The sequence below is a fragment of the Psychrobacter sp. UBA5136 genome (genome assembly GCF_002414005.1).
GTDB lineage: Bacteria > Pseudomonadota > Gammaproteobacteria > Pseudomonadales > Moraxellaceae > Psychrobacter.
This window is the reverse complement of the sequence record NZ_DHYG01000009.1, coordinates 1-44,015: the sequence shown is the minus strand read 5'-3', so window position 1 is coordinate 44,015 and position 44,015 is coordinate 1. Positions and strand designations below refer to the sequence as shown.

32 protein-coding genes and 2 pseudogenes are annotated in these 44,015 nt (G+C 45.0%); 17 read left to right on the top strand and 17 right to left on the bottom strand.

Features of this window, described 5'->3' with window-relative positions; genetic code table 11:
* Positions 1 to 171: 171 nt before the first annotated feature.
* The 4 genes from B4240_RS01430 to B4240_RS01415 all read right to left on the bottom strand — a co-directional run bounded on the left by B4240_RS01430 (position 172) and on the right by B4240_RS01415 (position 3,812).
* On the bottom strand, positions 172 to 1,170 hold the full coding sequence (locus B4240_RS01430) for an adenosine deaminase (protein WP_296236439.1): 999 nt from the start codon (positions 1,168 to 1,170) through the stop codon (positions 172 to 174).
* 53 nt (positions 1,171 to 1,223) lie between these two features.
* Positions 1,224 to 1,748: a TPM domain-containing protein gene (locus B4240_RS01425; protein WP_296236438.1), complete on the bottom strand. Its 525-nt coding sequence runs from the start codon at positions 1,746 to 1,748 to the stop codon at positions 1,224 to 1,226.
* Positions 1,749 to 1,810: 62 nt separating this feature from the next.
* Complete coding sequence (locus B4240_RS01420; RefSeq protein ID WP_296236437.1) at positions 1,811 to 2,998, bottom strand: TPM domain-containing protein; 1,188 nt, start codon at positions 2,996 to 2,998, stop codon at positions 1,811 to 1,813.
* Between the two features lie 181 nt (positions 2,999 to 3,179).
* Positions 3,180 to 3,812, bottom strand: a complete 633-nt coding sequence (locus B4240_RS01415) for a LemA family protein (RefSeq protein ID WP_296236436.1) — start codon at positions 3,810 to 3,812, stop codon at positions 3,180 to 3,182.
* An 849-nt stretch (positions 3,813 to 4,661) separates the two neighbouring features.
* Here B4240_RS01415 and B4240_RS01410 point away from each other — a divergent pair.
* The gene (locus B4240_RS01410; protein WP_296236435.1) at positions 4,662 to 6,212 is read left to right on the top strand and encodes an alanine/glycine:cation symporter family protein; all 1,551 of its coding nucleotides are present in this window, start codon (positions 4,662 to 4,664) and stop codon (positions 6,210 to 6,212) included.
* Positions 6,213 to 6,365: 153 nt separating this feature from the next.
* Here the strand turns inward: B4240_RS01410 and B4240_RS01405 are convergent, their stop codons facing one another.
* A complete protein-coding gene (locus B4240_RS01405) occupies positions 6,366 to 7,013 on the bottom strand; it encodes a fasciclin domain-containing protein (RefSeq protein ID WP_296236433.1) in 648 nt (215 codons plus the stop codon).
* A gap of 735 nt (positions 7,014 to 7,748) precedes the next feature.
* Between B4240_RS01405 and metH the strand changes: the two genes are divergently transcribed.
* The 3 genes from metH to B4240_RS01390 all read left to right on the top strand — a co-directional run bounded on the left by metH (position 7,749) and on the right by B4240_RS01390 (position 14,812).
* Positions 7,749 to 11,588 carry a methionine synthase gene (metH, locus tag B4240_RS01400; protein ID WP_296236431.1) on the top strand — a complete coding sequence of 1,280 codons (3,840 nt, stop codon included), beginning with the start codon at positions 7,749 to 7,751 and terminating at the stop codon, positions 11,586 to 11,588.
* Between the two features lie 202 nt (positions 11,589 to 11,790).
* Complete coding sequence (locus B4240_RS01395; protein ID WP_296236430.1) at positions 11,791 to 12,720, top strand: bile acid:sodium symporter family protein; 930 nt, start codon at positions 11,791 to 11,793, stop codon at positions 12,718 to 12,720.
* A 598-nt stretch (positions 12,721 to 13,318) separates the two neighbouring features.
* Complete coding sequence (locus tag B4240_RS01390; RefSeq protein WP_296236429.1) at positions 13,319 to 14,812, top strand: hypothetical protein; 1,494 nt, start codon at positions 13,319 to 13,321, stop codon at positions 14,810 to 14,812.
* A gap of 70 nt (positions 14,813 to 14,882) precedes the next feature.
* Here B4240_RS01390 and B4240_RS01385 read toward each other — a convergent pair whose 3' ends face one another.
* From B4240_RS01385 to B4240_RS01365, 5 genes are all read right to left on the bottom strand, one after another.
* Positions 14,883 to 15,029 (bottom strand): DUF2256 domain-containing protein, encoded by a 147-nt coding sequence (locus tag B4240_RS01385; RefSeq protein ID WP_296236428.1) that lies wholly within the window; start codon positions 15,027 to 15,029, stop codon positions 14,883 to 14,885.
* A 27-nt stretch (positions 15,030 to 15,056) separates the two neighbouring features.
* Positions 15,057 to 16,058, bottom strand: a complete 1,002-nt coding sequence (locus B4240_RS01380; protein ID WP_296236427.1) for a Xaa-Pro aminopeptidase — start codon at positions 16,056 to 16,058, stop codon at positions 15,057 to 15,059.
* Positions 16,059 to 16,263: 205 nt separating this feature from the next.
* Positions 16,264 to 16,758 carry an META domain-containing protein gene (locus tag B4240_RS01375; RefSeq protein WP_296236426.1) on the bottom strand — a complete coding sequence of 165 codons (495 nt, stop codon included), beginning with the start codon at positions 16,756 to 16,758 and terminating at the stop codon, positions 16,264 to 16,266.
* Positions 16,759 to 17,020: 262 nt separating this feature from the next.
* Positions 17,021 to 18,151 (bottom strand): lipase secretion chaperone, encoded by a 1,131-nt coding sequence (locus tag B4240_RS01370; RefSeq protein WP_296236425.1) that lies wholly within the window; start codon positions 18,149 to 18,151, stop codon positions 17,021 to 17,023.
* Between the two features lie 155 nt (positions 18,152 to 18,306).
* Positions 18,307 to 19,395, bottom strand: a complete 1,089-nt coding sequence (locus tag B4240_RS01365) for an esterase/lipase family protein (RefSeq protein ID WP_296236424.1) — start codon at positions 19,393 to 19,395, stop codon at positions 18,307 to 18,309.
* Between the two features lie 355 nt (positions 19,396 to 19,750).
* On the opposite strand from B4240_RS01365, the gene map reads away from it, so the two are divergent.
* Together map and glnD are read left to right on the top strand one after the other, a co-directional pair.
* Complete coding sequence (gene map, locus B4240_RS01360) at positions 19,751 to 20,542, top strand: type I methionyl aminopeptidase (protein WP_414707068.1); 792 nt, start codon at positions 19,751 to 19,753, stop codon at positions 20,540 to 20,542.
* Between the two features lie 155 nt (positions 20,543 to 20,697).
* Positions 20,698 to 23,406, top strand: coding sequence for a [protein-PII] uridylyltransferase (gene glnD / locus B4240_RS01355; RefSeq protein ID WP_296236422.1), 2,709 nt, complete (start codon positions 20,698 to 20,700; stop codon positions 23,404 to 23,406).
* Between the two features lie 180 nt (positions 23,407 to 23,586).
* Here the strand turns inward: glnD and B4240_RS01350 are convergent, their stop codons facing one another.
* Positions 23,587 to 24,255 (bottom strand): hypothetical protein, encoded by a 669-nt coding sequence (locus B4240_RS01350; RefSeq protein WP_296236421.1) that lies wholly within the window; start codon positions 24,253 to 24,255, stop codon positions 23,587 to 23,589.
* 551 nt (positions 24,256 to 24,806) lie between these two features.
* On the opposite strand from B4240_RS01350, the gene dapC reads away from it, so the two are divergent.
* The 6 genes from dapC to B4240_RS01320 all read left to right on the top strand — a co-directional run bounded on the left by dapC (position 24,807) and on the right by B4240_RS01320 (position 32,509).
* Positions 24,807 to 26,030, top strand: a complete 1,224-nt coding sequence (gene dapC / locus B4240_RS01345) for a succinyldiaminopimelate transaminase (RefSeq protein ID WP_296236419.1) — start codon at positions 24,807 to 24,809, stop codon at positions 26,028 to 26,030.
* Between the two features lie 275 nt (positions 26,031 to 26,305).
* The gene (locus B4240_RS01340; RefSeq protein WP_296236418.1) at positions 26,306 to 28,336 is read left to right on the top strand and encodes a DUF294 nucleotidyltransferase-like domain-containing protein; all 2,031 of its coding nucleotides are present in this window, start codon (positions 26,306 to 26,308) and stop codon (positions 28,334 to 28,336) included.
* 63 nt (positions 28,337 to 28,399) lie between these two features.
* Complete coding sequence (locus B4240_RS01335; protein ID WP_414707067.1) at positions 28,400 to 29,017, top strand: 3'-5' exonuclease; 618 nt, start codon at positions 28,400 to 28,402, stop codon at positions 29,015 to 29,017.
* A gap of 84 nt (positions 29,018 to 29,101) precedes the next feature.
* A complete protein-coding gene (locus B4240_RS01330; RefSeq protein WP_296236416.1) occupies positions 29,102 to 31,186 on the top strand; it encodes a D-alanyl-D-alanine carboxypeptidase/D-alanyl-D-alanine-endopeptidase in 2,085 nt (694 codons plus the stop codon).
* A gap of 119 nt (positions 31,187 to 31,305) precedes the next feature.
* Complete coding sequence (locus B4240_RS01325; protein WP_296236415.1) at positions 31,306 to 31,839, top strand: ABZJ_00895 family protein; 534 nt, start codon at positions 31,306 to 31,308, stop codon at positions 31,837 to 31,839.
* A 109-nt stretch (positions 31,840 to 31,948) separates the two neighbouring features.
* Positions 31,949 to 32,509, top strand: coding sequence for a DUF421 domain-containing protein (locus B4240_RS01320; RefSeq protein WP_296236414.1), 561 nt, complete (start codon positions 31,949 to 31,951; stop codon positions 32,507 to 32,509).
* 204 nt (positions 32,510 to 32,713) lie between these two features.
* On the opposite strand, the pseudogene B4240_RS11545 reads toward B4240_RS01320, so the two are convergent.
* Together B4240_RS11545 and B4240_RS11540 are read right to left on the bottom strand one after the other, a co-directional pair.
* Positions 32,714 to 32,920, bottom strand: a pseudogene (locus tag B4240_RS11545) (DUF2147 domain-containing protein); the annotation flags it as partial.
* Positions 32,921 to 32,938: 18 nt separating this feature from the next.
* A complete protein-coding gene (locus B4240_RS11540; protein ID WP_349679079.1) occupies positions 32,939 to 33,160 on the bottom strand; it encodes a hypothetical protein in 222 nt (73 codons plus the stop codon).
* A gap of 274 nt (positions 33,161 to 33,434) precedes the next feature.
* On the opposite strand from B4240_RS11540, the gene rlmH reads away from it, so the two are divergent.
* A complete protein-coding gene (rlmH, locus tag B4240_RS01310) occupies positions 33,435 to 33,923 on the top strand; it encodes a 23S rRNA (pseudouridine(1915)-N(3))-methyltransferase RlmH (RefSeq protein ID WP_296236413.1) in 489 nt (162 codons plus the stop codon).
* 128 nt (positions 33,924 to 34,051) lie between these two features.
* Positions 34,052 to 34,972, top strand: a complete 921-nt coding sequence (locus B4240_RS01305; RefSeq protein WP_296236412.1) for a DODA-type extradiol aromatic ring-opening family dioxygenase — start codon at positions 34,052 to 34,054, stop codon at positions 34,970 to 34,972.
* Positions 34,973 to 35,068: 96 nt separating this feature from the next.
* Here the strand turns inward: B4240_RS01305 and B4240_RS01300 are convergent, their stop codons facing one another.
* Both B4240_RS01300 and B4240_RS01295 read right to left on the bottom strand, forming a co-directional pair.
* Positions 35,069 to 36,562 (bottom strand): amidase, encoded by a 1,494-nt coding sequence (locus B4240_RS01300; RefSeq protein ID WP_296236411.1) that lies wholly within the window; start codon positions 36,560 to 36,562, stop codon positions 35,069 to 35,071.
* A 233-nt stretch (positions 36,563 to 36,795) separates the two neighbouring features.
* Positions 36,796 to 40,086, bottom strand: a complete 3,291-nt coding sequence (locus B4240_RS01295; RefSeq protein WP_296236410.1) for a DNA translocase FtsK — start codon at positions 40,084 to 40,086, stop codon at positions 36,796 to 36,798.
* A gap of 573 nt (positions 40,087 to 40,659) precedes the next feature.
* Here B4240_RS01295 and trxB point away from each other — a divergent pair.
* Genes trxB through B4240_RS01280 form a run of 3 tightly spaced genes read left to right on the top strand, consistent with a single transcriptional unit; the run spans position 40,660 to position 42,992 of the window.
* Entirely contained in the window at positions 40,660 to 41,682 is a 1,023-nt protein-coding gene (trxB, locus tag B4240_RS01290) for a thioredoxin-disulfide reductase (protein WP_296236409.1), read from the top strand.
* Positions 41,683 to 42,522, top strand: coding sequence for a leucyl/phenylalanyl-tRNA--protein transferase (aat, locus tag B4240_RS01285; protein ID WP_296236408.1), 840 nt, complete (start codon positions 41,683 to 41,685; stop codon positions 42,520 to 42,522).
* Between the two features lie 32 nt (positions 42,523 to 42,554).
* Positions 42,555 to 42,992, top strand: coding sequence for a MerR family transcriptional regulator (locus B4240_RS01280; RefSeq protein WP_296236407.1), 438 nt, complete (start codon positions 42,555 to 42,557; stop codon positions 42,990 to 42,992).
* 26 nt (positions 42,993 to 43,018) lie between these two features.
* Here the strand turns inward: B4240_RS01280 and rimI are convergent, their stop codons facing one another.
* The gene (gene rimI, locus B4240_RS01275; protein WP_296236406.1) at positions 43,019 to 43,507 is read right to left on the bottom strand and encodes a ribosomal protein S18-alanine N-acetyltransferase; all 489 of its coding nucleotides are present in this window, start codon (positions 43,505 to 43,507) and stop codon (positions 43,019 to 43,021) included.
* A gap of 162 nt (positions 43,508 to 43,669) precedes the next feature.
* Positions 43,670 to 44,015 (bottom strand): annotated as a pseudogene (tuf, locus tag B4240_RS01270) (elongation factor Tu); the annotation flags it as partial.

Below are 44,015 nucleotides of genomic sequence, written 5' to 3'. Positions count from 1 at the left end.
CGTTCGCTATTTTTTTTGCCAGAAATTTATATCCAATGTTCAACACGCCCTAATCTAAAAAATCACCGCTGTGTAAATGTCTTGCGTTAAAAAATATGCTGTAAAAGGAAAAGGCTGAACGATTTATAATAATCATTCAGCCTTAATGATAAAAAATTTACTCAAACATTTTTATTGGAGGGCAAGATCCACCTGCGCTAAGTATTTTTCTTTTAACGCATCGCTAATAAAGGAAGATCTAAAGGAGTTTTTTACCAAAGTGATAATATCCTCTTCTGTTAGCGGCAGGTTTTCACATATATTGATAAAGTTTTGATTCATATAGCCCTTAAAATAGGCGGGATCATCGGAATTGACGCTGACATTTAAGCCATAATCTAACAGCTCTTTGATATTGTGCTGTTTATAATTCTCAAACACTTTTAATTCAATGTTAGAGTTGGGACAAACCGTCAGCGGCATTTGCTCGTCTTTTAAGCGCTGCATCAACGCCGCGCTTTTTATCGATTGCACCCCATGATCGATGCGATTAATTGCTAGTAGATCTAAGGCTTCGTAAATATAAGAAAAATCGGCCTCCTCCCCCGCATGAGCCACCAACTTAAAGCCCGCTTCTTTGGCCTTTTTAAAGACGTCTTTAAATTTGGCAGGCGGGTTGCCCAATTCTGAAGAATCAAGACCGACACCGATAATATCGTCTTTGAATTTCAGCGCTTCTTCTAACGTGTCAAACGCATCGTCTTGGGATAAATGGCGCAAAAAACACATGATGATACAAGAAGTGATGCCGAATTTTTCTTTGGCATCGGCAAGTGCTTCTTTGATACCCGTAATGACCGTAGCGAACTCAACGCCTCTTGCGGTATGGGTTTGCGGATCAAAAAATATCTCTGTATGGACGACGTTATCTTCCACACATTTTAAAATATATTCCCACGTCAAATCATAAAAGTCGTCTTTGGTAATCAGGACATTGGCGCCTGCGTAGTAGATATCTAAAAAGGTTTGTAGATTGGTAAAATTGTAGGCGCGGCGCACATCTTCTATGTCTTTATAGGGAATCTGTATGTCATTTTTTTTGGCCAATCTAAACATCAGCTCTGGTTCTAATGAGCCTTCGATATGTAAATGCAGTTCTGCTTTTGGTAATTTCTTAATGAGCTCAATCATGGTTTCCCCGTTGTCATTTGTTTAAGACTAAGTCTACTTTATTTTTATAACTGCTATTTTAAAAATACCACGGTATCGGACAGCTCATTACCAGCGGGGTCATGCTCAAGATGATAATACTGACGCAATAACTGACCCACCTCATCCAATAATTCAGCTAGGCTCTCTTCAGTTTTTTGATTGGCAATACCCGAGGCGGCTTTTTCACACATGGCGCGCCAAACGGTTGGGCTGACATGGGTGCTGATACCGCGATCAGCAACGATTTCTAGCTTGTGCTCGCAAATATTGACATAGATCAAAACGCCGGTGTTTTCTTCAGTATCCCAAACGCGATATTCACTAAACAAATCTATCGCACGGTCACGGCAATCAAAATGATAGGCATCGTGAATCGGTAAGTGATTTTCGATAATCAAAAATACCTCGCCGCGATGGCCACGTTCAGCGAGCGCCACCTGCTCTGTAAGCCGAGCTTTGGCAGCGGGCGTCAGCCATTTGCTATGGAGCATGGGGACAAACAGTACTTGACGCCACCAACGAGCAAAACTTGCCTGCGACGGATTGCTTTTTACCATTATTTTATTTCCTCAAGTACGCCATTGCTGGCAGTCATCTAATGTTCAAGTCTAACAAGCATTTACCACGAGCCGCCAGCGCCGCCGCCGCCGAAACCACCGCCGCCGCCCCCGAAGCCGCCGCCGCCAAAACCACCACCGCCGAAGCCACCACTACCGCCGCCCATGCCGGGTAAGAACACCATACCGCCGCCACCGCCGCGTCCTCCACGGCCGCCGCCTGAGCCGCGCGAAATCAAAAACAGCCATATAAATATCGCCATAATCAGTGTCATAAAGAAGCCGCCGCCCATGGCAAGCGAGCCGGCAAAAAAACCGCCAGCGGTCAAGATAGAACCAAAGATGCGCCCAAAGATACTGGTGATAAAGCTACCAAATACCATAGCCATGACGAATAAAAACACGGGCGACGGGTTATCACCCATATCATTTTGGCCTTGACGGCGTTCAGCCGCTTGCGCATCGGCGCGCGCCAATACTTCTGGATCAGCGGTTAGTCGCGCTTGCAGGGCGCCAACTCCTGCCAATATCCCAGCGCCATAGTTATTTTGCTTAAATAACGGTGTGATATCTTCACGGATAATCCGGTTTACCGCAGAGTCGGGCAACACGCCCTCTAATCCGTAACCGGTTAAAATATACATATCTCGGTCATTGACGGCAACGACCATTAGCAAACCATCATCAATGTCTTTATTGCCAAGCTGCCATTTTTCGGCAACCTGCAAGGCGTAGTCAAAGATAGGCATACCATTGGTCGTCGGCACAATCACAACCGCGGCTTGCGCCAAACCTTTTTGATAAATACCTCTAAGCTGCGCCTCTAAGCGTTGTTTTTCCTGCGGGTTTAAGATATTGGCTTGGTCAACGACAGGGTTGTTTAATATGAGCTTGTCTGCATCGACACTTTGGGCGCTTGACTGGACAGGCGGTCGATTAGACGCTTGCGAATTGGTTGTATTGCTATTGTTAACATTAGCAGCATTGGGATTAATAGCATCATTGCCAATGATGGCGTCATTAATCGCGTCGTTACCCAAAACGGCATCGTTGATGGCTTCGTTAGACTCGCCCGCTTTTGCAATGGCCACTAAATCCTCGACACTACGGCTTTGCAGGCTCGAGGTGCTATCGGTAGCGACAGCCGCACTATTATTAGCATCAGCATTAGGCGCAGCATGCGATAGCGAGCCGCTTCCAATGCTTAAGGTGAATAATAATGCGGACAAGAGTGCTTTTGAATGATTCATCTAATCTATACCACCTCAAATAACATCTGTACTAAATTAATGACGGCAAAACCAACTGCTGTAAAGCGACGGGTAAAAAACCATTTGCGTTTAAGTCGCCCCATCATTTTAATCCAATAATCAGACTATAAACACGCAGCGTTATTTACACGTATGCACATCAGAAGCTTAAAATTTGGCTTTACTGAGCCGTTTGCGCATTATCATCACCGAAGTTTACACTTGGCGCAGTCGATATCTCTTTCTCATTTGCGACGCTAAAGTTTGGCTTCGGCTCCATACCAAATACTTTGGCAGTAATATTGGTTGGGAACTGGCGCACCGTGGTGTTATAGCCTTGGACTTCTTGGATATAACGGTTGCGCGCGACAGTGATACGGTTTTCCGTCCCTTCAAGCTGCGCCTGCAAATCTTGGAACAACGCATCAGACTTTAGCTCAGGATAACGCTCAGAGACTGCCATAAGGCGTGATAGTGCGCCTGTCATCTGTTCTTGGGCGGCGGCATAACGCTCCATCGCTTCAGGGTCATTGAGCAGCTCTGGCGTGACAGTGATACCACCCGCTTGTGAGCGCGCCGCAGCGACTTGGGTAAATACTTCTTGTTCTTGCTCGGCATATTGCTTTACAACTTTGACTAAGTTTGGCACCAAGTCCGCACGGCGCTGGTATTGGTTGACAACTTCTGACCATGAAGCGGTGACCTGTTCATCTTGCGCTTGCAAATTGTTATAACCACAACCGCTCAAACCAACGGTAGAGGTGGCTAGTACGGCTGATAGCAACATAGGTTTTACAAAAGATTTACGCGTCATCGTTGACTCTCCTAATAAAGATAAATAACAAATAAGACGTTTTTTAAGCGTTTTTTTAATCTTAGCCATTTATATAAGCTTTTATTTTATCGCCTGCTACCTTTTACAGCCTACAATTTTATGGCCTACAATTCATGCCCTACAATTCCTAGCTCAAAAACTGGCACCGGCGATATGTTGTGCTAATAATGGCGCCATAACGTTACTTTTACAATTCACCGTTACCAAAACACAACCGCAAAGCGCCACGCCTCGCAAGGCTTTCGCTGACTTTTAGACGTTTTCCACCAGTTTCATAACGATGCTATTTTTAACCCTGATCGAAAAATGGTTAAAAAGACTGGACAATTATGGCTTTTTATCAGTTTTTACTGTCAATTAAGCAGAAAAAAAATCCTCAGCTATGAACGTTCTTATAAAGAAAATTCTAGTAATTGCTTAAAAAATATGGCAAATTGCAGTTACGTAGCCGTACGGTTTGAATACATTTGGTAGTGGACTTATTGCCATTTTGATATTAGCAAGTCGCTAATGCCTCATGAAAAAGGATCAGTAGACGAGTGCAGCTTGCTTTATTACCCTACCCTATAAGTGTAGCCAACCGGTACGGCTCATAGCAAATTAAGTACCATCAGCGTAATGATGGCTATTTAATATTATAACAGACAACTACAGTCCATCCTTGGTGGCTAAGCGCGTATGAAACTTGAGCTGTACGGAGAATTGTCCGCTACGTTTAAGTGCATGCAGATTATTTGAGTGGTTGGCTTTAATAAGGAAATTAACTAGCACACTTACTCTTAGCATCATCATATATAGTCACTTTGAGACAGTACTAGGAATATACATATGGAAGGTTTAGTTAATTTAGTAAACGGAATTATCTGGAGCCCAGCATTGGTTTATTTATGCTTGGGCGCAGGTTTATTTTATTCCATCATGACGCGCTTTGTACAAGTACGTTTATTCAGTGAAATGATCAGCTTACTCTTTAAGGGTAAGTCAAGTGCACAGGGTATTTCATCATTTCAGGCGCTCGCCGTCTCCTTGGCGGGACGCGTTGGTATGGGTAACATCGCAGGGGTAGCCGCCGCTATCGGTTTTGGTGGTCCTGGCGCCGTATTTTGGATGTGGGTTGTGGCGTTTTTAGGCGCATCGACCGCCTATGTCGAGTCAACCCTTGCACAGATTTATAAAGAAAAAGACGTGGTAACAGGCGAGTATCGCGGTGGTCCTGCTTATTACTTTGAGCGCGCGCTTGGTCAACGCTGGTACGGCGTTATCTTTGCCATCGCGTCTATCTTAGCCTGTGGTATGTTCTTACCGGGTGTGCAAGCAAACGGCGTTATCAATGCTTTTGCACAGGTGATGGGCGAAGGCACAATGATGAGTGTCGGTAGCTTAGAAGTCGGCTCTATGCGTCTTATCGCCTTGGGTATCATTCTAGTGGTACTAGCGGTGATTATCTTTGGTGGTATTAAGCGTATCGCAACCTTTACCGAGTTTGCGGTTCCTTTTATGGCTCTCGGTTACATTGGCCTAGCACTCGTCATCATGTTTACCAACTACGAGATGATTCCACAAGTATTTGGCACCATCATTAGTGATGCCTTTACCGCGCAAGCAGGTTTTGGTGCCGCCATCGGTTGGGGGGTAAAACGGGGTATTTACTCTAACGAAGCCGGTCAAGGTACAGGCCCTCACGCTGCTGGTGCTGCCGAAGTTGAGCATCCCTCACAGCAAGGTTTGGTACAGGCATTTTCAGTCTATGTTGATACCTTATTGGTTTGTTCTGCAACTGCCTTTATGATTTTGACCATGGGCACTTATAACATCCAAGGTACGCTACCTGACGGTCAATTTATCGTACAAAATGTCGCCGCTGGTGTTGAGATTAACTCGCCGGCCTTTACCCAAATGGCGATGGAATCGGTATACGGTCAGTTTGGTAATACCTTTATTGCTATCGCGGTATTCTTCTTTGCCTTTACCACCATCTTGGCTTACTACTATATCGCCGAAGTAAACGTCGCTTATTTGACGCGCTTTATCAGCCGCGGTGCCAACAAGACTGGTCTATTCTTAGTTAAAGTCTTAATCATGGTGATGGTCGCTTACGGTGGCCTTAACTCAGCGGGTTATATTTGGGCAATTGGTGATATTGGTGTTGGTCTGATGGCTTGGCTAAATATCGTTGGTATTCTGGTCATCTTCTTTGTGGCGCGTCCAACGCTCACGATGCTTAAAGACTATGAAGCACAGCGTAAAGCTGGCGTGCAGCACTACACGTTTGATCCCGCAAAATTCGGTATCAAAAACGCGCCTTATTGGGAAGAGCGTCATTTAAAGCAGCAACAAAAAATGTCAGCACAAGACCCACTACATAAAGAGCGTCTATAATCCACGCGGCTGTAGTGTTATCTAAGCCGCACTGATAATATTGATATTAACAACATTAAAAGCAGCGATAAAAGCAAGAACCCGAGACAATGGCCTCGGGTTTTTTATGCGCTTAATTTTCCTATGAAAATGGAAATATAATCCTATTTATGCTTAGTTAGGTAATAGCACATTGTCAATAATATGAACCACGCCATTACTTACCATCATATCTGTTTCAACGATATTGGTAGTATGGCCACTGGCATCCGTAATCACGTTAGCATCGCTAATTGAGAAGGTTTGACCGTTTGCTGTTTCGATGTCACTACCATAAGGGATATCGGCTGCCTTCACCACCATAGGTACAACGTGATAAGTCAGCACGCTGTTAAGCACCTCTTTATTGGTTAATAGCTCTTCTTTGGTGACGTTCAGTTTGGTCAATAAAGCTGCAAAGGCGTCATCCGTTGGCGCAAAAACCGTGTACTGTCCTTCTGCCTTCATCATGTCATCCAGATCAGCTGCTTGTAGCGCTTCAGTTAGGACGGCGAGATTTTCATTGCCTGCTGCCAGTTCACCAATGCTCTGCGTTGCTGCAGCATCTACAGGTATGACATTATTAGGCATAGTATTATTAGTCTCGGCCACTGCTTTAGGGGCAACGTCTGGCGTATTTTTTAGCTTAGTTTTTGGCTGAGCGGCAACGTCAGTGGTCGTTTGTGGCTCAACTGGCTCAGGCGCCGCTTCTTTATCGTTACAAGCTGCCAGTGACATAGCAGCGACAACGACGGCGATAAATAGTAAATTTCCCTTTAACATAAGGCACTCCTTTAGGGTAGATAATTTATGAAGGGAGGTTTATCTGATCAGTTTCATAGCTTTGTCCTTATTGCCTTTCCTTAAAACCACTGCTTACTACTTACTGCTTACATGGTTGGCTAGTTTTTAGATATTCGGGTTTGATATTTAACCACTTGATTTAACTGCTTGCGAGTAAAACCCTTAACTTTTAATAATAAGCATCGCTTAAAAAATCTTAGGCCTTCTAAAATCAAATTAACAGAGGTTGGAAGGTTATCAATTCGCATTTACGCTATTTTTTGTAGTATGGGTGTAAGTTCTGCCTGCGCTTCTAACTCTTACTTTATCAAAATGCCATCCCGTAGCGATGAGGCAAAGCAAAGCTTTATGCATTCTCCGAGAAAAAGGAAATTCATTTGTACCAAGTAGCGTTATGCCATAAAATTTGATGCCATGGTGAGACTTTTAATGCCAAAACAAGCTAGGAAAACACCCAATTCTTTATGCGTTTAAATACCATACGTTTAAATGCCATAGCCATAGACGTATTGCCAAAGCGGAATAAGTACAATCCCGCGAAGGTTAGGCATTTCATGCTAGAATAATCCAGATTTGCTTATTGGTTTTTAAGCCGCTATTTTATTGGTTGTATTATTTTCACGCCCTAGCCTTTTACAAAACTAAGGTTTTAAACCTCGAACGACTTTTATTTCTACTTCTTCTTATCATCTAGACTCTATAAGCAGCACTCCTATGACTCAAAACACCACCACCTCGCCGACCTGTTCTCATAATCATTCTGGTGTCGCCAATACCAATGCTAATTCTAATGCAGCCAGGGTATCAAGCACGGCTAGTGACTTTATTTTGACGCCGCCTGACGTATTTCCTTATAAAGCGCAGCAGCTAACCGCGCGCGCTCGTATTACTGAGCAGTTGGCGGCGCGGATTATGATGTTAGATGGCGCGATGGGCACCCATATTCAGACCTTTAAGTTAGAGGAAGCAGATTATCGCGGTGAGCGTTTTGCCGATATTAAGCAAGATGTGCGCGGCAATAACGATTTGCTGGTGCTCACGCAGCCGCAGATGATTAAAGAGATTCATCGCGCCCACCTTGAGGCGGGTGCCGATATTATTGAGACCAATAGTTTTAATGGTACGCGCCTGTCGATGGCCGACTATGATATGCAGTATCTGGTGCCAGAGCTAAATAAAACGGCTGCGCAAATTGCGCGCGAAGCCGCCGACGAATTTACGGTCAAAACCCCAGAGAAGCCGCGCTTTGTCGCAGGCGTCATTGGACCGACATCGCGTACTTGCTCGCTATCGCCCGATGTTAATGACCCAGCCTTTCGTAATATTACCTTTGATGAGCTGGTGCTAAATTATCGTGAAGCGGCGCTAGCCTTAATAGAAGGCGGCGTCGATATCCTCTTAATCGAAACCATTTTTGATACGCTCAATGCCAAGGCCGCCATCTTTGCCGTGACAGGCATTTTTGAGGACATTGGTTTTGAATTGCCGATTATGATTTCAGGGACGATTACCGATGCGTCAGGTCGCACCTTATCAGGTCAGACGGCAGAAGCGTTTTATAATTCGATTCGCCATGCTAAGCCGATATCGGTTGGCTTTAACTGCGCGCTAGGCGCTGAGGCATTGCGTCCGCATATTCAAACGTTATCAAATATTGCTGATACTTATGTCTCCGCGCATCCAAACGCTGGTCTGCCCAATGAATTTGGTGAGTATGATGAAACGCCAGAGCAAACCGCCGCTCTGCTGGAAGGTTTTGCTAAAGCGGGTATTTTAAACATCGTTGGCGGCTGCTGCGGTACGACACCTGAGCACATTCGCCTCATTGCCGATATGGTTGCCAATTATCCACCGCGCGTGATTCCTGAGATTGCCCCTGCCTGCCGCTTATCGGGACTTGAGCCATTTACCATTACCCCTGATAGTCTGTTCGTCAACGTCGGTGAGCGTACCAACGTTACCGGTTCAAAAAAATTCCTGCGCCTGATTAAGACCGAAGCCTATACCGAGGCACTCGATGTCGCCCGCGACCAAGTCGAAGGCGGCGCGCAAATCGTCGATATTAACATGGATGAGGGCATGCTCGACTCCAAGCAGGCGATGATTCATTTCGTTAATTTGGTATCGGGTGAGCCGGATATCAGCCGCGTACCCTTGATGATTGACTCGTCAAAATGGGACATTATCGAAGAAGGGCTTAAGCGCATTCAAGGTAAATCTGTCGTCAACTCCATCTCCCTAAAAGAAGGTAAAGCTGAATTCATGGAGCGCGCCAAGCTTTGTATGCGCTACGGTGCGGCGATTATCGTTATGGCGTTTGATGAAGACGGACAAGCCGACACTTACGAGCGCAAAATCGAGATTTGTCAGCGCAGCTACGATATCTTGGTCAATGAAGTAGGCTTCCCATCTGAAGATATCATTTTTGACCCCAACATCTTTGCGGTTGCAACCGGTATCACTGAGCACAATAACTACGGCGCTGACTTTATCAATGCGACCAAATGGATTACCGATAACCTTCCCAATGCCATGGTATCGGGCGGCGTGTCCAACGTCTCCTTTAGTTTCCGCGGTAACCCGATTCGTGAAGCCATTAACTCGGTATTCCTTTATCATGCGATCAAAAATGGTCTGACGATGGGTATTGTTAACCCAGCGATGCTTGAGGTTTATGACGATATTCCTATCGAAGCGCGTAATGCCATCGAAGATGTGATGCTAAACCGTAACCAAGGCGAAAGTGGCCAAGAGGCAACCGAACGTTTAATGACCATTGCCGAAAGCTATCAAGACGGCGGCAAGAAAAAAGACAGCGCGGTCGATATGTCATGGCGCGAAGGCACGGTGGAGGAGCGTATTGCGCATGCGCTGGTAAAAGGCATCACTACTTTTATTGACGCTGATACCAAAGAAGCGTGGGAGAAATATCCCAAACCGCTCGACGTTATCGAAGGGCCGCTAATGGACGGTATGAATATCGTCGGCGACTTATTTGGCGCTGGTAAAATGTTCCTACCGCAAGTGGTCAAGTCTGCGCGCGTTATGAAGCAGTCGGTCGCTTGGCTCAACCCGTATATTGAGGCGGAAAAAGTCGAGGGCGAAAAGAAAGGTAAAATCCTCATGGCAACGGTCAAAGGCGACGTCCATGATATCGGTAAAAATATCGTCGGCGTGGTCCTCGGCTGTAACGGCTATGAAATCCTTGATTTGGGCGTAATGGTGCCCTGTGAAAAAATCCTCGATACCGCCATCAAAGAGGAAGTCGATATCATTGGGCTATCAGGCCTCATCACGCCAAGCCTTGATGAAATGGTGTATGTCGCCAAGCAAATGCAAGAGCGCGGCATGACATTGCCACTCATGATTGGCGGTGCCACAACCTCTAAAGCGCATACGGCCGTTAAAGTCGAGCCACAATATCAAAACGATGCGGTTATTTATGTATCAGACGCTTCACGCTCAGTGGGTATCGTGACAAAATTACTATCACAAGAGCACCGCCAGAGCCTTATCGATGAAACGCGCGAAGAATATATTAAAGTACGCGAGCGCTTAGCCAAACGTCAGCCAAAAGCGGCAAAAATCTCTTATGCCGATGCTATCGAGCTTGGTTTTCAGTACGATTGGGACAACTACGTACCGCCTGTGCCAAACAAACTTGGTCAAGTCATCCTTGAAGATTATCCCATCACTAACCTGCTGCCTTATATCGATTGGACACCGTTCTTTATCTCGTGGGGATTGGCTGGTAAATATCCAAAAATCTTACAAGATGACGTGGTTGGCGAAGCAGCGCGCGATTTATTTAACAATGCCAATGACTTGATGCAAAAGATGATTGATGAAAAATTAATCGTTGCCAAAGGGGTGTTTAAACTCATGCCCGCCCGCCGTACGGGCGCGGATACCGTCACCGTCTATGATAAAGCACCGACTGAGGGTGGCACGGCAAAATATCAGTTCGAGCATTTACGTCAGCAAAGCGACAAAGCGAGCGGTAAGCCAAACTTTAGCTTGGCGGATTTTATCTCACCATCAAAGACGCATACCGATTATCTTGGCGGTTTTACGGTTTCCATCGTTGGCACAGAAGCACTTGCTGAAAAGTACAAAGAAGCTGGCGACGACTATAATGCCATCATGGTACAGGCCTTATCTGACCGTCTAGCCGAAGCTTTTGCCGAGCATTTGCATGAGCGGATTCGTAAAGAATATTGGGGCTATCAAGCTGAAGAAAACCTAACCAATGATGAGATGATTAAAGAAAAATACGTCGGTATCCGCCCTGCTCCTGGCTACCCTGCCTGTCCTGAGCATACCGAAAAAGGCAAATTATTTGAATGGATTGGTACGGGCGATGCTATTGGTACTAAGCTCACGGAAAGCTTTGCGATGTGGCCTGCGTCCTCGGTCAGCGGTTTTTATTACTCGCATCCGGATAGTGAATACTTTAACGTCGGTAAAATCGACCGTGACCAGTTAGAAAGCTATGCTGAGCGTAAAGGCTGGGATATCAAGACTGCTGAGAAGTGGTTGAATCCGAATTTGTAGGGTTTTAAAATCAACTGACTCGTAGATGTCTTATGGATATTTTTTGGCGTACTTATTTAATATGAGTACGCCATTTTTTTATAAAATAACCACGCGCTTTATTTGAGCAAACTTATCGCTAGCTTGCTAAAAAAATACTTTTATCATTTACTGACGACATTAATGATAAATTGATGCTTACTTTATAGTTTTGAGAAACGTTATGAAACAGATCGCTCTAATTTCTAGTTGGATTGGTAAAACTTTTGCAATTTGGGCATTGGTTAGCGCCGTCTTAGGATTCATTTTTCCTGAATTCTTCGCATCGTTGGCTTTTTTGATTGTTCCCATACTTGGTATCATCATGTTTGGTATGGGCATGACTCTAAAGGCGGAAGACTTCGTAGAAATCATCAAGCGACCCAAGCCTGTATTGGTAGGCCTCATAGCACAATTTACGCTAATGCCGCTGATTGCCTACTGTTTGACGATGGTTTTTAACCTTGATCCTCTAATAGCGGTTGGGGTTATTTTAGTTGGCTGTTGTCCGGGTGGCACGTCCAGCAATGTGATTACCTTCTTAGCTAAAGGCGATGTGGCTTTAAGTGTTGCTATCACCTCTATATCTACTTTGCTTGCGCCGTTTTTAACGCCCGTTTTGTTAAATGTGTTTGCCGGTCAGCTGATTGATATTGATTTGGTCAATATGATGATGACGATTACTAAAATAGTCATCTTACCGATACTATTGGGTATTATTTTCCATAGATTTTTGGGTAAGAAAATTGAGTTTGCTATTGAGATATTGCCTATGATTTCGGTATTAGGTATCTCAATTATCATAGCTGCCGTAGTTGCGGTTTCTAAAGCGACTATTTTGGATAGTGGTGTTATCGTATTTATCGTAGTGGCCTTGCACAATATGATGGGTTATACCTTGGGGTATTTAATCGCTCGCTTGTCAGGTTTTACTGAGAAGCAGCGCCGAGCGATTATGGTTGAAGTAGGTATGCAAAACTCTGGACTTGGCGCCGCCCTTGCCGCTACTTATTTTAATCCCGTTGCTGCTCTACCTAGTGCGATATTTAGTGTTTGGCACAATTTTAGTGGGGCGCTCGTGGCAAATATCTTTGCTAAAAAACAAGCACATTAGGATTTTTATAACATATAGCTAAAGTACCGCTACATCTTCATCTCCTCTTATACATTGAGTTTAAAAAGGTGGCGGTATTTTATTGAGGTGGCGGTACTTTATTGACGTATCATCTATCTACTAATTCTTGTTTTAGCTTTACTTACTACGTCATGCCAGTAAATCCTTCGAACTATGAGTCAATTCTTATAATAACTATAATAGTCAATCCTATTAATAAGCTTGTTTGAAACAGCCTTTTTCCACCTCTGCGCCTTATCCAATTTTTTATTCAATATTTTTTCTTTACTTATTTAACAAGAATTTCTTTTTTTAGTTGGAATAGGTAAAAATATTTGATATATTCATAAAAAATCATTTATATATTCTATATATAGAATATAGTAAGTTCGATATAAAATCGATATGCTAATAGTCATGTGCTACTGGGATGAATTTTTCGCAGCCTCTGTGGCAACAGCAAGCAAGGAAAATTTATACCAGTAGCACTATATCGCTTCTAAAGTGTATCGACTATATCCTTAAATTTAGGGAGGAATAAGGACGTCGGGTTTAAAGTGGTAAGATTTTACATTTTTCATTCAAGGAGAGATAAAAAATGAAATCATTCAAATTAGCATTACTGACTATTCTTACTTCTTTGTTATTACAAGGATGTAATGATGACTCCGATTCTTCTCAACCTCTTCCGCAGCCAGACATCAACACTAAAATCGTTGGGTTATGGAGTAGTGATGATGTGGATAGCGATTTATCAACCATTGCTTTCTTAGATGATGGCACTTATGTGCAAGCCCAAGTCAATGATGGAAAGTCAATGAATGATCCTGAAAATGGCATGGAGTGGGGAAAATACAGTATTAACAACAGAACAGGCAAACTAACAACCGAGACTATTTTCGATAAAAACGGCAATTCTGGCTTGTCAGATGCGATTCCCCGTCATGCTCGGGTAACTAATGGCAAACTCATACTAGAAGTAGATGAAAATAACAATGGCGTCATTGAAAGCAATGAAGTCTATAAATTCTCAGAGACCAAACCTAAAGGAATCGTAGGGTACTGGAAAGGTGAAGAGTCGGACGAAGCGTTAGAATCAGTGGCTTTCTTTGAAGATGGTACTTATATTCATGTCCAAGTTGATGAAGAAAAATCCTTAAACAATCCCGAAAACGGTATGGAATGGGGTAAATATACCGTTGATAATAGCACTGGATTATTAGAAACCAGTCAAATCTTCGACGCTAATGGTAGCAGTGGGTTATCAGAGCCGCGTACGCGTTACGCTCGGTTATCTGAGGATAATATGCTCGCTATTGAAGTGGATAAGAATCAGAATGGCATAATAGATAGCGATGAGTCTTTTGATTTTTCAAGAGCGATTGTTGATGTCAGACCTGATGACGAAATCGATCCAAAAGACCTTTTAGGACTTTGGGAAGCGAACCCAGCGAATAATGAACTATCAGCCCTAGCTTTCTTAGAAGATGGCACTTATCTGCAAATGCAAGTAGATGATGGTCGATCTTCGATCGAGCCAGGTAATGGTATGGAGTGGGGTAAATACTCTATAGGCAAAAATAGTACCCTAATAACCAGTCAAACCTTCGATAATAATGGCACATCTGGGCTGTCAGATAATATCTTAAGAACTGTTAAAGTAGTTAACAACACCCTCACTCTTGGTGTTGATGAAAACGATAATGGTGTGATAGACAGTCATGAGTATTATACATTCTCAAAATCGAAGTCTGAAAACGTCTTAGGGATTTGGAGCAACGAAGAAACAGATCATGAATTATTGAAATTAATCTTCTTTGAAAATGGCACCTATGTGCAACTAGAAGTCGATGAAAAAGCACCGTTTGTTGCCTATGAGCCATTTAGCGGCATGGAATGGGGCGATTATTCTATCGATAATTTAGGTATGTTAACTACTAGCCAACGTTATGATGGTAACGGAGAATCTGGATTCTCAGACCCCATGAGTCGAAATACACGGGTGGCGGGTAGCATCCTAACGCTACAATTTGATGAAAATTTGAATGGCGTCATCGACAACGATGAATCATTGGATTTTAAACGTCAATAGTAGTCAAAAATAAAAGTATAAAAATAAGATTCAGCCGATATAAGTGTGTCGGCTGAATCTTATTTTGGGGTTAGACGTTTTTTATTTTTGCATGTCGACACTTCTCAGAACAAAAAATCACCTGCTCCCAATCCATTTTCCACTTCTTACGCCAGCTAAACAGACGCTGGCCCACGGGGCAGGTTTTTTGCGTTAGGTTGGCTTTTTTGTGAGCCATGCCATTTACCTTTAGATTAAAAATTTTTTACCGACCCCAAATCGGTGAGCGCACCACTCCGCCCGTTTTACTGCTAATCGCGTAACTTGAATTGCCTGCTAAAGAATGAATGACTAAGCTGCCACCGCTTTGACCGTCCACTTGCGACAGCTTTGTCGGATAAACGGCATATTGCCCAGAAGGCGACAGTCGCGCGGGCTCATCAAGTCCTGTTTCTGCCAGATTAATCACCTGCCCGGTAGCAAGCGTCATCACCGCCGCCTTACGACCATTTAGATAGGCCAAATACTGACCGTCCAAGCTCAGTTGTGGACTGGCGGCATAGCCTGCGGTCGGTATCAGCGTCGCCTTACCCGTAGCAAAGTGATAGCGATAAATGCTTGGCTGACCAGCGCGGACTTTGTCGCTGGTATAAACAAAGCTTTGCCCATCGCTTGCGTAGCTTGGTTGCACCTCCGTGCTCGGCAAGGTGGTGAGCTGTTTGGTATGACCGTCACTTAAGCGCATCTCATAGATATCAGCATTGCCGCCGACGGTTGAGCTATAGAGAAGTTTTTGCCCATCCGGTGAAAATGACGCTGATAAGTTACTGCCCTCAGTATTTACCACCAGTTTGTGGCTGCTGCTTTTGACATCATAAAGATAAATCTTTGGAGACTGGCGCGGCGCTTGTTTGCTGTAGGCGAGCATTTGACCACCTGCTGACCACGCTGGCGCATAGATATAACCATTTATCTGATCTATCTGTTGGCGCTCGCTACCATCAGGACGGATACTATATAGCGTTGATATCTTTGCCGCGCCGGATCCCTGCTCTTCGACATAAGCAATGCGCCCTTGCCGATCTATCACTGGCATGCGCGCCGTTGGCGGGTTAGCTGCACTCATATCAACAGATGCTTGTTTCGCTTTAGTCATCGTAGTTGGCAATGTCTGACACCCTGTCAACAAGTTAAAAGCCGTTAGCGCAATGGCGCCCATTATCGTGCGCAGATTGACAGATGATTTTGCTACAAAGGTTTTTAACATAAGTGACGTCCGATAAAGCGTTGATAAATGCGAGATAAAGGTTTTGAAGGTTAAAAAATTGATGGCATAAGAATTATCCTAATAACCTGAATAATTTACCTTCAACTCATGACAGTGTAGCGGAAAGCATGACAATTTTTGAATAAAAAAATGCCCCACTGTTTAGTGAGGCATTTTTAAATTATCAGGCTTTAAAACGATTAAATTATTTAGCAACCGCTTTAAAATGAGCAACTTGATTGCTATTGGTAATGGTCAAGATAGGCGTGTTATTGGCGTTTTTATTGATGCTGTATTTACCTTGGACCGTCGCCATCGTTGCCGTATCGAAGCTTGCTTGTGGTTCTGGGCATGCCATCATCGTTGACATCACATTACCCAATACGACATTGCCATTCACCACGCTATAGCTAGCGCCCATGTTATTACAAGTGTTGGCAAAGGTTACGCGGTTGGTCGTACCGTCTTTAAAGAACTTTAGCGTTAATGGTTTGGCTGGATCAAAGAATAATTGGCTTACTTTGTCGCCATTGGTGCGTTTGGCATCGACAAGCTGCCAGTTATACGCTTGTAGCGCATCAACGGTAATTGGCTGCGTTACTGGAGCGGTGACACTAGGGGTAGTCGTTTGGCAACCTGCTGCAGCAAGTGTACCAACAGCAAGGGTGGCAGCCATCATCATTTTAGTCATGTTTTTCATATAAACTCCTCAAAGGATTAACTTTAAAATAAAAAACAGACATTATCTGTTCTTTTAAAAGTCAATTTTTATTGTGATTATTTTATTGCTTTATTCATTAATTTAAACTATTTATTAATTCAAACAATGCCGCCATTATGCACAAAGCATAGCCGACTGTCATTATAGATTGAGTGTCAATTACCGCGTGATTTGTTCTACTTTATAGCTTTTTTGCTAATAGAGCTTGTGAGTAAAAGTATTACCTGCTAGCGCTTAGCCGCTACTCATTTAGCATTTTGGCTTTTTGTTGTTGTAAAGCGGCATAGCCTGCCAAACGTTTACGCTCGCTTTCATTAAATAATTGCTGCTCGATTTGTTTGATTTGAGTTTGTGCTTGGGCTCTATCTGCATTTTGCCTGAGCAGCTGCCGTTTTTGTGTTTGATACTGCTTAAAGCGTTGATCAAAGTCAGCGTCTTGTTGATCGACTTGCGCAAGCCTTGCCGCTGCGGGCGCGCCGACCAACTCGCGACGCATATTGTATAATTCTTCAGCCGTTGCGCCCTGTGCTTGCAGCTGCTCTGTACGAACGATTAACTCATCAAGATTGGCTTGCTGGGCAATATTAGCCTTAATCGTGTTGTCCGGCATTCGGCTAATATAATCTTGCTTTGCCGCTTCTTTTTGGGCAGCAGACAGCTGCTTATCTTGGTTAATTTTTACCATCGCAATACTATAATCATCGTATTCATCTTCTGCGCCAAAAAAGGCTTTAATGGTGGCTTTAGCAAAATGCTGCTGGCGTAATTTGGCCACATCTTGCCGCTGCTGCGCCACCGCGTTTAAATCTAGCTCGCCATCTTTGGTCGCTTGTAGTTGTAGATTGCCATAATGGCTTTCTATTGCAGGTATCGCTTTTAGATAGGCAATATACTGGTCAAATATCGTCATCGCTTGGCTCGCGGCAGGCTCTGGCGTGTGACTGCGGATATAGCTCTCCACGCGCGCATAAATGACGGCTTCATCCTCTTCGCCTAGGGCTGATAAAAAATAATCAAATAAGCGCCGCAGACCTTCGGTCACGACCAATTGCTTATTTTCATCAATGATAATCTCACCATCGACATCCGTCCCCTGCAAGGAGCGCGGCAGATTCTCAAGGCCTGTTTTAAATTGCGAAGCGTTTTGCTTAGAGGCGTTTTGCTTAGATAATGTGCCAACGTCATTATTAACATTTGCTTCGCCCACCGCGCTAGTGCTAAATTGGCTATTTAACACTGTAGAATCTGTTTCAGAACTGATATTGCTATTATTCTTGGGCTTAAACCACCAAATAATTGCGACGACTAAAACGATTATCACGGCGATAACAATAACAGTGAGCAAAGATGGCGAACGGCGATTGTTTGACATAATAAAAATATCTTCTGTAATAACTCGGTTTATACCTACTTTTGCGATAAAAAACAGGGCCAACGATATTGACCCTGTTTTTATATAAACCAGACGCCCTGTAAACCAGACGCACTCAAGGCAATAGCAGGCTTATGTTATTTTTACGAAGCACTTTATAGATTGGCTTTTTTGAGGCGGTTGACTTGGTCACGGTACAAAGTTTTTGGATCGGGCTGTCCCCATGCGGTTAAACCCAGTACCTGATTGGCCGAATCTAAATGATTCATGCGGTAGTTATCACGAACTACGTAGCCGAGCCGGCTTGAGCAGGCCGATACCAAACCATCATTGGGATCTCCGTCAAACGTTGTTCCGGTCAACGCAAGCATGTAATCACTGGGATCAAGGCCATTGGTTACCCGACCAATACCGCTAAAAGAATAATATTTGATACCGTTGACCTCGGTATTTGCCGGCTGACCACAGTAGCTAGTCGGCATTGCTGCTGGAAATTTAGCATTAAATGTAGCGGCATAATCGGTCGATAATGCTTGGACTGCTTTCCAGCCATCTTGCTGTTGTAAGTCTTTAAAGCTTATACCGGCGCTAATATCCATAAAGCCACCGACAAACTTAAAAAAACCCAGTGCGATCTGCGAACCCACATTAAACTCGCCTTCACCATAACCGTCGTTTGCGCTGCCTTCAACGACTTGTTTGATGACCCAATCGCCCATTTTTGAGCCTTGCTCTGGGCTGGCAATGGCTGTGACTGACGCTACATATTCTGGCGCTACTCCAGCCACATATCGGATATCAATTCCGCCTTGGCTATGTCCAAGCAAATTAACTTTGGGACTGCCCGAGATGGCACTGATGGTTTTGACTTGTTGCAGTAGTTGCTCACCGCGAAACTCACTATTATTCACTGAGGAGGTCTTGGTCGTATAGACCTGACTGCCGCCACTCATCAAAGTTTCAGGAATACCATAAAAATAATCTATCAACCCGAAAGCCTTGGTAAACCCGCCAAGACCATGGGCCATAACAATAGGATATTTAGTATCGGTATGCTTGGAAGTCCAAGATTTGCTACTGACCAGTTTGCAACCAGTCGGATTGGCACAGTTATAGTATTGACCCGCCGCTTGGGCAGAAGTCGTTTGCATTACCATCATGACAACGCCGACTCCAATAGCACCTAGAGTAGGCAGAAATGCGCTTGGCGTGACTGCCGCGCGAAGATAAGATTTTCGGCTCATAACAACATCCTTGTTATTGTGAAAATAAGGTTTTTAAATGGCTTACCTAAGATGACTTATATACAGAACTTAGCGATCGCATCCTGCAATAAGCGCTAAAAACAGTTGCTAGTCCTTTTAGCAAACAAAATTACGATACTTATATATTCCGTAATATTCAACTGATTCTTTCCTTTATCCTTTTTATTCTTGTGACTATACAGTCAATTTGAAATAGCCAACTTGAGCACTACAGTTATTATAAACTATGTAATATCAACACGATTGAAATATTCAATAACGCGCATTTAAGCAGTAAACGATAGGTTTATGCTATAATTAGTCTCTAAATTCTATAACTATAAGTACGACCATGATGACTAAAAAATCCCTTATCCAATCTCCTGAAGCCATAGAAAAAATGCGCGTGGCCGGTAAACTTGCCAGTGATGTCCTTGTGATGCTCGATGAGCATGTTAAAGTGGGCGTTAGTACCGAGGCATTAAACCAAATCGCTCATGACTATATCGTTAATGTGCAAGATGCGATTCCTGCGCCCCTTAACTACAATGGCTTCCCAAAATCTATCTGTACCTCGGTTAATCATGTGGTGTGCCACGGTATTCCATCTGAAAACAAACTGCTAAAAGATGGCGATATCATCAATATCGATGTCACGGTTATTAAAGATGGTTATTACGGTGACACGTCAAAAATGTGGATCGTCGGTAATGGCTCTATTATGGCGCAGCGTATTTGCAAAGTGGCGCAAGATGCGCTTTATGCGGGTATGAGTGTGGTCAAAAACGGCGCGCGCTTGGGTGATATCGGCGCGGCTATCCAAGAAGTGGTCGAGCCTGAGCGCTTTAGTATTGTGCGCGAATTTTGTGGTCACGGTATCAGCAATGAATTCCATCACGAGCCGCAAGTGATGCACTATGGTAAAAAAGGCACGGGTTTTGAGCTAAAAACGGGCATGACCTTTACCATTGAACCGATGATTAACCAAGGTACGTGGCAAACTAAAATTTTACCGGATGAATGGACGGCGATTACTAAAGACCGCAAGCTATCAGCGCAGTGGGAGCATACCATGGTAGTGACGGACAATGGCTGTGAAGTCTTTACCGGTCGCCCTGAAGAAGACTTAAGTTTTTTGACCCAGTAACCTGTAATACGTAAAAAGATCGCTTAGGCGGTCTTTTTTTTGCCTTATAATTCAGGCATATTGGCTGTGCGCCATATTGATTTTTTAGCTTGCTGTTTTCATTCACACATTCATTTTACCGTCTTTATTTACCACCCTTTTACTGGATAACACTCATGTTTACTTGTGATGTCGCGACCATCGATTTGACGCCCATGCCAACCTTGACAAATACTAGCGCGGCAATAGACACATCCTTAGTTGATATTGCTGAATGGCTAATCCAAATCAATGACGATATCAGCCGCGAGCTTGAACGCGGCGTCAATATTCGCCAATTGGTGGCGGCGCGTGCCTGCGTCATCGACGATTTGCTCATGGCTTTATTTAACTGGTTTGCGCTTGATAAAACGGATTTGGCGTTGTTTGCGACAGGCGGCTATGGTCGCGGCGAGTTGTCACTCTATTCAGATGTCGATATTTTGCTGCTGACGCCCAATGAGATTGACGCCGACAGCAGGGAGAAAATAGATAATTTAGTGGCGCTACTGTGGGATATTGGGCTCGAGCCTGCCCTATCGGTACGCAGCGTCAGCGAATGCTTGGAGGCGGCGCTGGATCACTCGGTTGCCAGTGCCTTGTTAGAAGCGCGGCTATTAATCGGCAATGAGGCGCTGCAAGATGTGCCCCATAAAATTGTCAATACCCAGTGGTCGCCACGTGATTTTTTTGAGGTGAAAATCGAAGAGGCAAAAGCGCGCTATTTGCAGCACAATGCTACCGAATATAACCTTGAGCCTAATATTAAAACTGCCCCCGGTGGTCTGCGTGATATTCATATTATTGGTTGGGTGACTAAGCGCTATTTTCGCGTTAGTAAGCTTTATGACTTGGTGCAACAAAACTTTTTGACTGAAAAAGAGTTCGATGAGCTAAATTTTGCCGAAGGCTATTTATGGCAAATCCGCCATTATTTACATGAGCTGACCGGACGCAATGAAAACAAGTTGTTGTTTGATTATCAGCGAGAGATTGCGCACATGATGGGTTATGAAACGCAGCCGGACGACCAACCAAACGCGGCGGTTGAGCGCTTTATGCGCGATTATTATCGCTGTGCCATGCAGATATCGACGCTGTCTGAAATGCTGACCAATCACTACTTTGAGACCATCATCGAGCCGCAGCTGCCCGATGAAGAACGGCCAAAAAAGCAGCCGATTAACGCCCGTTTTAACCGCGTCGGCGAGCAAATTGCGATATCGCATCACCGCGTCTTTGCCCAGCATCCCGAGGCGATTTTAGAGATGTTTTTGCTCATGGGTCAATATGGCATTAAAAATGTGCGCACCCATACCTTGCGCGCGCTAAAGATTGCCGCGCGCGGTATCGATCAGGTTTATAGGGACAATCCAACCCATCAAGCGCTGTTTTTAGCCAATTTAAAAGAGCAAAATTATTTATTTCATCGCCTGCGTACCATGAACCGCTACGGCGTATTGGGCAACTATATCCCAGCTTTTGCGCAAGTGACGGGGCTGATGCAGTACGATTTATTTCATCGTTATACCGTCGATGCGCATACGTTATTTTTGATTCGCATCTTGCACCGTTTTACCGATCCGCGCTTTTATAAAGATTTTCCACTGGTCAGCTCTATTTTCCAGCGTATCGAGCGCAAAGAGATTTTGGTACTCGCGGCGATGTTTCATGATATTGCCAAAGGTCGCGGCGGCAATCACAGTCAGCTTGGCGAAACAGAAGCCATTGAGTTTTGTCTTGCGCATGGTATGAGCACAGCGGACGCGCATTTGGTCGGCTGGCTGACCCGCTATCATTTGCTGATGTCGATGACAGCGCAAAAAAAAGACATCTCGGACCCAGAAGTGGTGACGCTATTTGCCAATTTAGTCGGGAATGTCACCCACCTAAATCATCTGTACGTACTGACGGTCGCCGATATGAACGCCACCAATCCCCAGCTTTGGAACAGCTGGCGCGCAACCCTCATGAAGCAGTTATATTCGCAAACGCGGCGTATCTTGCGCGCTGATATCGACGCCCCGACCAACCGCCAAGATATGATTAGCGCCACGCGTAAACAGGCACTGGCGATGCTTGATAATGTCGACAATCAGCACATGAATCGCGACGAGGTTTTAAGGCTATGGGATGACTTGGGCGATGAGTATTTTTTGCGAGAAGTTGTAGAAGACATCTTGTGGCACACCGAAGCTATCTTAAACCATCCGCCCATTGGCCGCGCTTCTGATGCTACCAGTTCGCCGCTGGTGGTGTTACGTGAGCACCGCGAGCTGGCGCTTGATGCGGTGCAGGTGTTTATTTATACCCAAGATCAGGTCAATTTATTTGCCGTTACTATGGCCGTCTTTGATCAGATGAATTTAGATGTGTTGGATGCGCGCATTATCACCGCAACCCGTGATTTTGCTTTGGATTCCTACGTGCTACTCGATCGCAGCGGCACGCTACTGGTCGATATGGACAGCCAACAAGAACTCAAGCAGCGTTTAATCGACGCTTTTAAAAACCCGACCGTTCCTAAACTGATACAACGAAAAATTCCGCGCCAGCTGCGACATTTTGATGTTGCCACAACGATTAATTTTGAGTTTAATGAGGCGTCAAATCAGCACATTATGAGTTTAGAGACGCTTGATCAACCAGGTTTACTGGCGCGCGTTGGGCAAGTGTTTTTACAGCAACAAATTGAGGTACATGCCGCCCGTATCACCACGTTAGGTGAGCGCGCAGAAGATATGTTTTATATCAGTGATCAAAACGATCAAGCATTATCGGCGGATAAACTTGAGACATTAAAAGCGGCCTTGATAGCAAGCCTTAGCATTCGTAACGATCGTTAATTGCCATATAAATGCTTTATGCTCAAACTTTTTATGGTTAGAAATTTAAGAATTAACAGCTCAGTCATAAATACGAAAAACGCTTTATCATTCATTCTCTAACGATAAAGCGTTTTTTATAAGACAAAAGGTAATTTTTACAGCAGATATTTAACAAATAACTTTTATAAATAGTCCACTTTATATCACGCTTTTATATATCATCTCGCTTGCATGCTCTTTTAACTCATCATCGGCAAGCTCTAACGGTAAAATCTCTGCTTCTAGTTGCCGCTGCCCGAGCATCAAGCGCCCAGCATCGACTTCTTTTTGGAGCAAGCGCTGCAAACTTGCTAGATGAAATTCTGCATCGTAGTATTCATAGATTTGTTGTAAAGAAATCGGTGCCTTGGCATGCACGTCACGATAGAGAGTGTCGGCGGCCAAAATCGTCATCTCATTTAACACTTCTTCACGCAGCACATCGGCCTGATTGATTTTACTTTGCAAATGATTGGCAAATCGACCTTTAAACCCTAGCATGACGATAAAAATCAGCGTTTGTATGGCAAATAAGGTGATATATTGCCACAAAGGCAATGACATATTTAACAGCCTGCTAAGCAGCATGAGTATCAGTGCCACCACGACGTAGCTGACCAATTGCCAAAGCAGCCACATCATCAAACTGTTGTCCCCAAACCAAAACATCTGGCGCTCTTTTAACAAAATCAGCTGCTGACGCGTCTGCCACCAACTATGCTCGCGCTGTATGAGTTGCTCGTACAACTCAGCGCGCTGGTTGCCATCAAATTGTTGCTCATTGATATCTGTAGCGCCGCGCTCATCAGTTTTTAAAACACTAGACATATCAAGGTATCCTTAAACTAATCTATCGTTATTACTGACAGTTATTTTTTGCTTGGTTAAAAATTACACCACTTCAGTTTTATCAGTGCTTAGTAGAATCAGTGCTTAGTAGGAGCAACACTTAATTTAAACACCACTTAGTTTAAACAACACTTAGTTTAAACAACACTTAGTTTAAACAACACTTAGTATAAACAATGCTTAGCAGCACAATAAAAATTGATGGTGGCTCAAAACACGCCGTTATTAAAACGACTATCTATAGCGGTTTCACTTTAAACAGATACAGGGCGACTGGAATGAATTTTTCGTAGCCTCTGTGATAGCAGCAAGCAAGGAAAATTTATATCAGTCGCCCATAACTACTACCGTATCGATTTTATTTTGAACGGACTATAAGTCGCTTTCGACCGCTGCTTTTCACTGGGATTTGGAGTAACAATGATAAGCATAAGAAGAAAAAGACAAAAAATAAGAGAAGTGCTACACTGCTCAAATGTAATTTTTCTTTATAACTTTATTATTAATTGTCTATTATAGTTAGCCTACTTATGAATCACAACTTAACGTCGCTGCACCCTTACCCGTTCGCTAAGATGGCAACCTTGCTTGCCGATAGTACGCCAGCCCTTAATTACAGCGAAATTAAGCTTGGTATCGGTGAACCAAAACATGCGCCGCCCGCCTTTGTGTTGGACGTATTACGCGAAAACTTGGACAAAATAAGCCAATATCCAAGCACAAATGGCCTGTTTGAGCTGCGCCAAACCATTGCTCACTGGTTAGAGAAGCGCTTCTTTTTAAACCATGTTGATCCCCACACCCAAGTATTGCCCGTGATGGGCACGCGCGAGGCGATTTTTAGCTTAGTACAAGCCGTTATTGACCATCCTCAGACAGAAATAGTAGTCGAAACTGCCGATCAACCGCCTACCATAGTCATGCCCAATCCGTTTTATCAGATATACGAGGGCGCGGCGATACTGGCGCAAGCGGCGCCGTATTTTATGCCATGCACAAGCGATAATGATTTTAAAGGTGACTACCGCGCGGTGCCAAAAGACGTATGGACGCGCACGCAGCTCCTGTTTATCTGTAGCCCGAACAATCCTACGGGTTCAGTGATGACCATGGACGACTGGGAGCACCTATTTCGTTTATCAGACCAATATGGCTTTATCATTGCCAGTGACGAGTGTTATAGCGAGCTGTATTTTGATAGCGCGCCGGTTGGTTTATTGCAAGCTTGTGCAGCCCTCGGTCGCCATGACTTTAAAAATTGCGTGGTATTTCATTCTTTATCCAAACGCTCAAACTTGCCCGGTCTGCGTTCAGGCTTTGTAGCCGGTGACGCCGATATATTGCAGGCTTATCTACAATATCGCACCTATCAAGGCTGCGCGATGCCAATACCGCATCAGCTTGCCTCCATCGCCGCTTGGGAAGATGAAAAACACGTGGCGCAAAATCGCGCACTCTATCAAGAAAAATTTGCCTTATGGATGTCAGAGCTTGGCGAATTACTTGATTTACGTATGCCAAAGGCTGGATTTTACTTTTGGGTAAAAGTGCCTGAGCAGTTTAATGGCGACGACGAAATCTTTGTCAAAGCCTTATATGAGCAGGCAAACATCCACGCGCTGGCTGGGCGTTATTTGTCACGCGAGGTCGATGGTAAAAATCCTGGGCAAGGTTATGTGCGTATCGCCTTGGTTGCTAGCGTTGAAGAAAGCCGCGAAGCGATTAGCCGTATTCGTCAATTGCTTGGTGCTTAACTATTTATCTTAAAAGTTAAAATATTGCTCAAAAATTGGTTTAAAAACAAACAAGAGGTTTAAGCGTTTGGGGCTAAATAATTGCTGATAGCCAACATAGTATCAGAAAACCGCCAATAACCATAATAGTATTGTGGTTATTGGCGGTTTCTTACTCATGCTTTCTTCTAAATAGTGCTATATTAAACGTAACGCGACTTTTTTTTGACTTGTTTATTATTAATAAAACGCCTGCTCCTAAGCTTTTTGTCAAATGTGCCATCAAGGATGATGCCATGCCCCATCTTGATTTTACCCAGCCGCCCTTTGATGTGTTAAGCGCCGCTGAACGCCAAAGTATCAGAAAAAATGCCCAAATCCGTTATCTTGCTAAAGACGAGTGCTTGCCTGCGGACGATTTGCAATACTTTTATGTGGTTCTCAAAGGACAAATTGAGCAGCTGCTTGATGGCGAGTTTGTCGCGGCTTATCTAGGCAGCAATCATACCGATCATCTTAATAACAACGATTGGTTTGACAGTCGGCGGCTACCAGAATCACTCACAAAAGAGGGTATGCAAAAAAACAATATCCTAACCAGTGGCGCATCTACAAACAAAAACACGATATCGCCGTATCAGTTTCGGGCTGTTGAAGACACGCTGCTCCTGCAAGTAAATGGCGCAGCGGTTGACAAAATCAGTGCGCAGAATCATTTGGTGCGCCAGCTATTATCAGAAGAGTTACCTGAGCGATTAAAGGCATTGCAGCAGCGGCGTAGTGGGCAAAGCTTAGAGGCTAGCTATCATGGCTATAACGAGCAGCAAGAAGTACAGCAAATCATGCTGCAGCCCGTGATTGAGGTGAGCTTATTGCCCGTGCATATCATTGATGCCAATAGGAGCTTATATGAAGCGGCGCACATCATGACCAAGGCCGGCCTTAAGCATGTATTGGTGCAAGCGCTGGAGCAATTGGACGATACGCAATCGCTGGAATCAAACAACACCCAAACGCAAAGTGATGGCAAATCTCACCCACCTAGCAGCGATCTTGGTCATCGTTTGGGCATGTTAACCGATACCGATATCTGCCGCGCTGTGAGTGACCAGCAAAATCCTGCTAGCACACCCTGCCAGCGCTACGCGAACTTTAATCTGCGCACCATCGATGCCGACGCTGAGATTGGCGATGCGCTATTGACCATGACCCGCTACCGTATCCATAGGCTGCCCGTCATTGATGCCAATGGCGAGGTGGCAGGCGTGCTTGGGCAAAGCGACATGCTTGCTCATATTGGCCATCATTCCCAATTGATTAGTATTCAGATTGAACAAGCAAAAGACTTGCCAAACTTAGCTACCGCGGTAGAGCTGATCGGACGTTATATCCGCGCGCAGCATCAAAACGGGGTAAAAATCGGCAACGTCAGCCGCATGGTACAAACGCTCAATGCGCAAGTCTTTACCAAACTATGGCAACTTATCGTGCCTGAGGAAGTGATGACAAACACCTGCGTCATCGTCATGGGTTCAGAGGGTCGCGGCGAGCAAATCATGCGTACTGACCAAGACAATGCGCTGATTATCCGTGATGGCTTTACCCATCCTGACTTAGCACAATTTGCTGACACCTTTAACAACCACTTGGCAGAGCTGGGTTATCCGCTATGCGATGGCAATATCATGATGACCAATCCGCTGTGGCGGCAGCCGCTCAAGCAGTTTAAAGCGCAAATTAGCTTATGGTTTAAAAACACCGTCCCGCTACACAGTGTTTATTTATCGGCCCTATTCGATGGCGAATACGTCTGCGGCGATGAGGCGCTACTGACCGATGTGCGCGAACATTTAAAAATTGCCCATCGCCAATCAGATCTCATGTTTGTACGCCAGTTCGCTCGTGCTGCTCTACAATTTGGCGATGTCAGTCAATGGTGGCAAAAGTTTTTGCCGCGCCTGAGCGGTAAACCAAGCACTTATGACATCGACCTTAAAAAGGCTGGTATTTTTCCACTGGTCCATGGTATTCGTATCTTGGCATTAGAAAACGATATTTTTGCTACGCCGAGCAGCAAAGGGCGCCTAAAAGCCTTGGTGCAAGTACGCGCCTTGACCCAGCAGCGCGCGGACACCTTACTTGAAGCGTTAGAGTTTTTTATGGCGCAGCGTTTGTCCGTGGCGCTATCGACAGAGGATAAGCATGCGCGGCAAGTTGATCCGACCACGTTATCGGCACTTGAGCGAGATTTATTAAAAGAGTGTTTGGCCGTGGTCAAAAGCTTTAAAGGTCAACTGAGTCGCCATTATCAGCTAGAATTTAATTAAAGCAACTTGATTAAAGCAACTTGGTCAACATTTAGCAAAACAAGGGAAGCAAAAAGGGAGCAAATTAGGATGCGTTGGCTAAAACAGTTGTCATCCAATTGGCAAAAGTCCCACTTGCAGCGCCCTGAGTTGGCATCGATGTTTGATAAACCTTTGGCTGATAAATGGGTCGCAATTGACTGCGAGATGACGGGGCTTAACCCAAAAAAGCATCATCTGCTGTCTGTTGCCGCCATTCATATCAATGGTGATAGCATTAATACGGGTAATGGTCTGCATCTGGTTTGCCGGCCGCCGGTGATGCCTACCCGCGATACCATTGTGATTCATGGGCTGCGCACTGCCGATGTCGAGCGTGGTATGAGCTACGATGAGATGCTGGCGTTACTACTGCCCTTTATCGACAATCGACCGATAGTTGGGTTTTGCCCGCAGATAGATATAGGGTTTTTAAATCCTTTGGTCAAGCGCTATATGGGCACGGCGTTACCGAATAGGGTTATTGATATACGGCAATTATATAGTCGGCGTATGGGCGATCGTACGCAGGGCATACCCAATCAATCGCAGCATTTGAGCAACATTTTAGCGCATTATGAGATTCCTGAGCTTGGCACGCATGATGCCTATAACGATGCCATTATGACGGCAATGGCGTTTTTACATCTGCGCGAGCGCTGAACCTACCTAAAAACGCTGACGCTACGCGAATAGCGCAACTCATGTTACCATAGGCTGTTTTTGCCACCTGATGATAGACCACTCATGCTACTCATTTCTAAAACCGATAACCACCCTAGCACCATTGCCAGATTAACGCCTTTTAATAAGCATTTATTTAATAAACAGCTAAGCACGCTAAATCAACCTGCCAAATGTTTATCAACGCTCGCCTTACTGGTCAGTGCTCTGCTGACGCCGCTGTACGCTCAAGCCGTCTTGCCAGAAGCGATACAGTCGGCGCTTACGCGTGCAAACTTAAGCGCCGCTGATATTAGTATTGTCATCGCCCCAGTCGGTGATAAAAACGCCAGTCGTTTGCCCGCGCCCATTCAGGTGATTGATAGCACTAAGGATAATCCGCCAAAATCGTTAAATACTGACGATGGCGCTGCTAGACTTGAAAGTATAGAAAAGCAAGCGCTTAAAAACAATAATGCTAGTGCTAATGATAACGCTAAAGAAATTACCGTGCACCAAAGCACATTGATCACGATTGAAAAACAAACCATTAAAGCGCACGCCAGACAGCTGCATGCTTATACTGATGATCCTTATACTTATCAAAGTTTAGAGAGCATCCCATCGCTACTGCCCGATAATGCTTTAGTAAGTGCTAAAAATCGTCATAACCATGTTAGCGGTAATGCTAATGAAAGCGGCAAAAAAAACAGCGCTAAACCCCAAAATAACAATGCCGCTATTAACATCTCTTTTTCACCATTGTTAAGCCATCAAGCCGATATTGCGCGCACGCCTGCCAGCACCATGAAACTGGTGCCAAGCTTTATTGCGTTAGACACTTTGGGCGCTGACTTTGTTTGGCATACCCGCGTTTATCATACTGGTATTATTATTGGCGATAAGCTCTATGGCGACTTGATTATCCAAGGCAGTGGCGACCCAAAAATGACCCACGAGCGCTTGCAGCAATTGCTTTATAAAGTGCAAAAATCGAGTATCCGTCATATCAACGGCGATATTATTGTTGATAGTGCCATCTTTAAAAATGTCACCAAAGACCCTGCCGCCTTTGATAACTCGCCGCTACGCCCTTATAACGCCAGCCCCGATGGTTTTTTGGTCAATTTTAGCACTGTTGGTATCCAAAGCTATCCCCTAGACAATACGCGCGCGCAGCTGACCTATACGCCGCAATTGGCCAACTATCAATTGCCAAGTATGATAAATATACGCTCGGCTGCCTGCGGTCAAGCGCGCTATAGCATTGCGCCGCAGTGGCAAACGGCGCGATTGACGCTCAATACCAATTTACCAGACAGCTGCGGTGAGCATGCCTTTTATGTCGCCTACCCTGACGCCAAAGATTTTGCCGCCCGCGTCATTGCGTCTAAATGGCAATCGCTTGGTAATACCTTAAGCGGCAAGGTCATCAGCCAAGAGATGCCCTATAGTGCCCATAACACTGCCAATAAACAGGCCAAATCGCCACATGGTTTGGCAGCTATTGCAGTGTCACCCTTACCCATTGTCAGCTATCCTTCTTTAAACCTTACTCAGCAGATTTATGATATCAATCACTTTTCTAACAACGTGATGACCGAACAAGTAGCGTTATCTGTAGGTGCTTATAAAACAGATCTTAATAAAAAAGATGCTAATAAAGAAAGTGCTAATACGGGTAAAGTAGGTAATCATCAAGCAACCAGCCTATATCAATTTGGTCAGCCAAAAGCAATCAGCTATCCGCAAGCGCTACAAACGATTAATCAATGGTGGCAGGCCAACCTGACTACCCCGCCGCCGCATCTGACCAATGGCTCAGGGCTTTGCCGCGACTGTAGCATCAGTGCCGCCAATTTAAGCGAGCTGTTGACCTACGCTTATAAGCAACCGAGCTTTGATGCTTATGTCAGCTCACTAGGTATTGCCGGCGTCAGCGGTACGATTAGCGCTCATAGTGACCGCTTGCCAAAATCGCAAGCCATCGGTCGCGCTTGGATAAAAACCGGCACCTTAAATAATGTCACCTCGATGGCAGGCTATGTTAAAGGCTTGTCTGGACAGGATTATGTGGTGGTCGGGCTGATTAATACGGATCAAGCACTTAACGCTTATAGTGCCCGCACCGTGTTAGATACCATGTTAGATTGGACGGCGCAGCATTGATAGCAAGAAAACGTTGATAGTAAAAAAAAAGTTGATAGCAAGAAAACATTGATAAAAAGTGGCGTTCATGCTTACTATGTTTTAATAACCCTATGCTTTTCCTTTATAAAGGTCATTTTATGTCACGCAAACCCATGCAGCTTAGCAAGTCTCCTAGGCTGTCAAAAGACGGTCTGTCGGGAAGTAATACGCTGCCTACTATACCAAAACCAACACAACCTAACATGGGGCAGTATATTGGCTACTTTGCCATTGGTTACACGCTTGCCAGCGCCATATTTATGATGCTTCAAACCAAAGTCGCCTTAAACTCACAGCTGGTCACTGTGCTCTCTATCATCGTCGCCGCTTATATCGCGGTGCATAAATTTGTTAAACATCAACAGCGCGGCCTAGATAAAAGGGAAATCAATCGCTTAACGGCTGGCGGCGTGGCGGTGGTTTGGCTGCTGACGATAATTTATTTTTTAGGGATATGGGTGTTTTTATTTGATGCGGTGAGCCGTGAGGTATTAACTGAGATGGCTATGCAGCAGCCGCTACCTCTACTTTCGGCATTGGTGATGATATTGGTGCTCAGCTTAGTCAGCGCGCGTATTAGCATTTTATTGATCAATCGTCTCCTTGACCCTAAACCTAGCCGCCAAGCGTAAAACGCTTTGAGCGCCTGCCGCGATTAGATGCTCAGTGAGATAACCTAGATGAGATAGCCTAGATGAGATAACCTAGGGCAGTTTTATAGGATTGATAGGAATCTGGCTTATGGACATGCTGCTTTTTGACAATGTAGAAAAACTTGGACGCATCATTCTAACCGCGATCATGGTGTATATTCTAATTGTGTTAGTTACCAAGGTTTTTGGCAAACGCTCGACCTCCCAGCTCAATAACTTCGACTGGATTGTGACGGTAATGATCGGCTCCTTGAGCGCCGGTACGATTTTGCGCAAAGAAGTCCCGTTTATCGAAGGTAGCGCCGCTATCGTGACTTTATATTTTCTCCAGTTTTTAGTGACCAAATGCTCCTCTATGTTCCCAGATTTTGGTCGTCTTATCTTATCGGAGCCGCGGATTGTTTTTTATCAAGGGCAATACTTGCCAGAGGCCATGCGCGCTGAGCGTCTGACGCGTCAAGAGCTTGAAAGTGCGATGCGCTCTAAAGGAATAAACAGTTTCGATGTCATCGAAGCAATTATACTTGAGTCGGATGCTACGTTGACGATTATTCAAAAACCTACGGCATCCACCAATAAAAATGACAACCAACTGGCAGATAACACCATATCAGAAACGATTAAGCCGCTGATGACAAATGATGGTTAGAAAAAAGGTGTGAGCGCTTTAACATGGGGTTTGAGCGCTTCAAAATGAAAATACTAGAAACAGTTATGGGAATGATGTCTTTAAAATGATAACTGTAGCGTTGATATAGTGTTTTAAGATAAATGCGTCAAAACTAAAACATTAAAAAAGGATAGCCAGTATCCATCCGCTATCCTTTTGTTTTTATGAGCACAGTGACAAAAATTACTTAATCCGCTGCCACGTTTGCGAGCGCCCAAAGATTGGGCTACCAACATAGCCGCGTAGTTTTAAGCTTTGACCATTATCACTTAACGTAATCTTGCCAGAGTAGGTTTTTCCGGATTCAGGGTCGACCAGCTTACCGTCACTCCATTGGTTATTACCGTCTGCTTTTAAGCCTGACAATATCTGCAAACCTTCAACCGGTTTGTTTTTTAGGCTACCAGGTCATTTGGTGCACAGCGCGTCTGCTTTGTCTTTATTGAGCACCTTAATGATTTTTCCTGAGACTTTACCACCGTTTTCTGTTAATTGAATAATGGCTTTTTTTTCACCCGTTTTATCATCGATGGTTTGCCACTGCGACCCATTTAAAGAGGCTGCAAACACAGAGGTAGAGAGCAGCGCCCCTGCGCCAAGGATTAGAAGACTTGATATAGTGCGGTTCATGAACGACTCCTTTCGTTTAAAAATATTTCAAGCGATCTGTTACAAGCACTCTTTTGCTTTATCATACAGACCTTACAGCATAAAGACCTTCCAATATTGTCCGTTACGTTATTACTGATAAATTCCTAACAGGCAAAATTAATACAATAAAGAACAACTGTTTGTCAAATGCTAGTAAAGCATAAAAACACGCTTTGTAAAAGGTCAGTTTGTTACAATAACTTAAGCGCAGATTTTTTTTGTTACATTTAATTTAATATCAAGTGGTATGTCTATGAAAGTAAGAATATTAACCGTCGGCAATAAAATGCCCAAGTGGGTACAAAGCGGTTTTGATGAATACTTCAAACGTATTCAGCCTATGCTAAGTACCGAAATCGTAGAAATTGCTGCGGCAAAACGGGCTAAAAACCCCTCGGATGCCAATTTGGCGCAGTACCGCGAGCAAGAAGGTCAGGCAATATTAGCCGCTCATGCCGCCGCTGGCCGTGAGCAATTGTGGGTGCTGGATGTAAAGGGCAAAATGCTCTCTACCGAAGGGTTGGCTGACAAGTTGGCCACTGGTATGCAGCAAGGCGATGATATTGCGCTGGTTATCGGCGGCGCTGATGGCGTATCGCCAGAAGTGTTGGCAAAAGCCGATGTAAAATGGTCGTTATCTGCGCTGACGCTGCCGCATCCATTGGTGCGTGTGGTATTAATGGAGCAGCTGTACCGTGCGATGAGTATCAATCACAACCATCCTTATCATCGCGGTAATTAAACCTTTATAAAAAACCATTAAAAAAATGGTTGCTTGCTATAAAAGGCAAGCCACGCTATATAAAAAACAGTAGCAAACGCGATAGCAAAACAGATTGAAATATAGGCGCGCGCCCTAATAAATGCACCATGAAATATCCTAAACCTGCAACACCTAAAGCTGCGATTGCTCATCTGCAAAATGATGGCAAACGCCACAATATGACCACATCAAAGCCCGTGCCAATTACCGCAGCGGCTGCTTGGGCAGATGCGCCTGCGGTATCAAAAGCCGTAACACCCTCAAAGATTACCACCCTGCCCGCGCTGTTTATCTCGCATGGTGCGCCAACGCTTGCCATCGAGCAGTCGGCGACCACTAGCGCATTAGCACGTATCGGTCAAAACCTACCTAAGCCGCGCGCCATCGTCATTATGTCGGCGCATTGGCAATCTGCTAAGCTTGAAATCAGCAGCAATCCGCAGCCAAAGACATGGCATGATTTTTCAGGTTTTGCGCCAGAGCTTTATGATTTGCAGTATCCAGCAGCGGGTCAGCCAGCGCTTGCCGAAACCCTAGCACAGCAGCTGACAGCACGCGGTATCACCTGCCGCGTAAACCCTTTACGTGTTAGTGATCACGGGGTATGGGCGCCCCTGTTACATTTGTATCCGCAGGCCGATATTCCTATTGTACAAATATCCTTGCCGCGTCATTACGACAGCATCGCCTGCTACCAGTTGGGCGCGCAACTGGCGCAATTACGCGCCGAGCAAGTTCTTTTAATTGGCTCGGGCAATATCACCCATAACTTGCAAGCCTTACGTTGGCAAGCAGAAAGTATCGATACAGCAGCCAAAGACTTTAAAGTTTGGTTATTACAGCAGCTTAAAACAGACATTCCAAGCGCCTTAGATTGGCAGCAATATCCTAATTTTCGCGACATTCACCCAAGCGATGAGCACCTATTGCCGTTATTCTTTGCCTTAGGCGCGGGTCAGCGCGTTTCTGTGGTGCATCAAAGCATGGCGCACCACAGTTTGGGTATGGATATTTATCGCTTTGACTAAATGCTGTTTTGTTTAAGGTGCTTTAATCAAAAGGTGTTTTAATCAAAGCGCTTTTGCTAAACGGCATTTAGCAACACTCCTTTTAACAATATCAACCTACTTCTCAAAAGCGGGTTTAGTAAACATGCCAGCCCGCTCCATCTCGCCCGCGATACTAAATAGCGTCGTCTCATCGTTCATGCGCCCGATCAGCTGCATACCAATTGGCAAACCTTTTTTGCTCATGCCGACAGGTAACGACATTGCTGGCAGGCCGGTGACATTACCCAATATGGTAAAGCCCATTTTACCAAGTACTGGCGCGCTTAGCTTTTCAATCATGCCCGAGCTAAAAGCGTATTTGCCCATATCAAAGCCTTTATTTAGCAGGCCTGCGCTACGCATCAGCATCTCATCCATACGGCTTGGTGGTAGCATGCCGTGCTTGACGGCAGGGGTCGGTACGGTTGGGCACAAAATCATATCGTACGTCTCAAGCAGTAAGCCTGTCTGGTATTGGCTATCGTGCCAGCCATGCTTAGCGTGCGCCAAATCAACGGCAGACAATGAGCGTCCAAGCATCGCCATATTATAAGTTTGCGGCTCAAGGTTTTGAATATGCTGCGTGCCATAACAGCGCTCGATATTGTCAATGGTAAAGGCGGTATGGGCGCAGACCACCACTAAAAAGTCATGCCAAAACTGCTCAGTATTAATATTCGGCTCAGCTGGTACCACGCGGTGGCCCATCGCTTCTAGCTGCTTAGCCGTTTTTTCTAGTACGGCAAGCACTTCTTTATCGACCTCGGTATTGGCAACCAGTGGCTGTTGATGCAGGGCGATGGTTAATTGTCTTGGCGCGCGCATCGCTGCTTGCAAAAACGTGCCATCGGGCGGCGCAATGACATAAGGCGCACCAATCTCCGCGCCGCTCGTCGCATCAAGCATCGCCGCACTATCACGCACACTACGCGTAATCACATGGTCAGCGACCGCCCCTTCCCAGCCTTCGCCAAGCTCTGGGCCCATGGGGTTGCGGCCTCGGCTAGGTTTAAATCCAAAGGCGCCGCACCAAGCTGCCGGAAAACGTATCGAACCACCGCCATCGCCCGCGCCCGCCATCGGCACGATACCGCTTGAAACGGCTGCGGCACTACCGCCTGATGAACCACCAGAGCTATAGCCTTTTTTAAAGGGATTATGCGTGACGCCGTGCGCTTTGGGCTCAGTGGTAATAATCAAACCAAATTCTGGCGTATTGGTTTTGCCAAAGGTATTGACGCCTGTGGCTTTCATGCGTTTGACAATTTCGCTGTCACTTTCTGACATGACATTGACGCTACGACTGCCCATGGTAATCGGCTCACCCTCAAAATGAAACGATAGGTCTTTGAGCAAATAAGGTACGCCGTTAAAGACGCCAGCTGGCAAGCCTTTTTGCGCAGCAGCGTAGGCACGCTCATCGAAGCGGTGGATAATGGCGTTTAATTTAGGATTAAGCTTATTGGCTTGATTGATGGCGGCATCTAACAATTCTTTGGCGCTGACTTCCCCTGCATTAACCAACGCTGCCAACGCTAATGCATCATACTGGGTGTATTCTTTAAACATAACTGCCCTTCCTTGGAGAGTGATAAATTAAGACTTTTTACACTTTGTGCTTATTTGTTTTATAAACGACTTGTTTTATAAACAACCCCCAGTTTAGTATAAAAAATGACGATTTATCATTGATAAGTAAACTAAGTAGTCATTTATTATGTATTAGCGCTGTTTTATTTCCTATAAAAAAGCGAGCCACTTTCGTCACTCGCTTTTTAATATTTAATCAAAGCTATTAATCTCTACATTAATAGCTCGCGCTTACCACTTTTGCCCATCGAGCTGACCAAACCAGCCTCTTCCATTGAGTCGACAATACGCGCGGCGCGGTTATAACCAATGCTAAATTTACGCTGGATACTAGACGCTGATACTTTGCGCGTTTCCATAATAAAGGCGACTGCGTCATTATATAAATCATCATCTTCGCCAGACGCATTCGCCGCACTACCGCCGCTACTCGGACTCGATAACTCAAAATTGCCAGCCATATTATCAATGTAATCGGGCGCACCGCGCTCCCGCCACGCATCACAAACACGGTTGACCTCTTCGTCGCTGACATAAGCACCATGCACACGGTCAGGCTCAATTTGGCCAGGCCCTAAAAACAGCATATCACCGTTGCCAAGCATGTCTTCTGCGCCGCCGCTATCCAAAATCGTGCGAGAATCAACCTTTGAGTTTACCCGCAGTGCTGCACGCACGGGAATATTGGCTTTAATCAAGCCAGTAATGACGTCAACCGACGGACGCTGGGTTGCAAGCATCAAGTGAATACCAGCAGCCCGCGATTTCTGCGCTAAACGGGTGATAAGCTCTTCAGCTTGCTTACCCACCTGCATAATCATATCGGCAAACTCATCGGCGACAATGACAATCATCGGCAAGGTTTTCAGCTTTGGCGCTTGGCTTACGCTGACACTATCATTGGGCCGCCATAAAGGATCAAGCATGGGCTTGCCTGCTTTTTCGGCGGCGATGACTTTTTTATTAAACTCATTAAGTTTACGCACTTTTAACAAGCTCATCAGCTGATAACGGCGCTCCATCTCCGCCACGCACCATGACAAGCTGCTAGCGGCTTCGGTCATATCGGTGACCACGGGCGTTAGCAGATGCGGAATATCATTATAATTAGCAAGCTCGAGCTGCTTTGGATCAATCAAAATCATGCGCAGCTCATTTGGTGTATATTTTAGCAACATCGATAGCAGCATCGAGTTGACCAAGACCGATTTACCAGAGCCTGTCGTCCCCGCAACGAGCATATGCGGCGCGCGCGCAAGGTCGGTAATAATCGGATTACCGCCGATATCTTTACCCATTGCCATGCTGATTTGCGCTTTGGGGTCTTTAAATTTCTCCGTATTTAATAGCTCAATCAAGCGCACCATTTCACGCTGTTTGTTGGGCACTTCGATACCGATATACGGCTTACCTGGGATGACCTCGACCACACGCAAGGACGCCATCGATAGCGAACGCGCCAAATCGCGTGAAATGCCCGTGACCTTACTGGCTTTAACCCCAGGCGCAAGCTCTACTTCAAAGCGCGTTACCACTGGCCCTGGAATCGCATTAACCACCGCCGCTTTGACATTAAACTCTTGCAGCTTAATTTCTAATAATTCAGATAACTGCTCAAGCTCCGCCAACGTATAGCTTGGCTTACGATTAGGATCTGGCTTATCTAAAATCGACAGCTCTGGAATAGGCGTTAGACTGCTGCGATAAGCGGCCGTTTGCATCGAGCGTGATTTTTGCCTAAAAGCCGCATCATCACTAATATCGGGCAGCACTGGCGCATGAGCCTCTTCATCATCTGGCATCATGTCAGTAATATGATTGCTGCTATCACCTTCGGGCACCGCAAAGCTTACCGTTGGTTTAGCGGCCACAGGTGTAGTATTTTTCGTTAAAGTACTAGTATCTGCCGTCGGCGCTAATTTAGGATTGGTAGGATTGGCAGGCGGTGTGTTGGTCGGCGTCATATCAGCAATTTCGCTGACTTCATCAATTTCATGGCTTCCATCAACTGCCGCAGCGTTATCTGTTCGCCAGTCCTTAGTTATTTCAGTAACTTCAGTTGTTTCAGTTGCTTCAGTTTGAACTAAAGGCTCAGAATTATTTGAATAATCAGCTTCGTCGATAGACCAAGCTTCAGAAAAATCCTCCATCGTATCATCAATGTCATTATCTAAAGAATCCTCTACTAGACTTGGCTCCTCGGCAACTGTCGTTTCTACTACTGGCGCTTCGATAAACGGCTCATTTTGCGTGAATTCAGGCGTGACGGGAACAGCGGCATGTTCTGCTAGCCACGCATCCGCCAATGCATCGACGCTTTTTGTGGTTTCATCTGTACTAGAAATCTTAGACGCAGTTGCAGACTTATTATTGTCGAAGCCATTATTATCAGATTCATTAATTGGCTGAGCATCTAAGCCTTGCTTATTTGTAGCAGACTCATAAACAAACGCCTCTTGCCCAGCAATGGCCTCGCTTGCCAACAAATCATCGACCGTATCGGCATCATTCCAAGCAAAACTTGGTTCAACTTTGCGCGCAGGAGCTGGAATAGGACTTGTAGTAGACGTTGACGCTTGAGGCTGGTTAACGTGCGTAAAATTGCTTGCAGCAGCCGTTTGTAATTGCTCACCTTGCGCCGCGTTATTGGCTGCTGCCGCCGCCGCTGATATAGACGCTTTGACGCTGGCACCGAGCCCCGACGTCACTAAAAAGTCTGCCAATACATTATTAAAACGACCACTTTTATCTGTTGTTTGGGCCTGATTGCCATGGTCAGCAGCCGTTAAATCCAGTGGCAATTGCTCGTATTCTTGCGGTGTTTTTTCGCCGTGTGCACCGCCTTCATCAATAAGCTGTTCAGCAGTAGCTGCTTGCCTGTTGTCTCGTTTGCTATTGTCGCGTTTGCTATCGTTGTTTTTAGCTCTAGAGTCGCGCCATGACCATGTCTTAATTTTCCCATAAATCGCCAGCCAATGAATATTAAAGGCAAAGGTGGCGGTAATAATGACAAACACCGTCAAAAATGTCACACTGCCCCACTGTGACAACAGCTGCGCCAAACGAGCCTGCAATTCAAGCCCAATAATGCCGCCAGCAACCCCTTTGAGTCCTGATGTCATCGGGTCCGCGACTTGCTGCACGAGCGCCACCAACTGCGCAAATAAGGCACTGGCACTCAATAGCAAAAACACATAGGCAACCAAGCGCAATAACCAAAACGTTGGTTTATTGTCCCACCAAATCAGCACCGACTCATAAACCAAAAACGCCAGCAACCACCAGGCACCAAAACCAAAAAAGCTGTAGAGCAAGTCCGACAGCCACGCGCCCATCTCGCCGCCCATATTATTCACGGTGGTCATGTCACTACTGATGTGCGACCAGCTCGGATCATTACCCGTATAAGTCATCAAGATGACGAATAAATAAACCGCCAGTATTAGCCCAAGCAGGGTAAATACGCCCTTTTTTAAATACTCAATAAGTGGTGCTGATATCACGTAAGATCTGCCTTGTTGTTAATACTCGTTATGAATACCAAATGATTGCTAGTTTATGATTAGAACCAATCATGCTGACCATGCTGTCATGGTTTCCTGCTGATGAGCGCCAATGTAATTAAGAGATTGTCGAACCGCTACTACGCGCGCATAACTTCTTATAATAACAAATACATAGGCGTAGTGGCGACAGTGTTAGCAAGAAAGCGCATAAGAAAATGCATCGTTGAGCGCTTTAGCAAAAAATGCGGTTATTAATCTAACATTAGCCACACGTTTGCGTAATAAATGGCCATGTGCCGATTTATCATAAGCGCCCTATAACAGTAAGTTTTTTATAATGGTAAGCCCTCTATAAAAGAAACACCGTGCTTTGATTCTAATGATACCCATATTCATTTTAGCAAACTTGCACTTTTTGCCGTCAGCCCTTATGTTATTATCACACAGCACTAAGACAAACCCTATTTATCGCGACTTTTAGCGCGTATCTTTTATAACATTTAGCATTTTTTCGGCACCTTTTTATTATTTTAATTTTTACAATTTTCATTTAGCTAGCAAGGAAATTTTATGGCAACTGACAACACGGCTCCTCGCCACGAAAAACTGATTATTTTAGGCTCAGGTCCTGCCGGTTATGCCGCCGCGGTCTATGCGGCGCGAGCTAATCTCAAACCTGTCATGGTTACAGGGTTGGAGGTTGGCGGGCAGCTAACCACCACCACCGAGGTCGACAACTGGCCGGGCGATGCGCATGACTTAACGGGCCCTGCGCTGATGGATCGTATGAAAGCCCATGCCGAGCGCTTTGGTACTGAGCTGGTTTATGATCACATCAATGATGTCAATCTTAATGAGCGTCCTTTTTCACTAATCGGTAATAACGGCAGCTATACGTGTGATGCCTTGATTATCTCAACGGGCGCCTCTGCGCAGTATTTGGGCTTAGAATCAGAAAGCAAATTTAGGGGCCTTGGCGTATCAGCTTGTGCCACTTGTGATGGCTTCTTTTATAAAGGTCAAAAAGTCGCCGTTATTGGCGGAGGTAATACCGCCGTTGAAGAAGCGTTATACTTATCAAATATCGCCTCTGAAGTCACCTTAGTCCATCGCCGCGACAGCCTACGCGCTGAGAAAATCTTGCAAGATAAGCTGTTTGAAAAAGCCAAAAACGGTAATGTCAAAATCGAATGGAACCATAAAGTCCGCGAGGTGGTCGGCGATGACATGGGCGTCAATGGCTTGGTCATCGAATCGATGCTTGATGGCAGCACCAAGCAATTAGACGTTTTTGGCATGTTTGTCGCCATTGGTCATAAACCAAATACAGACTTATTCAAAGGTCAGCTGGACATGAAAGATGGCTATTTAATCGTTAATAGCGGTCTAAATGGCAATGCTACCCAAACCAGTATCGAAGGCGTATTTGCCGCAGGTGACGTCGCCGATCACGTTTATCGTCAAGCAATCACCTCGGCGGGTACTGGCTGTATGGCAGCGCTCGATGCCGAAAAATATTTGGATGCAATGGGCGAAACCGTTGCTCGCGACCACACTTATGCCTCTACATTGACTGAAGATAAAGAAGCGTAAATGAGCAACTTTGCTAAAGACGACCGCATTGATACTGATGCCAATGCGGCTGATATAACACCTGAGGCTTTTTGTAAAAATATCAGAAGTCTTGGGCGTTATAACTTCCCTGATCCGTTAATGGTTGACTCTGATGGCATCGGCATCGTTGCTATCGGCGGTGATTTAGCGCCTGAAACGCTGATTTCCGCTTATGCGCAGGGACTATTTCCGTGGTTTAATGCAGATGAGCCTATCGCGTGGTGGTGTCCTGAGCCGCGCTGCGTCATTGTGCCAACGGATTATAAACCTAGTAAATCGCTGCGCAAGCAAGCGGGGCGCAGTCGTTGGCAAATAACTCTTAACTATGCTTTCGATGACGTCATCCATGCTTGCAGCCTTCCGCGTAGTGACGGTTTCAATGACACGCTACCCGAGGGCGAACATACTTGGATTCATAGTGAGATGATTGAGGCTTATACTAAGCTGCATGCCCAAGGCTTTGCCCATAGTATTGAAGTTTGGGATGACAATCAGCAATTGATTGGCGGCTTATATGGCTTAAAAATAGGCGGCATTTATTTTGGCGAGTCGATGTTTCATGTCGCATCGAATGCCTCAAAGCTTGCTTTTTGGGGCTTGATGCGTTTATGCGTTCAAAGTAATGTCAAATTAGTAGACTGTCAGTTGCCAAATGAGCATTTATTAAGTTTGGGAGCTGAAACCTTGCCACGCGCTGAATTTTTGCTAGAGCTAGATACTCTTATTGGCAGCCGTGCCGTTAAATGGCAAAAGGATGCTTATAAGTCTTTACCAGTTTCTCTTCTTAATAAACCAGAACCTTGGCAATTAAAACTATAAAGTAAGTTAGATTCTTTACTTACGAGGTCATCATGGCACCTGATACAGCATTTTTACTTATCGGCACACTGGCGGCAAAGGCCAATACCACCAAAGATACGATTCGTCATTATGATCAATTGGGATTATTGAAATCTCGTAAACGCCAAGCAGGCTCACGGCTTTATACCGAGTTTCATCCCGAGTGCGTCGAGCGTATCGAACTGATTAAAAGCGCGCAAGCCATCGGTTTTACCTTGACTGAAATCAAAGACAGCCTTAATGATTATTACGATGGGCAGCTTGATATTGATTTGCAGCTAAGCCTCACGCAGCAAAAACTTGCGCAAGTCAAAAAGCAACAAGCAACTATCAGTTTGATGATAGAGATGTTGGCTGAACGCATTGAAGTGCTTGAGCGCATGAAGATGGATGAGAATTATCTCTCCAATATTGATATCTGTAAAAAGAAAATACCGCCACAAGTGTAATTAACCCCGCCATAATTCACCAGTGTTTAATGATAAACACGCTGCATAATCAACGCATCAACGGCTGGCTGATGCGGCAGTTGATAATAGCCTGTACGCTTATGAATGACGGTAAATTGTTGCTGCTCATATAAAGCAATCGCAGGCGCATTATCTGCTCGCACTTCTAACAATAAGCTATCTACCTGATTATTCATCAGCTCTGTATGTAACGCAGCAAAAACTTGCGCGGCGATACCTTGGCGCTGATAGTCAGGATGGGTGCCAATACGCAATATCTCTGCTTGCTCAAACAACACTTGGTATAAACAATAACCAATCACTTTATTAGCAGTGATTGGCTCTCCTTGTTTATAAACAACTAGCATATGAATATTGTTTTGTTCAAGCATTTCAATTAACGTTTGATAAGTCCATACGTCTTGCGGCTGCACGAGTGCTTCGATAGCAGCTACTGCATGAACCATTTTTTCCAGCTCTAACGTGTTTGCTGGCAGCTTCTCAATAATAAACACAGCTTTTCCTTTTATTTTTCTTATACAATAGCGGCTATGTTAGCGTAAATATTTATGATTATTGGCGTTTAATCTCTTATTTTAAGTAAAAAAAAGCCACCCCTTTCAGGATGGCTTTTTAACGCTGTCATCATCAATCAGCCGAGGCTGAAAGTACGATGATTAGTCGTTTACGTTTGCAACAACACCAGCACCTACAGTACGGCCGCCTTCACGGATAGCAAAGCGAAGACCTTTGTCCATAGCGATCGGGTGGATAAGCTCAACGCCCATCTCAACGTTGTCACCAGGCATTACCATTTCGGTACCGTCTTGTAATTGGATTGCGCCAGTGACGTCAGTGGTACGGAAGTAGAACTGTGGACGATAGCCATTCAAGAATGGGGTATGACGACCACCTTCTTCTTTTGACAATACGTATACTTCGGCGTCAAATTTGGTGTGCGGGGTGATTGAACCTGGCTTCGCTAGTACTTGGCCACGTTGAACGTCTTCACGTTTGGTACCA

What these genes read in the sequence shown, in the direction of transcription:
- B4240_RS01410 (WP_296236435.1), top strand. Translation starts at nt 4,662, where the DNA reads ATGGAAGGTTTAGTTAATTTAGTAAACGGAATTATCTGGAGCCCAGCA.
- trxB (WP_296236409.1), top strand. Translation starts at nt 40,660, where the DNA reads ATGGCAACTGACAACACGGCTCCTCGCCACGAAAAACTGATTATTTTA.
- B4240_RS01350 (WP_296236421.1), bottom strand. Translation starts at nt 24,255, where the DNA reads ATGTCTAGTGTTTTAAAAACTGATGAGCGCGGCGCTACAGATATCAAT.
- B4240_RS01390 (WP_296236429.1), top strand. Translation starts at nt 13,319, where the DNA reads ATGAAATCATTCAAATTAGCATTACTGACTATTCTTACTTCTTTGTTA.
- aat (WP_296236408.1), top strand. Translation starts at nt 41,683, where the DNA reads ATGAGCAACTTTGCTAAAGACGACCGCATTGATACTGATGCCAATGCG.
- B4240_RS01420 (WP_296236437.1), bottom strand. Translation starts at nt 2,998, where the DNA reads ATGAATCATTCAAAAGCACTCTTGTCCGCATTATTATTCACCTTAAGC.
- B4240_RS01415 (WP_296236436.1), bottom strand. Translation starts at nt 3,812, where the DNA reads ATGACGCGTAAATCTTTTGTAAAACCTATGTTGCTATCAGCCGTACTA.
- glnD (WP_296236422.1), top strand. Translation starts at nt 20,698, where the DNA reads ATGTTTACTTGTGATGTCGCGACCATCGATTTGACGCCCATGCCAACC.
- dapC (WP_296236419.1), top strand. Translation starts at nt 24,807, where the DNA reads ATGAATCACAACTTAACGTCGCTGCACCCTTACCCGTTCGCTAAGATG.
- B4240_RS01395 (WP_296236430.1), top strand. Translation starts at nt 11,791, where the DNA reads ATGAAACAGATCGCTCTAATTTCTAGTTGGATTGGTAAAACTTTTGCA.
- B4240_RS01365 (WP_296236424.1), bottom strand. Translation starts at nt 19,395, where the DNA reads ATGAGCCGAAAATCTTATCTTCGCGCGGCAGTCACGCCAAGCGCATTT.
- rlmH (WP_296236413.1), top strand. Translation starts at nt 33,435, where the DNA reads ATGAAAGTAAGAATATTAACCGTCGGCAATAAAATGCCCAAGTGGGTA.
- B4240_RS01425 (WP_296236438.1), bottom strand. Translation starts at nt 1,748, where the DNA reads ATGGTAAAAAGCAATCCGTCGCAGGCAAGTTTTGCTCGTTGGTGGCGT.
- B4240_RS01375 (WP_296236426.1), bottom strand. Translation starts at nt 16,758, where the DNA reads ATGAAAAACATGACTAAAATGATGATGGCTGCCACCCTTGCTGTTGGT.
- B4240_RS01320 (WP_296236414.1), top strand. Translation starts at nt 31,949, where the DNA reads ATGGACATGCTGCTTTTTGACAATGTAGAAAAACTTGGACGCATCATT.
- B4240_RS01305 (WP_296236412.1), top strand. Translation starts at nt 34,052, where the DNA reads ATGAAATATCCTAAACCTGCAACACCTAAAGCTGCGATTGCTCATCTG.
- B4240_RS01325 (WP_296236415.1), top strand. Translation starts at nt 31,306, where the DNA reads ATGTCACGCAAACCCATGCAGCTTAGCAAGTCTCCTAGGCTGTCAAAA.
- B4240_RS01300 (WP_296236411.1), bottom strand. Translation starts at nt 36,562, where the DNA reads ATGTTTAAAGAATACACCCAGTATGATGCATTAGCGTTGGCAGCGTTG.
- B4240_RS01280 (WP_296236407.1), top strand. Translation starts at nt 42,555, where the DNA reads ATGGCACCTGATACAGCATTTTTACTTATCGGCACACTGGCGGCAAAG.
- B4240_RS01380 (WP_296236427.1), bottom strand. Translation starts at nt 16,058, where the DNA reads ATGTTAAAAACCTTTGTAGCAAAATCATCTGTCAATCTGCGCACGATA.
- B4240_RS01405 (WP_296236433.1), bottom strand. Translation starts at nt 7,013, where the DNA reads ATGTTAAAGGGAAATTTACTATTTATCGCCGTCGTTGTCGCTGCTATG.
- B4240_RS11540 (WP_349679079.1), bottom strand. Translation starts at nt 33,160, where the DNA reads ATGAACCGCACTATATCAAGTCTTCTAATCCTTGGCGCAGGGGCGCTG.
- B4240_RS01430 (WP_296236439.1), bottom strand. Translation starts at nt 1,170, where the DNA reads ATGATTGAGCTCATTAAGAAATTACCAAAAGCAGAACTGCATTTACAT.
- B4240_RS01340 (WP_296236418.1), top strand. Translation starts at nt 26,306, where the DNA reads ATGCCCCATCTTGATTTTACCCAGCCGCCCTTTGATGTGTTAAGCGCC.
- metH (WP_296236431.1), top strand. Translation starts at nt 7,749, where the DNA reads ATGACTCAAAACACCACCACCTCGCCGACCTGTTCTCATAATCATTCT.
- B4240_RS01385 (WP_296236428.1), bottom strand. Translation starts at nt 15,029, where the DNA reads ATGGCTCACAAAAAAGCCAACCTAACGCAAAAAACCTGCCCCGTGGGC.
- map (WP_414707068.1), top strand. Translation starts at nt 19,751, where the DNA reads ATGACTAAAAAATCCCTTATCCAATCTCCTGAAGCCATAGAAAAAATG.
- B4240_RS01330 (WP_296236416.1), top strand. Translation starts at nt 29,102, where the DNA reads ATGCTACTCATTTCTAAAACCGATAACCACCCTAGCACCATTGCCAGA.
- B4240_RS01370 (WP_296236425.1), bottom strand. Translation starts at nt 18,151, where the DNA reads ATGTCAAACAATCGCCGTTCGCCATCTTTGCTCACTGTTATTGTTATC.